The sequence below is a fragment of the Pseudanabaena sp. UWO311 genome (assembly GCF_006937785.1).
Taxonomy (GTDB): Bacteria; Cyanobacteriota; Cyanobacteriia; order Pseudanabaenales; family Pseudanabaenaceae; genus Pseudanabaena.
The window spans coordinates 1-57321 of sequence record NZ_SJEE01000031.1 but is presented as its reverse complement, the minus strand read 5'-3'; the positions used below and the strand labels follow the sequence as shown (position 1 = coordinate 57321).

Below are 57321 nucleotides of genomic sequence, written 5' to 3'. Positions count from 1 at the left end.
GAAACACTTTTAAGGAGTTTATTGTGGTTAGTTTGATTAAAACTTGATTTGATAGTTGGTAAGCCCAGTATTTCTGGCTACTGTCAAAAGCGCAACCGATGGGCGTTGAGCTAGGTAATCAACGATTTGTTTCGCATCGCTGAGGGGTGCGCCATTTAAACTAATAAGACGATCGCCTCGTTGTAACCCCATCTGACTGGCTAGAGAGTTAGGACGCACTTCAAAAACGGTAAGACTTGATGGATTAAGAATTACACCTAATTGAGGACGGTCAAGTCTTACAGGTGCGATCGCTGGAGCAGAAGTTTTGGGAGCCATTGCTGGAGCTTCTTTGATTTGAGAATTAGGAAGACTGGCTACAGTTTTAGGCTGAATGAGAGCAGCGCTACGGGTGATAAATTGTTTGGCGATGGGGGCGCTCGTTGCAAAGCCAATCCCTGTATTGGAGCGACCATCAGGGCTAAGAATTGACTTGTTCACGCCAATCATTTCACCACGAGAATTAAGCAATGGACCCCCAGAATTACCAGGATTGAGTCTGGCATCGGTTTGCAGATCGCCATCAGTCGCAACACGACTCAGAATACCTGTGGTGAGAGTTCCAGACAAGCCAAAGGGGCTGCCGATCGCAAATACCTTTTGACCAACTAGGATATTTTCGCGATCGGCGAATGTGATGGTTGGAAAGCGATCGCTAGAAGCAATCCGAACTAGTGCTAAATCATTTTTGCGATCGATGGTGAGAACCTGTCCGTTATAGGTTTTGCCTTCGGTATTAATAATTCTAACAATGCCATTTTTTGCATCACGAATTACATGTTCATTGGTAATTACTAAACCTTCAGGACTAATGATGCTGCCTGAGCCTGTGCTAGTTGCTGTTTTAATTGTCACCACCGCAGGATTAGCCGAACGATAGACTTCCATCGTAATTTTTTCGTCTGTATTAAAATCAATGGGGGCGGCTGAGGCAGCTTTGCTAAAGCTAGGAATGCTGACTAAGATTGCCGATATCAAGCTCAAGGCGATCGCTCTAGTTTTCATTTACTTCTGTCTGGGTAATTCCTGTTATGGCAGTTTTGACGAGAGTCGCGATCGGACAGTTCCGATTAATGTTTACGCCATTTGTCGCATATTTACAGAGCTCACCGCTGAAACCCGAATTAAAAAAGGGTCGCGCTGCGACCCTTTTTTAATTCGGGTTCGGTTGAACGGAAATTGCTATAGAAAAAAGCGTAAAATTGTAGATATAAGCAACTTCCTAATCTTTAGGAGGCGATGCAATTATGTTTCGCAGAAACTATCTTCTTAACCTCTGCGGCGTAATTTTGGTAGCCATCTCTTTTGGTGTATTACTTTCTAGTGATGAAGCTAATGCTCAAAATGCGATCGCCACGTTAGCAAATGGCAACTATCAACTTTGTAGTCAACCAAAACCCAGTGATTGGCGCAATGGTGCAGGGGTTTGTTTTAATTTTACAAAAACAGGCGATCGCGTGGATGGATATTATGGCTATCCGCATTCGGATGATTTTATCTGTGTACGTGGGCTCACGAATGGCAGTCTCATAACTGGCGAAGCGCTAGCAATCTCTTGGGGTGGTCGCCAATGGATTAGTATTCCCAAGACTGAATTTAAATGGGATGAAGAAGGACATTTGTCTCTTAAGGATGGTAAGGTCATTCGGACTGCGATGGATCGGGGTGGACGTACTGAATGGATCTTATTTAGTCATGCAAAACTGAATACTGATGGCTTTTATCAATATCCACAACCGTTCATGACTTCTCCATCACAATTGTGTGACTGGCAATAATTGTCACACTTCCATAAAAAACTTGTTTTTAGAGATAAAACCAAAAAGCTAACAAGAGTTGCGGCGCTTTGCGCCGCAACTCTTGTTAGCTTAATTTAAAAAAACTTATTGGGTTTGGGTTTCAATTCGCGAAAGTGTTGTCACACTTTCGTGAATTGGTATCAATCGATCGCGCAGTTAACTTTTGTAATGACATTAACAGCATTATCTTGGGAACGAATTGATAAATCTATAATAGATTTGGAAGATTAAAAACAGCTTATATCTTTCAAAAAAATGGAGTTTAAAGCTATGTATATAGAATGGCAAGGCTTTACAGAAGGCAGTTGGACTAGAGAAGTCAACGTTAGAGATTTTATTCAAAAGAATTATAGTCCCTATGAGGGAAACGCTGAGTTTTTAGCAGCCGCAACCGCAAAAACTCAGCAACTTTGGCAGAAAGTTCTTGAGCTAATGAAGCTAGAACGGGAAAAGAGTGTTTTGGATGTAGATACAAAACTACCTACATCGATTACGGCGCATGACGCAGGATATATTGATCGCGAAGTAGAACAAATTGTCGGCTTGCAAACTGATAAACCCCTTAAACGCGCAATTATGCCCTATGGCGGTATTCGCGTTGTTAAGGCAGGCTTAGAAGCCTATGGCTATCAGCTTGATCCCCAAACAGAAGAGACTTTTACTAAGTATCGCAAAACCCATAACGATGGCGTGTTTGATGCTTATACCAGTGAGATGCGGAAAGCAAGAAAATCGGGGATCATTACAGGGTTGCCCGATGCCTATGGACGCGGACGCATCATTGGTGATTATCGCCGCGTGGCTCTTTATGGAGTCGATCGCTTGATTGACGATAAAAAGACGCAGAAAGAATCTCTCGAACTAGATGTAATGGATGAAGAAACCATTCGTCTGCGTGAGGAGTTATCGGAGCAAATTCGTGCTTTGCTTGAACTAAAGGAAATGGCAGCAAAGTATGGCTTAGATATCGGTCATCCTGCAATGACTGCAAAAGAAGCTGTGCAGTGGCTTTATTTTGGTTATCTAGGTGCAGTCAAAGAACAAAATGGGGCTGCGATGTCTCTCGGTCGAGTTTCGACGTTTTTAGACATATATTTCGAGAGAGATTTGCGGAATGGCGCGATCGCAGAAGTCGAGTTACAAGAATTAATCGACCATTTCGTGATGAAGTTGAGAATGGTGCGATTTTTACGCACACCTGACTACAATGCCCTATTCTCAGGCGATCCCACATGGGTAACCGAAGCGATCGGTGGCATGAGCGCCGATGGTCGGACTTTAGTTACCAAAACTAGCTATCGTTTCTTACATACACTTTCTAACCTTGGTGCGGCTCCAGAGCCTAATCTAACTGTCCTTTGGTCAGAACATTTACCCGATAACTTCAAACAGTTCTGTGCCAAGATTTCCAGCGACACCAGTTCGATTCAGTATGAGAATGATGACCTGATGCGTCCGACTTATGGAGATGACTATGCGATCGCCTGTTGTGTATCGGTAATGCGAATCGGTAAACAGATGCAGTTCTTCGGCGCTAGGGTAAATCTCGCCAAGACTCTGCTCTATGCAATTAATGGCGGTAAAGATGAGAAGTCTGGAGATCAAGTCGCACCCAATTTTGCACCGATCACATCGGAATATCTCGATTACCAAGAAGTTAATGAGCGTTTGCAGCAGATGATGGGCTGGCTTGCCAAGGCATACATCAACACTCTCAATGTCATTCACTATATGCATGACAAATATTGCTACGAGCGCATCGAAATGGCTTTGCACGATCGCGATGTTTATCGGACAATGGCTTGCGGGATCGCAGGTTTGTCCGTAGTGGTGGATTCCCTTTCAGCAATTAAGTACTCTAAGGTGAAAGTGATTCGCAATGAGCAGGGCTTGGCTGTGGATTATGTCACTGAGGGCGAATATCCCAAGTATGGCAACAATGACGATCTTGTAGATAGCATTGCTGTTGACCTCGTAGCAAGATTTATGAATGAAATCCGCAAGCATCCCACCTATCGCCATGCAGTGCCTACTCAATCAGTTCTGACAATTACTTCCAATGTTGTCTATGGGAAGAAAACTGGAAATACTCCCGATGGACGTAGAGCAGGTGAACCATTTGCTCCAGGTGCTAATCCTATGCATGGACGAGACTGTTGTGGAGCGATCGCGTCGCTTTCATCAGTTGCCAAACTCCCCTATGGCGATTGTCAGGATGGTATTTCTAACACTTTCTCGATTGTGCCTACAGCATTGGGTAGACAGGAAAGCGATCGCACTAATAATCTAGTTAATCTGTTAGATGGCTATTTTCATGATGGCGGTCATCACATTAACGTGAACGCGCTTGATCGCAATACTCTCCTAGATGCAATGGAACATCCCGAAAACTATCCTCAGCTAACAATTCGGGTTTCGGGCTATGCTGTAAACTTCATTAAGCTCACCCGTGAGCAGCAAATGGATGTAATTAAGCGCACGTTCCACGAACGGGTATAGCTTTTAAAAAGTGCTGCTTCGCAGCACTTTTTAAAAAAATCAAGAGGAGATATGATGTCTGGAATTGGACGCATTCATTCAATCGAAACTTTTGGCACTGTTGATGGGCCGGGAATCAGGTTTATAGTCTTCACTCAGGGCTGTCCCCTACGTTGCCTATATTGTCATAATCCCGACTGTCGCAACGCCCATGACGGCAAGGAAGTTACCGTTGATTATCTGATCGATGAGATTAGTAAATGTAAATCCTATATTCGCAAAGGAGGGGTCACCGTAAGTGGTGGAGAACCATTGATGCAGCCAGAATTTACGCAAGAAATATTTGCTCGTTGTCATCAAATCGGCTTACATACTGCTCTTGATACCTCTGGCTACTGCGCTTTAGAAGTTGCCAAACCAGTACTCGAAGAAACAGACTTGGTTCTTCTTGATATCAAATCCTACATCCCTGAACTTTATTACAAAGTCACTAATGTTTCCATCGAACCAACTCTATCGATGGCAAGATATCTCAGCGATATTGGCAAGCCTGTCTGGATTAGATTCGTGCTAGTACCACATCTTACCGATAACAAGGATAATATCAATCAACTTGCTGATTTTATTGCCACCTTAAAAAATGTCGAGAGATTGGAGGTTCTCCCATTTCATAAAATGGGAGAATATAAGTGGGAACAGTTGGGCTTACCTTACTCCCTTAAAGACACACCACCAGCATCCCCAGAACTAGTAAGGCAAACAGTCGAGATATTTCGCGATCGCGGAATCAATGCACTTGGTGCGATCGGAATTTAACAACTTTTTTCCGTTAATCAAAATTTCTAGGAGGCAAAAGGTTATGCTACATAAATATCAAGAAAAAATCATTTCTCTTTGGATTGTTTTTCTACTGGGGTTGCTCTTCCATACCCAATTAGGATTGATGCCATTGTTCCATGGACTGAATATCGTCGTATCTCAATCACAGAATATGACTGAGATTGCTCCAATTATGTGGTTGATGCTCAGCTTTTTCGTGCTGCCAATGGCTGCAATTGTCGGTACTGTTCTAACAGATACAAGACCATATAGGATTATGCACTTTTGGTTTACGTTACTTTACACGCTGCTAAATTTATCGCATCTAATTGCAGATCTAATGGTAAAGCCAATCGCTTGGTATCAGATCGCGCTTATGGCAATTCTATTAGTGATTGGTCTTTTAATTAATATAGCTTCTTATCAATGGATGCAAGATAGAAAGCGTCAGCATTCTTTGCCAATTCATACATGAGCTTTATTCTCTGATGTTACGTGGAAGGAATTCCTGTCATAGCATAGGTCTGGGGCTGGCACGGGGGCACAGCCCCTACAGAACATAAATTGTTTCAGGTAGTGGCAATCCCACCATGGTTGCCCTGTCACGCTAGCAGCTAGAGATTCATCATCAGTGTTACACATAACATCAGTTATTCACAACAAAAAATATAAGTATCAAGAGGATTGAATATGAAAGTCACGAATATTGAAGAATTGGAATTGTTGATTCAAAGGGTGAAAGTGGCTCAAGCTGAATACGCTACATATACCCAAGAGCAGGTTGATCACATATTTAAACAGGCTGCTTTGGCGGCCAATGCGGCACGAATTCCTTTAGCAAAAGCAGCAGTTAAAGAATCGGGTATGGGCGTAATCGAAGATAAAGCGATCAAAAATCACTTTGCGTCTGAGATGATTTATAACAAGTATAAAAATGATAAAACTTGCGGTGTAATTGAATCTGACAAGCATTTTGGCTATGAACGCATTGCCGAACCTGTAGGACTGCTTGCAGGAATCGTACCTGTTACTAATCCTACTTCTACGACAATTTTCAAGTCTTTAATTGCCTTGAAAACTAGAAATGGGATTATCTTTTCTCCCCATCCCCATGCCAAAGACTGCACGATCGCTGCGGCAAAAATTGTACTAGATGCTGCTGTAGTTGCTGGCGCTCCTCCTGACATCATTGGTTGGATCGATGAACCAACTGTGCCGCTTTCTCAAGCTTTGATGCAAAATCCGAACATCAAGCTGATCTTGGCAACGGGCGGGCCTGGAATGGTCAAAGCAGCCTATTCTTCAGGGCATCCTTCGATTGGTGTGGGCGCTGGCAATACGCCTGCAATCATTGATGAAACCGCACATATGCAAATGGCGGTCAGTTCGATTATTCTCAGTAAGACTTTTGACAATGGTACGATTTGCGCTTCCGAGCAGTCGGTAGTAGTGGTATCGGCTGTTTACGAAGCGGTGAGGGAAGAATTTATTAAGCGTGGTGCATATTTCCTTAATGAAGCAGAACGCGACCAGATTCGTCAGGTAATTTTAAAAGATGGCAGGCTGAATGCGGAGATAGTCGGGCAATCGGTGATTAAGATTGCCGAAGTTGCAGGTTTTGGAATACCAGAAAATACCAGAGTTTTAATCGGTGAAGTGGAAGCAATTTCTAAGGACGAACCCTTTGCCTATGAGAAACTTTCACCAATCCTTGCTATGTATCGCGCCAAGGATTTCCATGATGCTGTCGATATAGCTGAAGAGTTGGTCTTATTTGGAGGGCATGGACATACTTCGGTACTTTATACCGCAGCCAACAATCAAGACCATATTCGCTATTTTGAGAGCAAACTAGAAACTTCGCGGATGTTGATTAATACACCATCTTCGCAGGGTGCGATCGGCGATCTCTATAACTTCCGTCTTGATCCTTCATTAACCCTTGGTTGCGGTAGTTGGGGTGGCAATTCGGTATCAGCAAACGTTACCCCACAGCATTTGTTAAATATTAAAACTGCGGCTGAACGTCGGGAGAACATGCTGTGGTTTCGCATCCCACCAAAGATTTATTTCAAATCTGGGTGCTTACCTGTCGCACTGCGAGATCTAGCGGGTCGAAAACGCGCATTGATTGTCACCGATCGCCCTTTGTTTGAACTAGGTTTAACCAAGGAGGTTACTGATAGTTTAGAAGAAATCGGACTTGCTCATTACACCTTCTATGATGTAGAACCCGATCCATCTTTAGCAACGGTTCGTAAAGGCTTAGAAATCTGCAACAGCTTTCACCCCGATGTGATTATCGCCTTTGGAGGCGGATCGCCAATGGATGCTGCCAAAATCATGTGGCTGATGTATGAACATCCTGACATTGAGTTTGAAGGCTTAGCAATGCGATTCATGGATATTCGTAAACGTGTTTACGAGTTGCCTCCTCTTGGCGCAAAAGCGATTATGGTGGCAGTTCCCACGACATCTGGAACTGGATCGGAAGTCACTCCTTTTGCGGTGGTCACGGATGAAAAATCGCATATCAAGTATCCGCTTGCCGATTATGCTTTGACTCCGAATATGGCGATCGTCGATCCTGAACTGACGCTCAATATGCCGAAACGGCTTACTGCCTATGGCGGTATTGATGCACTCACCCATGCGATCGAGGCTTATGTTTCTGTCCTTGCTTCAGAATATACAAATGGATTAGCTTTAGAGGCAATTCGGTTGTTATTCAAGTATTTGCCTAGCGCTTACAAAAATGGTGCAAAAGATCCCAAAGCGCGAGAAAAAGTCCATTATGCCGCCACGATCGCAGGGATGGCTTTTGCCAATGCATTCTTAGGAGTCTGTCACTCGATTGCTCATCAGTTAGGTGGTACTTGCCATCTTGCTCACGGGCTAGCCAATGCGCTGATGATCTCCCATGTCATTCGTTACAATGCGACGGATGTTCCCTTTAAACAAGCGATTTTCTCACAAAATAAATACCCAAATAGCAAATGGCGCTATGCCCAAATTGCGAACTATCTGCATTTAGGGGGTGAAACAGATGACGAAAAAGTTGAGCTATTGATTGCTGCTGTAGAAGATCTCAAACGTCAAGTAGATATTCCTGACACAATTAAGGACGCTCTTTTGGAACAAGGTATTGGTGAAGAATTCTTCATTGCACATGTGGAAGACATGGCAGATCAAGCCTTTGACGATCAATGTACTGGTGCAAATCCTCGCTATCCCTTGATCGCTGATCTTAAGCAGCTAATGCTGCAAGCCTATTACACCAATGCTCAAAATGGCGCTGCCATTTTGAGCATTTAAAACTATTACTAGGCTGGCTTTTTAGTTTCCAAAAGTGTTGTCACACTTTTGTGAATTGGTATTACTCACTAATGGGGGAGGCGATCGAAAAGGTTGAAGGTAAACCCGACGCTGAGGTCGTCACACGCCGACTTATATGGGAGTTTATTGCTTACATTCGGCTAAATCAGCCACTTTGCCATATTGGTAGCAGTTATTCTTATCTTGACCTAGCCCAAAACGTTTGAGAACCTGAAAGGTCTCAGCATCGGCACCGACAACTACTATGGGTAAGTCACCATAGCTAGTGACGGAAGGAACGTAATACACTTGTTGTCTATCACGGGTATAACCCATGCCAAGCAATTCAAACGATTTGTACTGAACATTGGTGAGCGCAGTACCATTGAAATAGACTTGTCGTTTATCACGGGCATACCCTTCTGTCCCTGCTACGTTAAGCAATTCAAAGGATTCGGGTAAGGCATTAGATAGTACCTTGTTATCAAAATATACTTGTTGTTTGTCACGGGCATACACATTACTAATGACTTGCCTTTTGTCACGGGCATCTCCATCGGGGAGGAGTAATTCAAAGGAGTCGGGCAGGGCATTGGGAAGCACTTCGTCGTAGGAATATACCCGCTGTTTATCGCTGGCATACCGCCCAGAAATCACTTTAAAGGAGTCGGGCAAGGCATTGGGGAGAATATTCCCCAAACTATCATAAACATACTGCTTATCACGGGCATAGTTGCCCAACACTTCAAATGTGGAAGCATCTACTTCGGGCTTGAGTACACCCTGATAAAACACACCCTTGTCATCTTTAGCCCATCCCGTCTGCTGTAAAATCTGAAAGCTGTCAGCTTTTGCTTGCGGAAGAAGCACGTCCTTCTCGCCGTTATCAAAATACACTTTGTTTTCAAAAATCCTATAGCCCGTTGCTTGCGGCACGATTTTATGACCGCCCGAATCATACCCAAACAAGAAGCATCCTGTGAGGCTAATGGTAATTACGGGCAAAAAATAGAGGGCGATTCGTTTTAGGTTCATCAGACTTTTCCAGAGAGCTTTCCAGAGAATTTTCCAGCGCAGACGATGCACAAGTCTGCTATTTGGAGCTTAAGATTAATTACTACTAGGAGTAACCTTCTCACTATCCGATGGAGGTGGAAATTGCTTAAGCTCAGGTAAATTACGTAACGTTGGGGAAATATTGCCACTTGCTCCATAGGGTTGTTTGGCGATCGCCTCAGTGATCTTCTCTGTCATTGTTTCAGTGATTTTGATATCGTTCATGGCTAATAATGCTTGAATCGCCGCAGGGATGGAATCTGGGTCCATAAACAAAACCTTACTGCTAGGACTTTCCCCGATCGCTTGTCCCATGGCAAGATATTTTTGGGCTAACAAATACTGCACCGCTTCCTTCCCATTAGGATGCTTTGCGATCGCATTGGCAATCCGCTCGATCGACAGAGCCATCGCTTCTGTCTGTTCTAGCTGAACTTGCCGCTCTGATTCTGCTAGCACCCGATTAGAGCGAGCTTCAGCTTCCGCTTTAGTTATTTCTGAAGTCTTTATCCCTTCAGATAGCGAAATCATTGCTTTCTTCTCAATCTCGGCTGCCTTTTGTTTTTCCATCGACTGAAGAACTGAACTCGGGATCGTAATCTCACCAAGCCTGACTCGCAAGACGTTGATTCCCCAATCTTGGGTGTCATTACTAATTCCCTTTAAAATTTCGGTATTAATTTCTTCTTGACCACCGATGATAAAATCCAGTTCGCAGCGTCCAATCTGGGTTTGAATTTGGGTTGTCAGCGATATTTGCAAAGACTGATCGACATTTTCAATGTTGTAGCGAGCTTTTTGGAGATCAGTAATTTGCCAATACATCGTGCCACTGACATTGACGCTAACATTATCAGAGGTCATGCAAGGCTGAGGCTTTAGTTCTAACACTTGCTCACGGGCGCTTTTGATTAATGAGACACGATCTATAAACGGCAGGACAATGTTGATGCCTGGTTCCATCGTCTTTTGATACTTCCCAAATCTTTCAACCAGTGCAATTTGCCCTTCTTCAATGATCCGAAAGGAGCGATAGATATAAGTGCCACTTAACAAAGCAAAAACAATGCTGAAAATTGTTGCTTCCATATATGCAAACCAATGGTAGCGATTTATTTAGATGCTATCAAAATATAAAAGACTGGCTAAGCCAGTCTTTTATATTTTATTGGGATCTTAACCAACTGATTCTATTTCGTGATCGCCTAAATGGGTTACAAATTTAGGTGTAAATCTCACCTCATAGGGATAGTTCGGACTGATCGGACGACCATTCCATTCCGTATGCACACGGACAATTTCGCCTTCCAGTCCTGAAATGTCAAAGGATTTACCTTTGTGTTCAGGATGGTGGAAAACACTTAATGCTGTCTTGACACGAACGCGATCGCCAATCTTCATAAACTCTGATATATCCAAATTTAAACGAGATTTTTCAATTATCGCTTGTCTTTGTAGCCAATGCTATAAAACCCAAAAAACAAAAGCAACCCTTTGGGTTGCTTTTGTTTTTTGGGTTTATATTGCAGCAGTTACAACTTCATCTTTTTCTGCTTCGTCTGGCAAAAACACTTCAAGTTTTGGTGCGTGACCCCAAAACGCTTCTAGGTCATAATATTCGCGTTCTTGAGCCATCATGGCATGGACAATCACATCGCCGTAATCGAGCAAAATCCAAGTGCCGTCTTGCTCACCCGCAATATTTCTAGGCTTGCGCCCAAACTTTTCAGAGATCTCTTCTTCAGCCATGCCAGCGATCGCTCTTACTTGTGCCTTAGAAAATCCTGTAGCAATCACAAAATACTCAGCCAGACTTGACACTTCACCGATCGCTAGCAAAACGATATTTTCTCCCTTGCGATCATCGGCAGCGATCGCTGCTGCTTGTGCCATTTGATAGCTTTGGTCTTGCTCTCTCTCACTTAGTTTGAGATCTGTGGGGGTATCGATATCGGTTGCGATGGTCATAGTTGGCAGATGTACTCCTGATAAATTATTTCAGCACACTAACATTGTAACTTGATCTCAAAGTTTGGCGCTGTTTAAACATTTAGGGGCAGCGCGGAGCGCTGCCCCTAAATGTTTAAAATCTTTAATGTTTAAAATCTTTTTTGTAATAACAATTTCTTTGGCCGCCCCATTAACCAATAATTTACAATACCTTCTTGGCTATGCAGTCGGTAGCCAATGCGATCGTACAGATGACGAGCAGGGTGATTGTCTTCAAGAACATGTATATAGAGTCGTGAAAAACCCCATTTTTTCACCGTTTGCTCTGCTGCTAATAAAAGTTGTTTTGCCACACCACGCCGCCGCCATTGAGGATGCACAGCCAAATTAAAAACATAGGGATATTGCTGCATTTCGCGACCTAGCCAAAACTCACGATAGGGCTTGATAGGTACATATCGCATACAAATTTCTAGAGAAGCGATCGCTTGAAATTTATTGGCAGGATGGGTAGCCACAAGGCAGGCATAGCAGGGGGTCTTGTCACCAAACCGACCACTAAGATCGAGCATGATGCCATAGCGCAAAAGTGGATATACCAGATCCGTAAAGATGCGCTGTAAAGAATTTAATTGATAATCGCTATTCCGATAAAAGCTCTCAGTCAAGATATCGGATACATGACCAACATCTCTAGAGCTAGCTTGACGAATGGTAAACGAAGAAGATGGGCTTGGCACATTCAGCGCTAACGGCTTAGCGAAAATAATTTAACGATCTCAGTTATTATCACTAATAAATTACCCAAAATTTGTAAGGTTGCGCCCCGAATTGACACAACCTTACAAATTTTGATCTACTTGTGCGATCGCAATGACCAATCTCGATAAACCCATCTATGTGCCTAGCAAAACTATTCGCCCCCGCAAACAATTTGGACAACATTGGTTACGAAGTGATGATGTGCTGAATAAAATTTTACGGGCAGGACAATTGCAACCAAACGATCGCATTTTAGAAATTGGGCCAGGGACTGGTAATCTCACTCGTTTACTTCTGCCCTTTGTTGAGTCGCTCACTGCTGTAGAAATTGATCGCGATCTTTGCGAAAAGCTTCGTAAAACGATGCATCAAAAGAATTTCCAATTGATCGAAGGGAGCATTCTCGATATTCCTCTTCCTCCCCAGACCAACAAGGTGATCGCCAATATTCCCTACAACATTACAGGCGAAATCCTTAAAAGGTTATTGGGAACTCTCTCAGACCCAATCCAACAATTTGAGCAAATTGTACTGCTTGTTCAAAAAGAAATAGGCGATCGCTTAGCGGCAAAAGCTGGACACAAAGCCTACAATGGGCTCAGCGTCAAGATTCAATATCTTGCCGAATGTCAGTTTATTTGTGATGTTCCTGCTACTGCTTTCTATCCACCACCCAAAGTTAACTCAGCTGTTGTCCGCATTATTCCCCGTCCCCCTGTTAACGCCGCCAGCGATCCTAAGTTTTTAGATCGGCTACTCACGCTCGGTTTTGCGACTAAGCGCAAGATGTTGCGAAACAATTTGATTTCGGAAATAGATCGCGATCAATTGGTTCTCATTTTAGAATCCATGGGAATTAATGGACAAGTCAGAGCTGAGGATCTAGATGTTTCTCAATGGGTAGCCTTAAGTGAAGCCGTAATCAAGTCAAAATCATAGCAAATGGAATTTGATGCTATCGCTGACACATCCCCAAAATAGCGATCGCAGGTTAATTTTTGGAAATTATGATTTAGGCGATCGCTTGCCGTTGAGATGATAAAATTCCGCCATGATCGATAACATCTGTAAGTTTTTAGCAGAGAGCTTTTCCGCAGACTTCGCCAGTTGGCTACTTGGCGAAGCCATTACCCTAACCAAACTCGAACCCTCCGAACTCTCAGTCGAGCCAATTCGTGCCGACTCAGTAATATTTCTTGAATCAACCGAAATTATCCTTCACATTGAATTTCAGACTGAGCCAAATAAAAACATCCCATTCCGTATGGCAGATTATCGACTGCGGCTATATCGCAAATTCCCCGACAAACCAATCCACCAAGTCGTCATCTATCTTACCCCCAGCCAATCACCTTTAGTCCATGAAAACAAATTTAATATTGGCACGCTTAACCATGAATTCAACGTCATTAGACTATGGGAGCAACCAACAGAAATATTTCAGCAATATCAAGGACTCTTCCCCTTTGCAACCCTATCTAAAACTAATGATCCCGCAGAAACCTTAAGACAGGTTGCCAATCAAATTGAAAATATCAAAGATAAGCAGTTACAAAGTAACGTAGCTGCATCGACCGCTATAATATCAGGTATAGCCCTGAATAAAGAAATCATCCAAAGACTTTTGAGGAGCGAGATTATGAAAGAATCAGTGATTTATCAAGAGATTCTGCTAGAAGGCAAAGCTGAAGGCAAAGCTGAAGGCAAAGCTGAAGGCAAAGCTGAAGGTATAGCTGAAGGTGAGGCTAATGGTTTAGCAAAAGCATCAAATCAAATCGCCCTAAATATGCTGCGTTCCAACATTGCTATAGACTTAGTCGCCCAATTTACGGGACTAACCCTAAAACAAGTTCAAAGACTACAAAAGCTTTCCACGAAACCATCCAAGATGCCGAAGTCATCAAAAACAAAGCGATTAGAAAAACCTTAATTTATGCAGTGCTCAATCCCGAAACAAGAAATCTCTAAAAGTGTTGCAAAGCAACACTTTTAGAGATTTCTTTAGGAGCCAAGAGCGAGTGACCAAGCTCATAGAACACTAACGATAAAGTATCCTGAACAGCCATCAATTAGAGACAGGAATCTCATAGGTCATGAAGTCATAAGCAGGGATGGTATTCGCAAAAATCATTCTTGCTTCATTAACTAAATCTTCCAATAGAATGGGATTGCCTGGGGAATAGCGAGGACTAAAATGGGTCATGATTAATTGCTTCACATTAGCCAATAGTGCTACCTGTGCTGCCATAGTACTAGTAGAATGCAAACGCTGAAAAGCCATATCGGAATCTTGATGGGCAAAGGTAGACTCATGGATGAGTACATCAGCATTTTGAGCAAGTTCTACTGAACTATCACAAAAAATTGTATCCGTACAATAGGCAATCTTCCGTCCAATTTGAGGAGCGCCACAAAATTCTTTCCCATTAATTTTGCGTCCATCGGGAAGCGTAATAGTTTTACCCTGCTTCAATTCACCAAAAATTGGACCTGACGGAATATTCATGCTGATTGCTTTATCGACATCAAACTTGCCAGCGCGATCGCGTTCTACTAAACGATAGCCATGCGCCGTCACCTTATGTTTGAGAGGAGCCGCTATCATATAAAATTCTGAATCTTCACAAACTAACCCCGCTTTGACTTTATGCACCTTAATCGAGTAGGAGAGACGTGTCTCGCTATAGCGCAAACAAGCATCAAGATAGTCTCCCAAACCTGATGGCCCATAAATATCAATGTGGCTTACATTCCCTGCCATGCCACAACTTGCTAGCAATCCTGGCAAACCAAAGATATGATCGCCATGCATGTGCGTAACAAAAATTTTCGTAATTTGACTGATTTTGACATCACTTCGCAGCAACTGGTGCTGAGTTGCCTCGCCACAATCGAGCAACCAAACTTCGGCACGTTGAGGTAGTCGTACCGCCACACTGGAGACATTGCGCCCGCGTGTAGGCACGCCCGAACTAGTACCAAGAAAGGTGATTTGCATATTTAGTCATCTACAAAAATCTCGATGCGGCGGTTACCTTTACTATTATTGTCACCAGCACTGCTCGCCAAAGGACGACTAGCACCATAGCCAACTACCATCCAATAATAGGTTTGCTCGCCGCGCAGTCTTGCCAAATATTCCCTAACTGCTGAGGCTCGTAAATAGGACAGAGTTAGCGCATCCCCCGCATTGCTTACATCCATATGACCATTAATCCGTACCCTTTTGCCTGTTGCCAATGGCAATTGGGCTGCAACTTCATCTAGTAAGCGAAAACTTTCTGGACGAATGCTGGCTTTATTTGCCTCAAACAAAGCGTCTGCCGAGAGGGTAAATTGCTGCTTTTTGTAATTTAAAAAGTTAAATGAAGGTTGCCATACTAAATCTGGACGAACGAATGCGATCGCTAAGCCAGTAATCAGCCCAGCGATCGCACTCACGCCCAAAACAGCGCTACGAATCAAAAAGGTGACAGCAGAGCGTCCCATTTGATTCAAGTCACCAGACGGCTTACCCGAAGATTTACCTAATGACTTGTCAGGAGTCGGTAAATTTGCCACGATTATTTCTTCTTTGCTTTAGAGCTAACAGTCGTATCGATCAGTTCTAACTCCGTTGCTCGAAAAGACACTATCTTTTCCCAGTTACCACCACCAAAAATTACAGCAACACGCTCATCGGTTACCCGTTGTACCTGTCCTTGAAATCCGAAATAGGTGTCACCTTCGTTGACAACCCGCACCGCAGAACCTGGAAAAATGATTGGCTGCATATTCTCTCAAAACTCCTTACTATGGGTTTAACTAGGTTCATTCTATATCTTTTGCTGCCGCTCTGAGTATTTCGACCAACACTCGAATTTTTTGACCTAGGGATGAAAGGTGGCGCTCCGCGCCGCCTTTCATCCCTAGGTATTTCTTTAGCTTTAGCGCTTCGAATCATCTTGATTATCAGGTGAAGCCCATCCGAGCAGATTGGATAGCCAGCCACGTTTTTGTGGTGGTGGCAGAGCTGCTTTTTTTGTAGTTGCAGGATTTGTCTCGCTTTTACTATTGTTTTTAGTTGTACTAGTATTCGTCTGGCTAGGAACTGGTTTACTAATATCGTTGATATGCTTTAGCGCTAGGGGCTCTTTGGGATTAATCTGCAGCGATCGCTGAAAGCTAACTTTTGCCATTTGTGGCTGATTGATATTTTTATAAACCACACCGAGCATGGCATGACATTTACTATTGTTCTTATCCAGTTGGAGGATCTCGCGCAAATCCTTGAGTGCTGATTTCCAATCGCCTTGACTTATATAGATTTCACAAATTTTCAAGCGATCGCCAATTGCTCCAGCATCACGCTCCTCAATTCTGGTTTGAATTATAGTTTCATCGGAGTCGGGTTTACGATTACTAGAAGGCTGATAAATCGAGTATTGAAGGGGTGGGGATGCGTAACTAGTTTTTTGGGGTGGAGTGGGATAGTTTGCTGAATAAGGTTGAGGGCTTTTGGTGGGTGACATGGGCATAAGGACGGGCGGCATGTTTTCTGCACCATATTGGTAGCCTTCTTTATAGAGAATGTAAACCAGATTTAGTTCACTGATTTGGGCTGTATATTCCAGAATAGTTTTGATCGACTGATACTGCACATTCGCGATCGCGGCAACTGAGCGCTCGTACAGACCATCATTAGGAGTCATCATCAACTCACAGGCGATCTTGGAATGAATTTGCACATTGCGCGATTTTTGCATTAAACGCTTGGCAAGCAGCTTAAATATCCCTTGATAAGCTCTACGCTCTTCCTCTCTCATCAGCACGTTATAGGCTGGGTTAACCAGTTTTGCTAGATATTGCGTAGCAATTTCTTTTTCTTCATCTGAAAAGCCATAAACATCAGGGTGCAATATACGAGCAATGCTCAAATAAACATGGCGAATGTAAAAGGGACTGCTGGTGATTGGCAAGCCCAAGGCAGCGTAATAGTCATGATTAAACTGACTAATACCTCGATCAATACGGATAAACTGGAGTTTTGGCTCCTTGGGCTGATTCATGTTAGTTCGCTTTGCCCATATAGGTGATGGTGGCGATCGAATTTATCTAAATAGTTATATCAATTATCAAAAGTATGACTATATTCTCGATAATTAAAAAACAAAACCCTCACTGGTTTCGTTTTTTAAAATGGCAGTGCCATTTTAAAAATTGGTATTATACCAACAAAATCAAAAAATAGAGTTGATGCATTATATATTCTCTATTTTAATCATTTAATAAACGATCTTTCTTTCTGCTTTTTCTTTTCTAGAAGCTAGAGGTGACATAGAGTTACGGGGCGAAGCCCCGTAACTCTATGTTGGGTTTTAATTTTGACCAAACGTGACGAAAGCTATAAAAAACAAAAGATGAATCGCGGCGCAATTCATCTTTTGTTTCTATTAAAATCCATAACATCTATCTATTCTATTTTTTAGGTTTTCAGCGCTTACGGCGCTGAAAACCTAAAGCTGTACAACGTCAGTTAATAGTGCAAAGGCAATACAGCTAGTGGTAATAGGGAAAAACCAATCCAAAATAGCGATCGCCAAGAAAATTGAGGCAAAGGTTCGGGTTCGGCTAATAAAAAGTTAACCCGCTCTTCTAAGCGATCGCTAGTATTTGTCGTTCCAAAAGCCGCCGCAAAAGTTTGGGTTGGATGCATATTGCTACTGACCATCGCCAGTAATGACTCCGCTAGTAACAAACCATCTGCATATTGCGCAGCCCAACGATCAGCACGAAGTTCGCGCAATAGCAGCAACTCTTCCCATAAAGCTTGGGTATTTGGGAGCCAAGGCATCACTTGGCGGAGCGCCCCGAGCCAGAAAAACCAAAATGTATCGCGGTAGTGAGCATGAGCGCGTTCATGCAACAACACGGCTTCCAGATGATCGGCATCAAGGCTATCGAGCAACCCTTGGCTGACATAAAGATGCGATCGCCAAAAACCAATTTGAGCAGCAAATAGCATTGGCATATTTAGCAGTCGCATCGATTGCTTAACTGGGTTGACATCCAGAGAATCGACAACAAGAGCTTGCAATTTTTGTAAAGACTGCCAGCCATTCAAGGCAAGTTGCCCAACGCGAAAAATACTGTAAATCAAAAATATTAAAGCGATCGCATAGCTAAGCCGTCCTGCCTGTAAGCCGATCATTTGCCCTTCAGATCCCATGCAGAGCACTGCGATCGCGGTCATGATTACTAATAGTGGCGGCAAGACAAAGCATACAAGCGCCTTCTGCCAACGCATCTGCCAACCCCTAGGGAGAGCAACGTTACCACCATTTTGCCAACCATATCGCAATCCCCAAGCAAGGCAAAGCGAGCCAAATATCATCACAAAATGTATGGAGAAAAAGGGCATGGACTTAACCTTCCTGTGATTGTTCTCGCGATTGACGTATATTTTGGAGACGGACAGCGATCGCTTCAAGCTTGTCCATACTGGCGTGATCGAGATCATTAGCAAAAGCCGCAACAATATCCGCATCACCCACTTCTAAAAAGCGATTGAGTTGGTGATACGCCTCTAATGCCTGTGCTTCTTCGCGAGAAATTTTTGCTTGCCAATAGAGCGCACGACCCTCTTTTTCGCAATGAATCCAGCCTTTTTGCTCCAATCGCCGCAATACAGTCATCACTGAGCCATAGGCTAACTCGCGATCGGGATCAGACAGGATGCGATCGTGAATATCCGTTGCACCTAACCTTGTGCTATCCCAAATAATATTTAGGATTTCCGACTCTAACGGGCCTAGCGATAATTGTTTCGGTCGATATTTCGGTAACGGGGTCATAGTCAAGCCACATTATTTGATATCACTATAGCGTTTTATTGAGATCTAAAGCTTTGGTTGGCAAAGCTTTAGATCTCAATAAAACGCATGTTTTGACAACAATCTTGCCATACTTGTTAAGTAGGAAAGATTAATTAAATGTAGGATGCGTTAGTGAAACGTAACGTATCAATGTATTTGTCCATGATGAGTTACACGATCGCTAACCCGTCCTACGCTTACAGCAACTTATACTTATGGCAATATTGTAATCAAGTCCAAGGCATCTACAAAAAACAACTTATGAGTCTGACAACTGGACAAATAGTCGGTGGGCATTACGAAGTTACATCACGCCTGGGTGGTGGTGGATTTGGGGAGACCTATCTCTCACGAGACTTACACCTGCCCGATCGCCCCACCAGAGTCATCAAAAGGCTAAGTCCACATATTCAAGAAGCCAGTGTTTTGCAGCTATCGCGGCGACTTTTTGAAACTGAAGCTCAAGTTCTCTATCGACTGGGAACCCACCCTCAAATTCCACAACTATTTGCTCACTTTGAAGAATTATCAGAATTTTATCTAGTTCAAGAATATATTGATGGGAAAGACCTTAGCCACGAACTGCCGCGTGGCAAGATTTGGGAGCAATTTGCAGTTGCAGACCTATTACAAAATCTCTTAGTTGTCCTCAGCTTTGTCCATCAAAACAATGTGATTCACCGCGACATTAAACCTGAAAATATTATTCGTCGTCTGGATGGACAGCTTTTTTTGATTGATTTTGGAGTTGTTAAGCAAATCGTTACGCCCACAGCTCTATTAGCTGGACAACCAGACGATGGCTACACGGTGGGAATTGGTACACCAGGATACATGCCTAGCGAACAGGCTCATGGTGAGCCAAAATTTGCTAGTGACATCTATGCGATCGGTATGATTGGCATTCAAGCTCTGACGGGCATTCCGCCCAGTCATTTGGCTAAAGATGACAACTTAGAAATTCTATGGCGTGCCTCCGCGCCTAAGGTCTATCCTGAATTTGCAGATATTCTTTCACAAATGGTGCGGTTTGATTTTCGACAGCGCTATCCTAGTGCTGAAGCAGCCTATGAGGCGATTCGAGAATTTGTCGATCACTATCCAGTCTCCCATGTAAATCAGAACTTATCAACCATACTGATTGGTGACGAGTCAAAGCAAAGAATCCCCAAAAACCTTAGTCAGCCCAATACTCCTCCTATACTTGATCGTCATTCTGCCCAGAAGAAAGAATCAAATCAATACTCTGAACAAAATCAGGAAGCACCTCAACCAAGAATTTGGTCATATTTTCAGCCTTGGCATTGGGCTTTAGGAATCATCACTCTAGGTGCGATCGCAATCACCACAATCATTCTCACGGTTGGCTCTCCGCCTAAACCAATTAATCAACCTACTCTTAACGAATCTCCCGACAGAGTTGGATTGCTAGAATCTCCCCCTCAGTTAACAAACTCATCCAATTTAGTTCCATCCGCAATAAAGGAATTTACGATCAACGAAGCGAAGGATGTAATTTATGGAGTTACGATTAGTCCCGACAGCAAAATCTTGGCTGGAGCGAGTTCAGAGCGTATTATTGAGCTATGGGACTTACAAACAAATAAAAAACTACAGACTCTCAAAGGTCATACAGGAAGAGTCTATGATGTGAATTTTAGTGCCGATGGCAAGCGGTTAGTCAGCGCCAGCGATGATCGCAAAATAATCATTTGGGAAGTTGCTACAGGTAAAATCTTAAATACGTTAGAAGGGCATCAAGATCGCATATATACTGCCATATTCAGTCCTGACAGCAAGTTGATCGCTAGCTCTGGAGCCGATCGCACAATTCGCCTATGGAATGCGGAAACTGGCAAACTAATCAGCACATTAGCTGAAAAATCTTGGGTCTACGATGTCTCATTCACGCCCGATAGCAAAGTTTTAGCAAGTGGTAGCGAAGATGGCGCAATTCGATTATGGAATGTGGAGACAGGAAAAGTTCTCAAAACCTTAGTAGAAAGTGGTAGCCCTGTGCGATCGCTTGTTTATAGCAATGACGGTAAAGCGATCGCTAGTGCGATGGAAGATAATACTGTGCGTCTATGGGATGCAAAAATGGGGCAGTTAAAGGATGTGCTCACGGGACATACTGGTGAGGTGCATACAATCGCTTTTAGTAATGACGGTAGTTTATTGGCTAGCGGCAGTGCTGATAAGACAATTCGGATTTGGTTTTTAAAGAGCAAGCGATCGCCTCAAGTTTTATCAGAGCACGAGCGCGGCGTGTCATCGATTGCATTTAGTGCCGATCGAAAGCTGCTGATTAGTGGCAGTCTCGACGGCAAGATCAAAGTCTGGAAATTATCGAACTAAAAAGCATAGAGCCGCGCACCTCCCCATCTCATGCTTTTTGGGTTTTGAACTGTTAAAATTGCAGATAACAGTTACGACAGCAATTATGTAAGACTCATGACATTAACCTACGAAAAAACCCTAGCAGATCGGGTCAGAGCAGATTTTGAGATTTTGAATCAAGAGGTCAATGGTAAGCCCCTCATTTATTTTGATAATGCCGCTAGTTCCCAGAAACCAAAATCGGTGATTGCAGCTTGGAAATATTATTACGAGCATGACAACGCCAACGTGCATCGCGGCGCACATACCCTCAGCGCCAGAGCCACCGATGCCTATGAAGGAGCGCGGGACAAAATCGCTAAATTTGTCAATGCAAAGTCATCTCAGGAAATAATTTATACCCGCAATGCCACTGAAGCGATTAATCTTGTTGCCTATACTTGGGGATGGGCAAATCTGAAAGCAGGGGATGAAGTAATTCTCTCAGTCATGGAGCATCACAGTAACATTGTGCCTTGGCAGTTGATCGCTCAGCGTACAGGTGCAGTTCTCAAATTTCTAGAACCAACAATCTTAGGAGAATTGAGCTTAGATCGGTTTAAATCTTTGCTTAACCCTAAAACCAAACTGGTGTCAATCGTCCATGTTTCCAATACCCTTGGCTGTGTGAATCCAGTAGAGGAAATGATTCCCTTAGCCCACGCTCAAGGTGCGAAGGTATTGCTAGATGCTTGTCAGAGCGTGCCACATATGCCCATTGATGTGCAGGCACTCGATTGCGATTGGTTAGTGGCTTCTGGGCATAAGATGTGTGCGCCGACGGGAATTGGATTTCTCTATGGTAAGCGTGACATATTACTAGAAATGCCTCCGTTTATGGGCGGCGGCGAAATGATTGCGGATGTCTTTCTGGATCGTTCTACTTATGCTGGATTACCTCACAAATTTGAAGCTGGAACTCCTGCGATTGGCGAGGCGATCGCGCTCGGGGCCGCAGTGGATTACTTGACTGCGATCGGGATGGATAAAATCCATGCTTACGAACAGGAATTAATAGAGTACTTGATGGATTATCTCGACGAGATTCCTGACATCAAAGTTTATGGACCAAGACATCATCGCGCAGGTTTGGCATCCTTCACGATCGCCCATGGGATTCATGCCAATGACCTATCGGCAATGCTCGATCAAGAGGGTATTGCCATTCGTTCAGGACACCACTGCACTCAGCCATTACATCGCTTTTTAGGAATTAGTGGCACGGCAAGAGCCAGTGTCTATTTCTATAATACCAAAGCCGAAATCGATACCTTTGTCGATTCCCTCAAAGATGCGATCGCCTTTTTTAAGAATGTGATGGCATAGACCTATGGCAAGAATTATTCTATTAGGCGCATCGGGCTCAGGACGTACTACCCAAGCTTTACATCTACAATCTTTGCTCAATATTCCTGTAATCTCAACTAGCGAAATTTTGCGTTTGGAGATGGCAACAGCAACAGATTTAGGTATGGAAGTAAAAAAATTCATCGATGCTGGTGAATTTGTTCCTGACATGCTGATGATTGATCTGATGCGATTGCGGCTTGAGATGGAAGATGCTCAACAGGGATGGATTTTAGAGGGCTATCCCCGTACTTCTTTTCAAGCCGAGGAGCTAGATTTTCTATTGGATGAGTTAGGCTGTCCTCTTGACCATGCAATTTATTTACAAGCTTCTGAAGAGACATTGATGCAGCGATCGCGATCTCGTGGTGGCTCCGATGACACGATTGAGGTAATTCAGAAACGGATTGAGCAGTTTTTGGATTTGACCATACCTTTATTGGAATATTACGGCTATAAGCAGAAATTACTAACTATCGATAGTGAGTTAGATGTAGCCACGGTCAGTGCTCACTTAGAGCGTGGCATAAACTCAAACTTATAGGATTGTGCCCCTGTGAGGCACAATCCTATAAGTTTGAGAAATTTATTTTGAGTACTTAACACAACAGAATTCATGAGCCTTAGCCCAAATACGGAAAGAGCCTATTGGTTAGCATGGTCACAAATACGTGGTATTGGGCCAGTATTGATGAAGCGACTTTATCAAGCCTTTGGCGGCTCCATGTCTGAGGCTTGGAATGCGATATCGAGTGATTTACAAGCCGTCGAAGGTATTGGTGGTCAGACCCTCGAAGCAATTCGTCAAGCGCAGCGCGAAGTAGAACCTGTGGCTCTATTGGCAGTACATGAACATAACAATCTTAACTTCTGGACTCCAAGCGATCGCGAATATCCGCAGCTACTTTGGGAGATTCCTGATCCACCACCAATTTTGTATTATCGAGGACATCTGACTAATTGGAATGAGCGGAACACCGTTGCGATCGTGGGGACGCGCAACGCCACACCATATGGAAGACGCTGGACAAAGAAATTAGTCTCGGCGTTAGCGAGTCGTGGATTTACGATTATCTCTGGTATGGCAGAAGGTATCGACGGTGAAGCACACAAAGCTTGCTTAGAAGTTGGTGGTCAAACTGTTGCCGTAGTGGGGACAGGAGTCGATCGCATTTATCCTTATAAACACAAGTCACTGTACGAGCAGATTGTGTCTTCAGGCTTAGTGGTAAGTGAATATCCCCAAGGAACTCCACCCGACAAAACTCATTTCCCAGCCCGTAATCGAATTATTGCAGGACTTAGCCGCGTGACATTAGTAATGGAAGCACCAGAGCGATCGGGAGCCTTAATCACCGCCTATCAGGCGAATGAATATGGGCGCGATGTCTATGCCTTGCCAAATTCCCTCGAAGTGAGTGAAGCAAAGGGCTGCCTGAATCTTTTGGGTAAAGGTGCACAGGCAATTTTAGGTGTGGATGAGCTGTTAGAATCTTTGGGAATGTTGCCGAATTTAGATAAACCTGCACCTGCGATCGCTATTTCGGAATTGCCAGTCTTGCAACAAAATATTCTCCAAGCAATCGGGTTTGGCGATCCCGTTGGTTTAGATTGGATTGTGGAACAAACCAAAATTCCTTCGGGTGAGGTGTTGGGGGCTTTGACATATTTGGAGCTTGTCGGTGCGATCGCGCCATATCCTGGAATGCGATATCAACGTTTGGTGTAACCGTGGAAGCCTTGGACGGATGCCTTGCACTCAAGTGCAGGCTAAGAGCTAAAGTCCTCTTCAGAGGACTGAATATGGCGGGTTTCTTTTGCCGTTGCGGCAATAGAACTGCTTTGCTCAGTTATTTGCATCTAGCGAATTCATCTATCTTGTTAGTACATTTTTTAGTCCTCTTCAGAGGACTTTTGCTTTTAGCCCGCACTTGAGTGCAGGGCGTTCTTCAACAACTGACGATCAAAAAATTGTTGCTGAAATGCTAACTCATTCGCGGCTTGGATAAATGGATTGGCTGTTGTAAATCCATCATATATAGATGCAATAGAGTTTATACGAATAATCAAATCTCTATCATCTGATGGAACAGCGATCGCATTCACAGCATAACCATATTGTTGAAGCTCCTCAAATCCAATCTGCAACACATCTTGATCATCAATTCCTAATTTTGCGATTAGTTGCGATCGCCTAATTTCCTTACCTGTCCGACTCAGATATTTGGCAACTCCCACTAAGGTTTGCCAAGCGATCGCTCCATTTATCTGTTCAGGTCGAGGATATACCAAAGCGAGAGCCTGATTAGCTTGATGGGCGCGTTCAATAATGGTGTTGACATCTTGCCAACTTTGGGGACAGCGATCGCAGATAGTTGCTGACGAATGGTCATTAAGCTCAACCAGATCACGCCCGCGCCAATCAATAATCTTGAGATTTAGATCAGAATTTTTGATTGATGTTGCGAGGGATGGCAACTCAGCGCTCAGAGGCGCACTCTGAGCGTGAAAATCAAGCAATCGCACATCATAACGTCGGCGAAAAGCATTATCAACTAGTTCAATCACCACATCACAACTTGTATCAGGCAACTCATAACTATAATGCCCCCACCAATCGCCATAAATTTGATTGCCATTGCGATCGCTTAGAGTAAATTCCGTCTTAATATATTCAACTTTCTGTCCTTTTTGAGTGCGAATATTCGCATTGGATATCTCTGAAAATTGACAATCACGAACTAACAACTTGGGGTAGGGATTACCCATACCAAAAGGTTCTAGTTGTTTAAATTCATTAAATAATTCTTTGCTAAGATCGGCAATATTTACTTCTAAATCAATGTTGATCGCCTTACTTTGCAATTGACCATATTGACTCCAAAATTTCTGATCGATAGACTCAGTAAGTAACTGCAAATTCTCAAGTGCAAAGCTCAAACCACCTGCAAGCGGATGTCCGCCGAAGCTGAGCAATAGATGTTCTTGTCCTTTGAGGAGATCGTAAAGATTTATACCCTCTAGCGATCGCGCACTGCCTTTAGCAATTCCATCTTCAACGGTACAGAGAATCGTCGGACGACCATACTCAGCAACCACTTGTCCTGCCACTAAGCCCAAAACACCCACCGACCATTGCGGATCGGCCAGCACAATCAGCCCTGTCGTAGAAAGATCGAGTTGTTCAATTTTAGCTTGAACCTGTTTAAAAACCTTTTTTTGTAAAGCTTTACGCTGTGTGTTAGCCAGTTCAGTCTGTTCAATTAGCGCTTTGCAAACCCTCTCGTCGCGAGTAGTCAACAATTCTACGCATTTCCGTACATCGCCCCAAATTCTACTCACGGCATTAATACGCGGAGCAATCCCAAAGCTAATATCTATCGGGCGATCGCCGACTCTTTTACATTGCTCCAAGAGCATTCGGACACCGAGGCGTTGCTTTTGCCGCAATACCTCTATTCCCTTTTGAGCGAGATATCGACAATCTCCCGTAAGTTTGACTAGGTCAGCAACCAAGCCGATCGCAACCAAATCCAACAAGTCCTCTAAGGGCTTCTGGGGGATTTCTGGTAAGGTTTCATACAATGCTTCCATTAATTTGTAAGCAACTGCTACTCCTGACAAATTAAATAATGGATGCTGATTTGGCAAGTAACGCGGATTGATAATTGCGGCTACTGGTGGACGCTGATCTGGCAAAGTATGGTGATCGGTGACAATCACATCAATTCCTAAATCCTGAGCATAGGTTAACGCATCCAAACAAGTGCTACCCGTATCACAAGTAATGATTAAGCTTAGTGATTTTCCTGCTGACTGACATTGCGATCGCAGCTCATCTAAGCCTCTAATCGAGATCCCATGCGACTCTTTGAGGCGATCGGGTATATAAAAGACTAAGCGATCGCCTTGAGCAAAGAATTGTCCTAATCCTTCCCATAAAACTGAAGTCGCGGTAATCCCATCCGCATCAAAATCCCCCCAAATTGCGATGGCTTCTCCCTGTTCATAGGCTTTCTGGATTCGGGCGATCGCCTGTTCCATTTCTGCGCCAAAAGCAAAGGCACTAGTAGGCTGATAAGCAGTAATATCTAAAAATGATTCTACTTGCTCAGGAGCAATGATTCCTCTCTGACAAAGTAACTGCGCCGCAAATTTACCAACTTTTTCGCTTAACCAAGTCGGTATTTCAACTGTTTCTGCAATGTGCCAATTAGTTAAGGACATGTTGCGATCGATAACTTCTTCTCCCAAAATAACGCATGACCCATTTCTGGGTTTAGTTCATAACCACTAAAACCAAAAGATTTATATGCAGCTTTAGCCACATGATTGCCATCTAAGACTTCTAGCGTTATTTTACAGCATCCTAAATCAAAGGCGATCGCCTCAACCATCTGGAGTATTAATTTCGACAAACCTTGACCTCGGTAATGGGAAGAAACAATCAGATCATGAATATTGAGTAGAGGCTTACAAGCAAAAGTAGAAAACCCTTCAAAACAGATCGCTAACCCTGCTGGAATATGATCGACGAATGCGATAATGACATGCGCAGAACTCCGATTAGATAATTCGGCAACTAGATTGTTTTTCGCAAATTTCGACAAATCTTGACTACCTCCCATTGCATCAAGGGTATATTCACTCATCAATTGAATTAACGCTTGTGCATGATCCTGCTTACTAAGATCTGCCTTAATTATTTCAATTGTCATTATCTTCGTAATATGAACACACTAAATCCTTTATTCTTCAGCCATCATAACTTTTTGATTTCAATAAATCAACTTTAGGGCTTACGCAAATCAACCAAGAACTAAAGTTCTTGGCTCAAAGCTCAAGTCAGTTAAAACTGACTAAAGAAAGCCTCAAACCAACCTGTTTCAACAGGTTTAAGCTTTAAGCCCGCAATTTATTGCAGGGCAGATGCGTAAGTCCTAAACTTTTTGATCTTAGTATCTTAATCGCGTTTAGTATTTGCATCTTGGATTTGAAAACGAACTTCTTGAAGAATTTTGCCTAACATATTTTTCCCAGAGCCATCGACTCCACAGCCCCAGTAGTAATCACCTGGAGCATTTTCCACAATCTCCTCACTACCTGTGGAAATCAACAACTCTCGAAGTTTAGGATGTGTTTGAAATTTCTTGAGAACAGCTTTACGCATCACATCGTCTTTTATTTCTTCCCAATCTTCTCTAATTGCGATCGCCCTACTTCTTCCCAGATTCGCGGCTGTCTTAGGATCTGGAGCTTGGCGGATTTTATCTTGATAGGCTTTGTCTAAAAACTTTTGAGCTTGAAAATAATGTTCTGTAGTTCTCCACCAATAACCATCTAACTCAATACCATAGGGAGCGAAGTTGGAAAACTCTGAATATGCTTGGTTTGTCGTATAGAAATAGATAGTCATAAAAGATTCTACTCGCAAAATAACGTATAACCCTTATGTGGGTTTACGGCAATTTAAGCAACATTCCCAAAAAATTATTGGTTTGGGTTTGAGAGCAAAGCACTGTAACTCATAGTTTCATAGCTACTGAAGCCAGATCTGTATATGCAGCTTTGATAATGTAATTGTCATCTCAGGCTTCTAGAGTAAGCATACCGCAACCCAATACAAACGAGATCGCCTCACCTCTCTCTCGGTAAAACCAAAATTCAGTCGCGATCATTGGGCGATGCGAAGCATCGCCCAATGATCGCGACTGAATTTTTAACTCTTGTCGAAATCGCAAAGTCTCGTTCGTCATAGAGATATAAAGCATAAAAAATCTGTGCTTTAATCAAACCCAAAACCAGTAAACACCCATGAAATACGCAATTCTGGTCTATGAAACTGAGCAAGATTCCCGCGATCGCGCAAAACACATGCCAGCCTATAACGCCTACTCCCAAGCACTAGCCGAAGCAGGCGTTGCCGCAGGCGGTGCAGCACTTCATCCCGGACAAACAGCCACAACCATTCGTCTCCAAAACGGACAACGTAACGTCCAAGATGGCCCCTATGCCGACACAAAAGAGCAACTGGGCGGATTTTTTATTATTGATGTTCCTGATTTAGATGCCGCAATGGATTGGGCAGCCCGATGCCCAGCCGCCAGTAATTGCGCCGTCGAAGTCCGTCCACTGTTACCCACGTAGCAGAGATGTTTGAGTGAGCCTGTACTCACTTCAAAATCGAAACTCAGTCCCAGTAAAGTTTTTGAATTTTAATTTTGCCTACGGCAAAATTAAAATCGCTATAGGAGAAAAATACTATGAAACTCTATTACTTCCCGCCCTCTCCCAACACCTGCAAAGTACATGCCGTAGCTATTCATCTTCAGATTCCCATTGACCTAAAGCTAGTGGACTTAGAGAAACGAGAACAACACAACCCCGAATTCATCCAGCTAAATCACACAGGACGCACACCCGTTCTCCGAGATGGCGACTTTATCCTTTGGGAATCAACTGCAATCATGCAGTACTTGGCTAGTCAAGTCCCTAATTCTCTCTGGCCAGAAAATCCTCAGATTCGAGCAGATATTATGCGCTGGCAGAGTTGGCAACTTGCCCATTGGTCTCCAGCCTGTCAGCCCTTACAGTTCGAGAACTTTGTGAAGGCTCTGTTACAACTAGGTGAGCCAGACCAGCAAGTAATACAGCAAGCAACCGATCGCTTTCATAAAGAAGCGATCGCCTTGAATAAACATCTCGCAGATCGAGAATACCTAGTCAATGACACCTTGACCTTAGCTGATTTCTCCGTGGCAAGTGACTTGACCTATGCCGTAACTGCTCAATTTCCATTAGCAGACTATCCGCATATTCAAGCATGGTATGCAAGAATCGAGCAGTTACCTGCTTGGCAACAAACCGCACCGCGAGGTTAATCACAAATGGAAGCACGTCGAGCCGCCGAATTAGCCGCCCGCAACTCCTATGGTAGACTAGTCGCCTATTTAGCCGCCAAGACAAGAGATGTTGCCGCCGCCGAAGATGCCCTCGGCGATGCTTTCCTCTCAGCACTGAAAACTTGGGAAGAAAGTGGCGTTCCTAAAAATCCTGAAGCATGGCTACTAGTAACAGCGCGAAATCGATTGATTGATGCAGGACGGCGATCGCAAGTTCGCGACAAGGTTCTCATTCTCAATACCTTCAAACATAACGGACTAGGATTTTCAACCGAGCCATCTTTAGAGTTTGTCACCTTTCCTGACGATCGATTGAAATTGCTGTTTATTTGTGCTCACCCTGCGATCGATTCCGCAATTCACACCGCCTTAATGTTGCAAACTGTTCTTGGATTGAATGCCGCGCAGATTGCCTCAGCGTTTCTAGTTGCTCCTGCGACTATGAGTCAGCGACTGGTGAGAGCAAAAACAAAAATTCGCGATGCAGGTATTGCTTTTGAATTGCCAGAAGAGAAGGATTTGTCAACGAGACTAGCAGCCGTATTAGAAGCAATTTATGCCGCCTATACCAATGCTTGGGAAACTGTAGATGGCAGAGATCCACGTCATCGAGGATTGGCTGAAGAGGCAATCTGGCTAGCACGTCTTTGTGTGCAGTTAATGCCTCAAGAGCCAGAAGCGAGAGGATTGCTTGCGCTCATGCTCTATTGTGAATCTCGTCGCGATGCAAGGCGCAATGCCAATGGTGCATATGTACCACTGCTGCAACAAGACACAAATCTATGGTCACAAACAGCGATCGCTGAAGCAGAAAGAGAACTTACACAAGCCGCAACCTTTAACCAATTAGGAAGATTTCAACTGGAAGCGGCGATTCAATCACTTCATGCCCAACGTGCGATCGCACAACCAGTAAATTGGCAAGCCTTAGCTTTACTATACGAAGGATTGATTCAGCTTTCGCCGACATTAGGAGCTTTAGTCAGCCATGCCGCCGCGATCGCTGAAGCGCAAGGTCTAGAATATGGTTTAACTAGACTTGATGCAATTCCTATGGAATCTATAAAAAGCTATCAACCCTATTGGGCTTTAAAGGCTCACTTACTCAAGCAGTCAGGTTTAGAAGCAGAATCACAACAAGCTTATATCAGAGCGATCGGTCTTACGGAAGACTCAACCATCCGCGAGTTTCTTCTGAACAAATCAAAACCCAAATAGTGAGAGGCGGCGCTTCGCGCCGCCTCTCACTATTTGGGTTTTATGTCCTAACAAGAATGGCGACAGCTATAAAAACACAAAATAGCTACGCCATATCGAGCTTGGGGTTACAAAATTCAGTTTGATTAGCCTTTTGCAATTTCTAGAATCTCCTCAAAACTAAGCGTAACTATTTCTGATGGTTGATCGCTTAGCCATAGTAAATACTCATGATTACCAGTACGACCCTGAATGCTCGAAGGCGTTAAACCCTGAAAGTGCCAACCAAGACTTTGAGCAGATTGTAAAACCTGCGCGATCGCATCGGCTCTAATTTTTGGTTCGCGTACAATCCCATTTTTACCAACTAGCCCTTTACCTGCTTCAAACTGCGGCTTGACTAGTAATAATGTCTCCCGTGGCGATCGCAACAAATCCCACAACGCAGGCAAAATCTTCGTCAGTGAAATAAACGACAAATCCAAGACTGCAAAATCGGGAATGATATCGCCATCAGCATATAAATCTTCAGGCTTGAGATGCCTTAAATTAGTACGCTCTCGCAAAACTACCCGCTCATCGCTGCGAATTTTCCAATCCACCTGACCATAACCCACATCAACGCCGTATACCTTCGCCGCGCCCTGTTTGAGCATACAGTCCGTAAAGCCGCCTGTCGAGATGCCGCCATCAAAGCAAATGCGATCACGAACATTTATACCAAATGTTGCGATCGCTCCAGCCAGCTTTTCACCACCACGAGACACAAAAGGCGATTGTTGCTTCACCAAAATTGCTGCATCGTCTTTGACCTCAGTACCAACCTTGTCAATCACTTGCTGATTGACCTGCACCCACCCAGCCCGAATAAACTTTTGAGCCTGCTCTCTAGAAGGTGCAAGCCCTAAATCAACCAATAAAACATCTAAACGTTTTTTCAAACTCTCGTAACCATCAATAATACTTGTGCAAAACAAACTACCTAAACCTGTAGAGTTGTGCCTCTGCGGGGCGCAACTCTACAGGTTCTAATGAATATTTCCCACAGGCATGTATTCTTGGATCAGCTTACGCTGACTTACCCGATCGCCTTCTGCTAACAAGCGATCGCCTGCTTCTTTTAGAGTTCTCAAGTCAAAACTTGGCGGACGAAATTCGGGTAAAGCTTCAGTACTATTAACTAAACGCAACGATAACCGATCTAAACCAATTTCATAAACAAACTTTCGCACTTGCTCGTCATACAAGCTCGATCGCAGTGAACCAAAGAAATCAATTGAGCGATCGGGATACATATCCACAAGGCGTTCAATTTCCCATTGCGGAATATTATCAGGCGCAAAAATACCACTGACAATCCCAACGCGATCGCTGCGATCGGGCATCCAGAAAAACTTCTCCATCCGACCATCACGCACCAACGGCGCATACAAAGTCGAAAAATCATTCCCTGTCACAATAATCGGTACGCGCCGAATCGGATTGCTGTCATAACTCCCTGGTAACTGCACATTAGTTGGGTTGTCAGCAATATTCATCAAAGTCGCATTCACCAACTGTGTATTGACAGTATATTGGGTCGTGCTATCAACCCGTCCCGCCCCCGCATCTAGATCGTTAATCAAGAGAGCGCACATCTTGCCCCGCACCTTGACTAACTCCGATGCTTCGCGATAACGCATTCTAATCAACCTTGCAGGATCACCAGCATCAGGACTTTCCAGCTCACCACCCGACATTCTAATTGGCTCAATGCCAAGCCTCTCAAAAGCTAATTCACATTGAAATGATTTCCCCTCACCTTTGCCACCATGAATACCTAAAATCAGCGGGACATTTACATTAGGCAGCTTCATGAAGTTCTTAGCAAGATGGACAGCTAATTTATCCAAAAAGCGTGGTGAAATGTAATAAGACATACAGATTAATTTTGACGACTAACAGCAATTTACACTACAAGGCTTTGCAAACCCAAAAATAAGAAGGGGTAATTCATGAATTACCCCTTCTTATTTTTGGGTTTGTAAATAAAAAAGCCCGCCTAGGCGGGCTTTTTTATTTACTTCTTGTCTTTGGTGATGACCTTGGGAGGTTCACGGAAGAAGATTGCAAAGAAGAACAAACCAATCAAACAAGCGAAAATTAAAGTGTAAGTGAGAGCTTCCATGTAATTTTATGCCTCAACAGCGCGAGTAGATTTATCGCCAACTTTTTGGAATGCACCCCATTCAACTTGCTCTTCGCTCATTTCTGGGTCAACCCCAGCAAACACATCGCGGAACAAGGTACGAGCACCATGCCAAATATGACCGAAGAAGAAGAACAGAGCAAATACTGCATGTCCGAAGGTAAACCAACCACGAGGGCTAGTACGGAACACACCATCTGAATTGTTCTTTTCTTGATCGAATTCAAAGATTTCGCCAAGCTGAGCTTGACGAGCATACTTCTTAACCGAGGGAGCATCAGTAAAGGTTTTGCCATTTAATGCGCCGCCAACAAAGGCTACATTCACACCAGTTTGCTCAACACTATACTTAGACTCAGCACGACGGAAAGGAATGTCAGCTCTGACAACACCATCTTGGTCTTGGAGAACTACAGGGAAAGTTTCAAAGAAGTTAGGCAAACGACGAACAAAAAGTTCACGACCTTCACCATCTTTGAAAATTGGATGCCCTTGCCAACCTTGAGCAATACCATCACCATTATTCATAGGACCAACGCGGAACAAACCACCTTTCGCAGGACTGTTACCAACATAGTCATAGAACGCGAGTTTGTCAGGAATCTTTGACCAAGCTTCTTCAGCACTCAGACCAGCATTCAAGCCAGTTTGGACACGACGAGAAATTTCTTGTTGGAAAGAGTTGCTATCCCACTGATATCGGGTAGGTCCAAATAATTCGATAGGAGTTGCTGCCGAGCCGTACCACATGGTTCCAGCGACAACGAAAGCAGCGAAAAATACAGCGGCAATACTGCTGGATAGTACTGTCTCGATGTTACCCATACGCAGCGCTTTGTATAGACGCTCTGGTGGACGCACAGTCAGGTGGAATAGACCAGCAACGATACCAACGATACCCGCAGCAATGTGGTGAGCCACAATACCACCAGCATTGAAGGGGTTAAATCCGTTAGGTCCCCATTCAGGGGCAACAGGTCCAACATGTCCAGTCAAGCCATAGGCATCAGAGATCCACATACCAGGTCCAAATAAACCAGTTTGGTGGAATGCGCCGAAGCCAAAGCAGAGTAAACCAGATAAAAATAGGTGAATACCAAACATTTTAGGCAAGTCCAAAGCTGGCTCACCTGTACGAGGATCTCTAAATAGTTCGAGATCCCAGTTTACCCAATGCCAGATAGCAGCAAGGAAGAGTAAACCAGAAAGTACGATGTGTGCTAGAGCGACACCTTCAAAAGACCAAAAGCCAGGGTCGGCAACTTGTTCACCAGTGATTGTCCAGCCGCTCCAAGAATTGGTAATGCCAAGACGAGTCATGAAAGGCATTACAAACATACCTTGCCGCCACATGGGGTTGAGGACGGGGTCACTGGGGTCAAAAATTGCTAGCTCATAAAGCGCCATCGAGCCTGCCCACCCTGCTACGAGAGCAGTGTGCATCAGGTGCGTGGCAATCAGTCTTCCTGGATCGTTCAGGAGAACTGTATGCACTCGATACCAGGGTAATCCCATTGCAAATGTTCCTTAATCTATGTAGTGAGTAAGATCTTAACGATTCTTAATTTTAATTTATGATAATTGATCCTGACTTAAGGTATCAACTCAAATACTTAAAGTAATGTAAGCAAATTCCATCTTTAGGATCGTTAAATCAGTCGGGTTATTTTATTTGTAACATCATAATAAACTATTCCTTCCGATTGATTGCGATAAAACCCAAAAACTAAGGACAGCGCTTGGCATTAACCTTAGTTTTTGAGCCTACATCCTTATCGAGCATATGTTTTTGTGGGAAATTTTTATTGGTAGGTGCGATCGCGATATTTGGACAACTAAGTCAGCGTATGCAGCGCTGTTGTTCAAATCAGTTATGCGGGGCATGAATAATTCAGGGTGTAGCGCTTTCCAAAAATATTCGACAAATTGAGTAATTTCTTGGTCGTTCATGCCAGCTTTACCCGTTGCCATGAGTTTATGTTCTGCCTCAATTCGCCATTGCAGACTGTAGTTATAATCTTTAGGCACAAGCACTATGAGGTGATCTAGGTATTCCCAGAGTGGCAGGTAGTTATAGAGATTGGCATTACATTCGAGGGCAAATTCGCGATCGCTATCTGACAAAATTGGTGGTACAAAATTACGAAATGTAGAAATCGGTAGCGGGCGCATCCCCACAAACCAGCCTTCAAACAAAACAATATCTGCTTCATAAGAAATTTCAGGCTCTGTACGATCGCCTGCACCGTGATGCAGAGATTTATCAAAACGAGGAATCTCTATTGGCTGTGAGCTACCTAAAGGGTGATCGCGCAATTGCTGCAAAACCTGAATACCCAGATCTACATCGTGAGTACTCGGTGGTCCTCGCCAAATAAAATCAGGACGGCGATCGCGTAATTTTTGGCGATCGGCATAGGTTTTATAGAGATCATCAAGAGAGATACTGAGAAAAGTTTTACCAAGATGTAGCAGCAAAACTTTGAGAACAATACCTAATGTAGTTTTGCCAGTGCCTTGACCACCTAACAAGCCTTGGATAAAGGTTCTTCCAATTTTTTCTTGCTGATTGGCTAGGCTTTGAGCGAGGGGAAGCCAATAATGCCAGAGCATGGGCAATATTGCCCATGCTGGATCAACTTGAATATTGTGAGAGACTAAAACCTGAGAAATTTTTGGGTAAACCGATCTAAGAAGCTGCGATCGCTGATCAACTATTTTTGTAAAAGCTTTTATGTCAGAGGAATCTATGCCTAAAGACAATTGACAAAAACTACAATCCCTTAATTCATTTACCAATAGTTCATAATCTAAGCTGGTTAGGCAGTCGCCACGAACTATTTGTTCAAAAATTCTTATAGGTATATTTTTAATCATTTCCTTACATAAAGAGACTTCTGCATGATTTAGCCTATTAGTCAGCTATACAGATTACAAATTTACAAAAATTAAGCTAGCAATTAACAATTATTTAACCTAGAATAAATTCGTGAGTAATTATACGCAGGCTCCTCCACAAAAAAACTACATATAGTTACTTGCATTCAAATAACGTAGATCCCTTACTAAACAGAAAATAATTACAACTATGAACTTGAAAGCTCTCTTAATCGTTGCCAGTCTTGGTTTGTCTGCTGGACTAGTTTCTTGCGCTACCGAAACCCCAGCTCCTAAATCTACTCCAGCCGCTACATCAGCTCCAGCCGCTACTCCTGCTAAAGATAAGGCTGATGCTCCTAAGACTGACTCAATGGCTAAGCCTGATGCCGCTAAAGATGCTAAGCCTGGCGATGCAATGAAGTCTGATAAGCCTGCTGATGCTAAAGACAAGGCTGCTACCGATGCTAAGCCTGGCGATGCAATGGCTAAGCCTGATGCTGCTAAAGATGCTAAGCCTGCTGATGCAAGCAAGCCTGCTGATGCAACAGCAACTCCTGCTGCAACTCCTGCAGATGCAACCAAAAAGCCTCAGTAGTATTTTGAATTAATCAAACAAAAAAGAGGTGATGCAAAGCATCACCTCTTTTTTGTTTGATGCGGAGATTGATTCGGCTAGAATCGAGGCAAATATAGACGGTATTGTAGATATAGCTATGCGATCGCCCACTCAAACTTTAGCCGCTAAAACTTTTCATTGGGTAAGCTTGGTTAGTCTATTCTTGATGATTACCAGTGGTTTACAGATTTATAATGCCAATCCTGTCTTTGGAGGACGAGGGGGTATTCATATACCGCCAATTTTAGGGCTAGGGGGATGGCTCGCGGGGGGCAGACATTGGCACTTTGCCTCGATGTGGTTTTTTATACTGAACTTAGCTTGGTATGGTGTTTATGTGTTGCTAACACAAAGGTGGCGACATCGGTTTGTTAGTGGAAAAGATATGAAAGCCTTGGTGGTTAGCCAAAATGAGAAGCGCAAAAACTATGCTTGGCATCGGTTGGTTTACACCTTGCTGATTCCGATTTTGTTGTTATCAATTTTTTCGGGGCTAGGAATGTACAAGCCCGCTCAGTTTTATTGGATTGTTGATAGCTTTGGGGGTTGGGAAGCTCTGCGAATAACGCATTTTATGGCTGTGCCAATTACGCTGATTTTAGGTGGTATTCATTCACAGTTAGGTCGAAAAGTGGGAGGCGATCGCCTACTTGATTCAATGTTTTGGGAGTAAGTTGTTTGGCTCTTTGGGGCTTAATAGCAAAGGCAGCGCTTAGCGCTGCCTTTGCTATATTTAAGTTATGTCACAAGAATCTGAACAAAAACAACAAAACTCAGAAATTGAGTTTGATGATACTGATTTAGTCCCGCGCCGCCGCTTTTTAACTTTGGCAGGTACAGGTCTACTAACGATTGGCTTTGGCAGCTTGGCAGAAGGTTTGGTGGGTGGTCTATCGGAGCCATTAAACCAGCAGGTTGAGTCATTAATTTTTAAGCCACAGCAGCCTGTACCAGAATTTTCAATTAGTGCGATCGAGCCAGAGAAATTAATTATTAATAGTTTCCGTGGTACGCCAGCGATTAATCCTCTCGCTTATCGACTCACTATTGACGGTGAAGTAAATAATCCTTTAAGTCTGAGTATAGAAGATCTCCAAAAATTTCCATTTACAAGCATGGTCATCCGTCATGTATGTGTTGAGGGCTGGGCGGCGATCGTGCAATGGGGAGGCTTGAGACTGCGAGATTTAATTGCGATCGTGCAGCCATCATCTCAAGTTAAGTATGTATATTTCTATTCTGCGGATGGCTATTACGAAAGCTGGGATATTGACACGGTGATGCATCCTCAAACCTTAATGGCATATCAAAGGAATGGGCAAGCTCTTACATCAGAATATGGTGCGCCTCTGCGTCTAGCTTCACCTGTCAAACTTGGCTATAAGCTCAGTAAATGGGTAACTAGAATTCAGCTTACGAGTGTGCTTGGCAAGAAGCGCGGCTATTGGGAAGATCTCGGTTATGAATGGTATGCGGGGCTATAAAAAACTTGTTTAATTAATTTTTGTAACGATTATCGTGTTATGTTCACATGTAGGGATGTGGAGTACGTTGAAATTTTCATCCTAATTTTAAAATTCAGATTAGGTAAAGTCTATGCGTTTAATATTCACATCTAGTTTTAATCGATTTCAAACCATTAATGCCACCCAAGCTTGGTCACTATTTCTCACAGCTTGCAAAAAAGATGACTCACTTGGAAAAGATCCTATGATTGGTAAATATGTAACAGTCGCTCTTCTAGGCGCAATTATTGCTCAAATATTAGAAGTCTTCTTGATAGCAACCTAATAGCAACCTAAAAAACATTAAAAGAGCAGGCACTAAGTACCTGCTCTTTTAATGTTTTTCATGGTGCTGAGAAAACTTAGACAGCTTCTAAATCTTTTTCACCAGTACGAATTCGGATAATTCGCTCTACAGGAGAAACGAAAATCTTACCATCGCCAATTTCACCAGTACGGGCAGCGGTAATAACTTTATCTACCACCATATCAACTTGATCATCTTCGATGACAATCTCGATCTTGAGCTTTTGTAAAAACTCAACTGTGTACTCAGAGCCACGGTAGCGCTCTGTTTGTCCTTTTTGACGACCAAAACCACGTACTTCTGATACCGTCATACCGACTACGCCAGCATTTACCAGAGCAATTTTGACTTCGTCAAGCTTAAATGGACGAATGATTGCTTCAACCTTTTTCAAATTAACTCCTCCACTGATTCTTGAACTTTAATACACTTGAATCGCTACTCAAATTTGTAGCCTAGCATACTTTTTGGAATTGTCCTTCAGATTGGCGTTAGGATTGACGCTGCCACAGCCACCAACGAATTACTAATTTCTCTAATTCTATCCAAACAAACATCAATGCGCTAAACCCAAAGCAAACTGCTAGTTCTTCTGGTCTGAGTAAATGTGTGCCAAAAAAGCGACGGAATGGCTCTACATAGATCAGCACAAGTTGTAAAACCGTAGTCATAATCACTGATCCCCAGACATAAAGATTAGTGCGCGGATCAAGTTCGATCGTCAGTTGGGTGTTAGAGCGAATTGCGATCGCGTGACCCATTTGCGCTAAACAGAGGGTCGTAAATACCATAGTTGCCCAACGTTCTTTGTCATAGATTTCATCAAAGTGGGTGGTAGTGTAACCATGGGCCCAAGCCATAAGAGCGATCGTGATAATTGCTAAGACAATCCCAATTCTGACCATGTATGCTCCCATCCCTCTTGCAAAAATATTTTCACGGGGATCAACAGGAGGTCTTTGCATAACATTGGGTTCAGCAGGCTCTACGGCAAGTGCAAGAGCTGGCAAGCCATCGGTGACAAGATTCATCCATAAAATTTGCAGAGGAATCAAAGGCACAGTTAAGCCCAGCATCGGAGCCGCCGCAATCGTGATGACTTCACCGATGTTGCTACCAAGAATGTATTTGATAAAGCGGCGAATATTGGTATAAACTACGCGACCTTCTTCAGTAGCAGCGACAATCGTGGCGAAGTTATCATCCAGCAAGATCATGTCGCTAGCTTCTTTGGATACATCAGTACCCGTGATCCCCATAGCAATACCAATATCGGCTTGCTTAAGTGCAGGGGCATCATTCACACCATCGCCTGTCATAGCTACAAATTGATGCTGTCTTTGTAAGGCTTGAACAATTCGCAACTTGTGTTCAGGGGAGACGCGAGCATAGACACTAACTTGGCTTACTTCTTGATCTAAATCTTCAGGACTCATTAGCTCTAACTCTTTACCTGTGAGCACCCGATCGCCTGATTCAGCAATTCCTAAGTCTTCGGCGATCGCCTTGGCTGTGAGTTGATGATCGCCAGTAATCATTACGGGACGGATACCAGCTTCACGACAACGTTTCACCGCTTCGCGGACTTCAGGGCGAGGAGCATCAAGCATTCCCACCAAGCCAACCCAAATTAGATTGCTCTCATCTTTTGCGGTAATACCTTCTTCGGGTAAATACGAAAATGTGCGATAGGCAAAACCTAATACGCGCAACCCACGACTGGCGAGTTCGTTATTTTGCGCAAGAACATGTTGACGTTGGAAATCAGCAATTTCATGGATCTGATCGCCAATTTGAATATGAGTACAGCATTCTAAAGTTAGCTCAGGTGAACCTTTGCAAAAAAGCACATTACCACCATGTTCGCCTTGCACCAGTACGCTCATGCGTTTCCGTTCAGATGAGAAAGGAACCTCAGACACACGAGGCATCCGATGTTGCCATTCCGCTGCTTCACATCCACCCTTGCTTGCCAAAACTAGCAAAGCACCTTCAGTGGGATCGCCGATGATAATCCATTCACCGTTTTTTTGCTGCAAGATTGCATCATTGCAAAATACACAAGCCATCAACAATTGCTGAACTTCAGGGATGTTGTTCACCGCAAAATTAGAATCTTCAGGTGAATTTCCTAATATATTAAATTCCCCAAACGGTGCATAACCATCGCCTGAAACTTGCAAAGAATGTAGTCCTGTGCGAATCCCCTGCACCACCATTTTGTTCTGAGTGAGCGTACCTGTTTTGTCAGAGCAAATCGTAGTGACAGAACCAAGGGTCTCAACGGCGGGCAGCCGACGAATTAGGGCATTTCTTCTGACCATGCGTTGAGTTCCCAACGCGAGAGTGACTGTAACTACCGCAGGAAGCCCTTCAGGGACAACAGCAACCGCCATACTCAGCGAGGTCTTGAGAAGTTCGCCAAAGTTGCCTTTATTGAGCATTCCCACTAGGACAACTAAGCCCACTAATGCGAGAGAACCGCTTACTAGAACATTACCTAGTTGCGTCATCCGTTGTTGTAGAGGGGTATCTTCTGTCTCTACGTCTTGAATTAGAGCCGCGATTTTCCCTAGCTCAGTCCGCATCCCCGTCTTAGTAACGAGTACCTTGGCGCGTCCTTGGACGACCTCAGTACCTTGATAAACACAATTTAGGCGATCGCCTAAACTCGCATCTTCTTCTAAAATTAATTTCGCTTCTTTGTTAACGGCTTCGGCTTCCCCTGTCAGAGCCGATTCTCGCACTTGCAAATTTTGTTCATCAAGTAATCTGCCGTCAGCAGCGATTTGTACCCCTGCGTCTAAGAGCATGATGTCGCCAGGGACAAGTTCTTTGCCACTGATCTCGATTACTTCACCATTGCGAATTACCCTCACTTTTGGGGAAGACATGCGCTTGAGTGCCGCGAGAGCCTTTTCGGCATTGGTCTCTTGCATATAGCCAAGGATGCCATTGAGCAAAACAATTGAGCTAATGGCGATCGCATCCTTCGGAAATTCGTTATCCCTGATATCGAGGACAGCCGAGACCACAGCAACTGCCATCAGCATGATCAGCATAATGTTTGTGAACTGATCAATAAAGATTTGCAGCGACGATCGCCCAGCTTTTTCAATTAATTCATTAGTTCCATAGCGCTCCAATCTAGATGCAACTTCTTGGCTAGTGATACCTTGATGAGGATCACTTTGAAGTAATTCTAGAGATTCATCAGCGCTGAAGGTATGCCAGCGAGGTATGGGAGGGGCAGGAGTAAGATCTTTTGTCTCAAGTGCCATCGATATTTTTAGGTAAACGGTTATGACTATGGTACTAAAAAATAGTAATTGCTGCCTTAAAGAATCTTGAAGCCAGCAAGCCCAATTATGTGGTTTGAATCACTGTCGGCAATGTAAACCACATAATTAATACCAATTCTCAAAATGGCGGTGCTATTTTGAGAATTCAAAACCTTTTCTGGGTTGGGGTTTTAATCCCAAAGAATGTAGTCACACTTTCAGGGATTGGGACAAGTCATATCGAGAGAATTGCAGTGATAGCGAATTGCGATACAATTGCGAGATGATTAACAATCCATTTTTGCCCCAGCGATTGGTGGGCAGACAAACAGAATTAGAGCAGATTAGTCAAATTTTGTTAGATGATGGTGATTTGCTGATCGCAGGGGTAGCAGGAAGTGGGCGTAGAACTTTAGTCAAATGGGCTGCCCAAAAAGCTGGTGCAAGAATCATTACGTTGGATTGTTTACGAGCAACCGATGGCGATCGCTTTTTAAAGCTGTTAGCCGAAAGTTTACTAAATACTTTTGATCTTCCCGAAGAATTGCTTAAATTACAAGGTCTACTCAAGGAGCAGCCCATTAATTTTGATCTGGCCGAACAATCTAAACCTCGGATGGTTTGGAAACTATCTTCCTCGGGGATTTGGAATTTATTTGAGAATTTACTAAGTTTGCCACAACAGATGGCGGAATGGCTCGATTGTCGGGTAGCGATCGTGTTGCATAATTTCCCCCATATTCGCTCATGGGATCGCAAAGGTGAATGGGAAGAATATTTACGGCGCGAAATTCAACTGCAAAGTCGGGTAAGTTATATCTTGATCGCCACAGTTCCCGAACCTTGGATGCATAAGCTAAGTCTGCATGTGGTCGAACTTCCTCCTCTGAGCAATAGTGAACTTTGCGAATGGCTCGAACCAACCATGCAAGAAAAGGATCTAAAGTTTGATCCGCAAACTAATGCATTGCAATTATTTACAGAATATATTCAAGGCAATATGAGCGATGCGATCGCTTTAACTAGACGCATTTGGCTTGATTATCTCACTCAAATAAATTCTCAATCTGAGTTTCTAATTCAACCGCATCATGTCCATGAGAATATGTTAGCGCTCATCGAAGATCTAGCTCCTACCTTTGAGTCTTTAATCATGCTCTTACCGCCAACTCAAGTAAGAGTACTAGAAAGCCTCGCGATCGATCCCACAGTTAGCCCCCATAGTCGTGAATATATTCAAAAACATCAACTTTCTAAAGGTGGCAGCCTTCAAGGAGCATTGGATAGTTTGGAACAAAAGGGACTAGTCTATGGTGCAAAATATGGATATCGGATTGCACTGCCAACCTTACAATTTTGGCTGAAGCAGCGCTTAGGGTAAGCAATGCAAAACATCCACACGCTACCTATAGAAGTTGTCCATCTAATCGCCGCAGGTGAAGTGATTGATTCCTTAGCGGCTGTTATAAGAGAACTTGCAGAAAATGCGATCGATGCGAAAGCAACGCGAATCGTAATTTCAATATGGACAGATTCCCTCTCAGTACAAGTGAGTGACAATGGCTGTGGCATGGCGATCGCTGATTTATCCCAAGCTGCAACTCCGCATACAACTAGTAAAATCAATAATGCTGAAGATCTTCAACAGATAAACAGTTTAGGCTTTCGCGGTGAAGCTCTCTATAGTCTTGCCCAACTTGCAGATTTGAATATTTGCAGTCGCCCAGTCCTAGAACCAGTGGGATATCAGGCGAATTATGATGAGCATGGTAATTTGCAGACCAGCCCAAAAGTAGTCGCGATCGCATCGGGGACAATCGTCACAGTTCGCAATCTATTTTCGCGTTATCCCAATCGTTTACAATCGTTGCCTAGTAATTCGCAGCAAGCTCGCAAGGTGCAATTACAGATTCAGCAAATGGCGATCGCAAATCCTCAAATTAACTGGCAGGTAAATCTCGACAACCGAGAATGGATGACAATTTGGGCAGGAGAGAATGCTAGTGAGATTTTGCCACAAATTATTAGTTCAATTCAGCCCTATGATTTGGTGTTTAGAGAATTTGCTCTCTCCCTTAGCCCCTCTCCCGCAGGAGATGGGAGCAATATCTCAATCACCCTTGGACTGCCCGATCGCCTATCTCGTCGTCGTCCTGATTGGATAAAAATTATTCTCAATGAGCGGGTAATTAACTTTCCTGAATTAGAGCAAACTATTCTCTCTAGTTTAGAGCGAACCTTACCTCGCAATCGTTTTCCTGTTTGTATTGTTAATTTAAACTTGCCCTGCGATCGCATTGACTGGAATCGTCATCCCGCCAAGGCTGAGGCATATATTCAAAATTTAGGAGATATCCAAACTCAGTTAAAAGATTGCATTACGGAATCTCTCAAAGTTCCTGAAACAAATTCTCAAATTAATTACATGAGCGCTACTAATGATCTACTAAAAACTGCCGAGCGCAAAACTTCTTATCTAATTCCTGCTAAGCATGAAAACTTCAATCAGCCAAATTCATCGTTAAAGGCGATCGCACAGGTTCTCGATACTTACATTTTAGCGGAGCACGCAGGTGGTTTATGGCTAGTAGAGCAGCATGTTGCCCATGAGCGCGTTCTCTTTGAGCAAATCGAAACTCAATGGCAAATCGTAGCTATTGAGCAACCGATTTTATTGAAGCAACTTTCTGACGATGCAATTGACCGTTTACAAGCACTAGGTATAGAAATTGAAGCTTTTGGTAATAACCTATGGGCTGTGCGATCGATTCCTGAAATTTTAATTGGCCATGAAGATTGTGCAGTGATTTTGCAAGAAATGAGTCAGCTGGATGATCCAACTATGGCAAGGGCAACAGCTGCCTGTCGTAGTGCAATTCGCAATGGTACAAAGTTAGAAATGTCTACAATTCGCGATCTGCTCTGGCAATGGCAGCAAACCCGTAATCCTCATACCTGTCCACATGGTCGCCCTATTTGTCTTGCGATCGATGAGTCAGATCTAGCAAGATTTTTCCGCCGCAATTGGATCATCTCAAAGTAAAGATTTGATAAGCCCCCTCTCTACATTTTTAGTCTTGATTTATTGTGCAAAAATAGATTCCAAAATTTCTGGAGTTAATCCTCTTTCTTTAGCTCTGTCACTAATTTCATCCATGAGTTCTCGCAGCAAATCCACATCTCTATCTACTGGTTTGTGAAGTAAGAGACTAACTATGGTTTGAATTTTCTGGCGCTCTTGCAAAGATGCAGACTGATATGCTTCTGCAACTTCTCGGCTAACTTCAATAGTAATTTTATTCATGGCTCTATTTTAATTAAACCGCTTCGATGGTATTCAAATAATATTTAGAAATAATTTAAAATTTGAATTACTAAGGTGCATTATCTTTCATAAATGTCCTCTAACAGCTAAAATTCATCAAGGTTTTGGAGAAATTTTTGGACTTGGGACATTAAGTGTCGGATTGGTTACACCCGTCAATTGTTCAAAGAAGGAGGTTCCAGTATATCCAACAAGAAAGCCAATCAATAAACCTCCCCAAAAGTCTTCTACAGAAACAAACGATTGTGCGTCCGACTTCCTTACCATAAAGACAACTGCAATCCCACTTAATATTACCGTAACAACAATGGTAATCAAGAAAGTAACAAAGTCTGTACTTGAAAAGATTTGCCATTTCTCTGTTGGAGTAATTTGTAACAAACGAGCGACTGCTCCTGTAAATCCACCTATTCCTGCTCCAACAATAACCGAAGAAACTGATGGTCTGATTGATAATTCATAGGCAACAGTATTTGTAAAAATCCCTTCCTCTCCCGTCTCATTTTGTTCGTTGGATATAGGTTTTAGCTTACGATGGAAACTATAGTTTACATTAAATTGCAAGCGGTACTGAGATGGAGTAAAGACTAAAGATCTCTCAACATATAGAATTGCTGTATAAACTACAGTACTGCCAGGTTGCAAAGCCACATTGTTGGGCAGAGAACTTTCTAAATCTACTTTACCTCCTTGGACATTCAGATTTGAGAATGAATTAGGGTCATAAATTTCGACAGACCCAATTGATACTCCATCACCAATATTCATATTTGGTTGATTAGAATTAACTTTGAGATCGCCTATAGAAGAACCATCTCCAATATGAATATTAGCCTGATCGCCAAGTTGATTAGAATTAACTTTGAGATCGCCTATAGAAGAACCATCTCCAATATGAATATTGGCTTGTCTCCCACTAGTTAAATTTTTTAACTCAAGCTGTATTTGCTGTACTTTCGTCTCAACGGAATTCAAAAATTTTTTGGTATGCACATCTAACGATTCTTTGTTGTTAATATTATCTAATATTTTGCCAAATTCTAAATTCAAAACCTCAAGTTTAGTTTCAAGCCTAACTATTTGTTCATCTTGTTCTCCTTGGAAATTATTTTTATTATCATCTTTCTCATTTCTTTTCTGCCGCTTAATGTCTTCGGTTTTCTCATTTCTTTTCTGCCGCTTAATGTCTTCAGTTCCCGCTAGCTTAAGCTCACTAGGTAGGCTTACATGAACTTGACGTACCCAAACTGGCTTATCGAAAGGATTTTTGACTAAGACAAAAATTGCAAATTGTTTTCCAGCCGTAATATTACGAGTTGAAAGGGCTACGGATAAGTCTAATAAGCCCCTTTCCATAGCTGGCTGATCTTGAGGAATTTCAGATACTGTATCTGTCATATTGTTTAAGAAATCGATTTTTTATATTTTATACAGCTTAAATGACGTAATTATTTGTCAAATATGAAAGGTAAAGTTTTTATTGTTGGTGCTGGCATAGGAAGTATAGATTTCTTGACAGTTCTTGCTAGGGATTTGATTAGCATTGCCGAGGTAATTATTAGTGATGCGCTGGTCGATCGCACTTTATTAGATCTGGCTCCAGAGAAATGCGATCGCATCATTGCTGGTAAACGGGGTGGACAGCAGAGCATCAAGCAAGCCGAAATCAATCAAATGTTGGTGGAATATTGCTTGCAAGGTAAGCGCGTGGTGAGACTCAAGAGTGGTGATCCTTGGATATTTGGGCGATCGCTACCTGAGATACTTGCCCTACAAGCAGCAAATTGTGAATGGGAAGTTGTTGCAGGAATCTCCAGTGCGATCGCGGCTCCCATGTTGGCTGGGATACCGCTTACGGAAGTGGAAGCAAGTTCTTGTTTTGCGGTAATGACAGGACATGATTTGGAGCGATTGCCTTGGGAAGCGATCGCCCAAATTCCGACATTGGTAATTTTGATGGGGACAAATAATCTGGCAAGCTTGTTAGAGAAATTACAAGCGGGAAAATCTGGGGATACAAAAATCGCGATCGTGCGTTGGTGTGGAAGAGCCGATCAACAAGTATGGACAGGAACTCTAAACAATATTCAATCGAAATTACCTGAAGGCTCACTATCACCATCGGTGATTATTATTGGGGAAGTCGTAAAGTTTCATGAGCAATTGTCGCGTCAAGGCAATCAATCATTGGAAAATTTTGAGCAAAGCGTAGATCTCGAAAAGGAAAAATTAGCGTTGCAAGGCAAAACGATTTTAGTGACAAGGGCGGCAGGTCAAGCAAGCCAATTTACAGACTTATTGACTAGTCAAGGTGCAAAAGTAATCGAGATGCCAACTTTGGCAATTTTGCCACCGACTAGTTGGGAAATGCTCGATCAGGCGATCGCCAATCTTACTAAATACGATTGGCTAATTTTGACCTCAGCAAATGCCGTTGAGAGCTTTTTTGGGCGCTTGCGAGAGGCTAACAAAGATAGCCGCACTTTGCATTCACTAAAAATTGCCGTAGTCGGGCGCAAGACAGCAGAAGTTTTAGCAAATTATGGAGTTTCTCCAGATTTAGTACCAACGGATTTTGTTGCCGATGCTTTAGTGGATGCCTTTCTTGAAATTCCCGATCATGTTTTAACTGACAAAAAAATGTTGTTTCCGCGAGTGGAGTCGGGAGGGCGTGAGATTTTGGTGGAGCAGTTACAGCAGCATGGGGCAATAGTTGACGCAATCGCGGCTTATGAGTCGGGATGTCCAGAGGTGATCGATCCTGTCGCGCTAGAAGCTATTCAAAATCAGAAACTTGATGCGATCACCTTTGCTAGCTCCAAAACCGTAAAGCATTTTTGTCAACTACTTGATCTCGTCGAATCTCAAGAAACTTGGCGATCTTGGATTGCCGAGGTCAAAATCGCTTCAATTGGGCCACAAACTTCTAAGACTTGCTACGAGTTATTAGGGCGCGTTGATTGTGAGGCTCTGGAATATACCTTAGAGGGGCTTGCTGAGGCGATCGGCAAAAGTTTTTAAACCCACAAAATAGAGTTGCGGGCGCTTCGCGCCCGCAACTCTATTTTGTGGGTTGATTGTGTCACCAAATTACAAAAACACACAATTCCTGACATTTACTTGTTTTTTTACATACAATAAGAATAAATAGGCTCTTTGGAAACTGTAATTTATGCCTTGCATATCCCAAGGGATAAATTACAGAAAACCCTCGAAATCAGATTTTTTTTTACGAATGTAAAAGAGCCAATTGATGAGCTTAATGGCATTTTTTATTGAGGCTGAATTGTATGGAACTTGTTGCTTATCTCCACAGTGAAGTGCTTTGTGAACGCCTACAACAAGGCGAATCGATTGATCAAACTTTAGATTGTCAATTGCTTGACTCGATCGCCCAGTCTTCCCGTCATGCTAAATCAGTTTTGTGTGTTGGGCTAGCGGCAAGTGCGATCGCCATCAATGCTATGCCGATTGCAGCTTTTGCCTACACACCAGAAGTAGCAAGCATTCAACAACTATTATCTAGACGGGGCTTTAACCCAGGTGCGATCGATGGTGTTAAAGGTGCGGCTACTACAGAAGCAATTATTGCCGCGCAAACGTTTTACAAATTAAATGCTGATGGCGAGCTCGGAGCGCAAACCATCGCCGCTTTAGAAGCAGACACCTACGAAGCTAATGTCTCTGTCGAGGCTGCGCCTGTCAAAGCCCCACCTGTTAGCGTCGCTAATAGCGACAACAAATCAGACTCAATCAAAAATTTGCAACAGTTACTAAGCGATCGCGGTTTTTATGGCGGTGCGATCGATGGGATCAGTGGACCAATGACCCAAGAGGCAATTCTTCTCGCTCAAAAAACCTACGGCTTAGTTGCTGATGGAGTTGCAGGCTCTCTAACGATTGCTGCGCTAGAGGCTGGCAGCAATTATGTCCCCAAGAGCAACGTTGCTAGTACTAAATCAGACTCAATCAAAAACTTGCAGCAATTGCTAAGCGATCGCGGCTTTTATGGTGGTGCGATCGATGGTATTAATGGACCAATGACCCAAGAGGCAATTATTCTGGCTCAAAAAACCTATGGCTTAGTTACAGATGGGGTGGCAGGATCTCTAACCATGTCTGCTCTGGAAGCAGGTAGTAATGTTGTACCAATTAGTTATAAAGAAGCTGCTAGTCAAGAAAGCACAAGCAATGTTGCCGATAACTCCATTAAAAAAGGGCAAACCCTTTTGAGTAATCTAGGCTTGTACGATGGGGAGATCGATGGCATTCAAGGCTCAAAGACTACCGCCGCTATTAAAAAAGCTCAAGAATTGTATGGATTACCCGTCGATGGAGTTCTGACTTCAGAAACACTAGCCGCATTGCAATCTTAGAAAATCAGTAGCCATGCTTAGTATGGCTACTGAATTCTATGGATAATAAAAACGCCAAGCGCTTTTATTATGATTAATTTATGAATGCTGTTATTGATCTAGATATCCCCAAAATGGCGATCGCCCTCGGTATGGTGGCAATCGCTATTAGTTTGTCGGTCTGGCAAAAACTTGCGATCGCCAAGAATTTATTAATCGCCACCTTTCGCAGCATTATTCAATTAATCGTGGTGGGATTTTTGCTAGATGCTGTATTTGAAATCAAACAGCCCGTCGTAATCCTATTCATCATTTTCTTGATGAGCATCATGGCAGCCCGTGAAGCCAAAAATCGCGTGCGCGAAAAAGTCCCCTATGTCCTACCGATCATGTGGATCTCGGTAATCGTTGGCACGCTCGCAATTCTCGCTTACACCACATTTTTAGTAGTACAGCCTGATACTTGGTACTCACCACAATATTTAATTCCCCTCGCAGGAATGATCTTAGGGAATTCAATGAATGGCGCTGCGATCGCTGCCGAGAGATTTTCACAGGATTTAGTAAAGCGATCACGGGATATCGAGACCCATTTATGTTTGGGCGCAACACCACTACAGGCGATCGCTAACTATCAATCTGATGCGATTAGAGCCGCGATGATTCCCACAATTAACGTGATGATGGTGGCTGGAGTTGTGTCCTTACCTGGAATGATGACAGGACAAATTTTGGGCGGTGTATCACCACTATTAGCAGTGCGCTATCAACTAGTAATTTTGTTTGCGATTACCACAGCCAACTTAATTACAGCTCTGATATTAACTAATCTCGTTAGCCGTCAGTTTTTCACCCCAGCCCAACAATTAAAATTGCCATAACAAAACAAGATAATTGTGGAGGGTGCATTGCGTCCTCCACAATTATCTTGTTTTAGCAACTAATAGTTTTACTATCAATTACTTGATTTACTTGCTTAAATTTACGTCGGACAAAACGCAAGAAAATCAGCCATTTTTGAGCAGGATAATCATAGAATGAAAAAATATCTCCAAAAGCTGCAAAGGCGTTTTGATGATGCAACCAATGTCTTTCGGGCGTAGTGATAAAAAATAAATCACACCAAGATTTAAAAGGTTCTGGCGTTTTCCACTCAAGGATAGAAACATGTCGCCACACTACATGAAACTCTCCTAATAGCAAACCAATAATCGTACCAACAGCCGATAAATGCCACAACCAAGGTGTAAATATAAAGTAAGGAACTGCTCCTAAAATGCCATCTAGCATAACGAAGGGATTTCTGGTCAAAACCGCATAGTGAAGAAAGCTGCGGTTTTTGCCATGATGCACGATGGAATGAAACTTGCCAAACACATGTTCTGGAACATGATACAAAAACGTTGAAAAGAAGTCTCCTAGCAAAAGCAACAGCAATGTTGCTGTAATAGCCTTAATAAACTCTAAAGTAACTTCTAAAATAACTTCCAAAGTAAACCCTCACAACTTGATTCAAGCCTAAGAGATGAAGTTAAAGCTACGTTTATACCGAGGTTAAGAATCGATATGAGCTAAATAAATGTACTTGAATCGACCATAAATCGTTAAATTAATCTTTAAATAGACTTAATAAAACTTAAGGTTGTGATGAAGCCGCTAGGCGATCGCTTAAAAAGCGATACCAAGCTGCCGCAATATCAATATCAGTAAATCTAATACTGGGCATCTCCCCTGTTTTCAGGACTAATTCCAAAGAAATCTTCTTGGCATTTAAGGGGAATTCAGCGTCTTTTTCATCAAAAAACTTGCTGTCAATCCGAAATCTAATACGGGCAATATCTTGAAAAGTAACTGTTTGAATCTTTAGGGGATCTTTGCGTGTTGGTCGTCCCCATGTGAGGCGATCGTCTTTTTGACCTAGCACAGCATAAATATCATATTTATGGCGCTCAAATTGCTCCGACCAACGTTTATAGGATTCAATTTTTTGGTACTCATTCCAACCAGACCAAGCCAGCCAAAAGAAAACTACCAGTAAAGGCAACCACAATAATCCACGTTCCATAGATCAAAAATTTAGTTTATGTATTAAAAAAGTTTACCCCGCTAAACGAGGTAAACTTTTACTTAATCACGAGCATGGAGGGACTCGAACCCCCGACCCTCAGGACCGGAACCTGATGCTCTATCCAACTGAGCTACATACCCATATAAGATGCAATCATAACATAGCTTCTCGCAAAGTAGAGGCAACTCTAAGCGTTGCCTCTACTTTGCATTTTAGGTATTAAAAGAAAATCGCCTTACTGCTAATAAGCTACCCAATACACCAATCACTGAGCCAAAGCTTACTAACACCACAGGTAATAGAAGCTGTACTCGCAAATCATTAGTCAAACCTAAAGTTAGCGATTTGATTAATTCAGGTTGATTGACGATCGCATCACTCAAAAGATTCATACTTAGCATTAGCATTAAGTACGCAGTCCCTGCACCTGTAACTCCAAAAAATACACCTTGCAAGACAAACGGAAAATAAATCCACACAGCCGTTGCACCCACTAATTGCATTACCTCAATTTCGCGCCGCCTTGCCAACACGATCAGACGAATTGTCGTCGTAATCACAGCGATCGCAATTACCGTAAAAATCGCCACGAGCGCCACACTGCTATTACTTAAAGCACGGCGTAATTGTCCAATCCGCTCCACAACCTCATTGGTATACCAAACCTCATTAATCCCCTTTAAGCCAGAAATACGTTTGGCAACATCAGGCACGCGATCGCTAGACACAGCTCTCACCTTAAACTCATCAACCAAAGGGTTGCCCCCAAGCTGTTGCGTTGCTTGATTAAGATCATTTTTACCCAAATCCTTCATCAAGTTTTGCCAAGCATCTTCCTTAGGAATTAGCTTAGCAGCAGCAACACCATCCACCAATAGTAAACGTGGTTGCATCGACTCACCAACGACATTTTCGTCCAAATAGACCGATATTTCTAACTGACTACCTAGCTGCCCCAGTACATTTTCTAGTTGCCAAGAAATTTGTAAGCTTGCCCCAAATAAAAACAACAACACCGCCACAGTGCTAATAGCAGCCCAATTCATCCAGCCGCCACGCCGCAATCCTAAAAAAGTCTCACGTAGCAGATAGTCGATTTTAGTGAAGAAGCGAACGACATTTTGTACCATAACTTTAAAGTGTTCGGAGTGTAGGCGTTGCTCACACACAGAACTAAAACTCAAATTGTGATTGACAGACTACTAGACGATGTAACCATTTTGCAAATGCAAAACAGGATGATTAGCTGCTCTGACCAACTGTTCATCGTGAGTAGTCAAAAGCACCGTCACCCCAAAAGAATTTAACTTTTTCAAAATTTTAATTACTTGCCAAGCATTATCAGGATCAAGATTACCTGTCGGCTCATCTGCAAGTACAAGCGGTGGAGTATTAACGATCGCCCTTGCAATACTTGTCCGTTGTTGCTCTCCTCCAGAAAGTTCTTCAGGAAAGCAATCTGCCTTATGCATTAAACCAACCATCTTCAGGGCAGGCTGAACACGGCGCTGGATTTCTTTGTATGTATAACCCTGAGCCATTAAGACAAAGGCAATATTCTCGGAAACAGTGCGACGCGGAACAAGTTTGTAATCTTGAAATACAATGCCAATTTTGCGGCGCAACATCGCCAGATTATTACCCTTTAATCCATTGAGGTTAAACCCATTCACAATTACATCGCCATCCGTGGCTTGTTCCGCACCATACAGTAACTTCAATAATGTGGATTTCCCCGATCCCGAGTGACCTGTAATAAATTTAAAGTCACCTTTATAAACCTCAATGTTTACATCACGTAAACCAACGGCTCCATTAGCATAGGTCTTACGAACATTTTCTAATTTAACGATGACCGACTTTTGACTCTTGGTAGTATTTTCGTCAGAAGTATCGACGGTACTTGATTTGAGTGATGTTGGGTTTGGTTTTGTTGGCAGTTTTAGCATGGGCGATCGCTTGAATATTCTAAAAAATCTGAGCATAGTTAAGCCATGCCCGATCTTTGTACTTGAGATTATACAGACCAAGTCAAGGGATCAACATCAGCTATTGTTGCCAACCCCAGATTCTATGAAGTCTCTAGTTACAGCGCTTTGCGCTTAACCTCAAACCAATAAATTCCTTAAAAGTGTTGCAAGGCAACACTTTTAAGGAATTTATTATGGTTCGTTTGATCAGAAATTGCTGTATGTTAGTCCAAAGAATGTGAGGCGGCACATCTAGCCACCTCACATTCTTTGGATTTTGATTTGTCCTAGAGACAAGTGACTATAGGGCTGTGCGATTTAATAAAGTACCAAATATAAAACCAGAATTGGTGGGGCGGCGAAGCCGCCCCACCAATTCTCTAAAATCTGGAATGGGACTTTATTTATTCGCTTGTCCCATAGATATAAAAGCAATTCTGGTACGAAAAGCCCAAAAATCCGTTTTGAAGAAAATTACTATCAAATTAGAGGAGGGCTTCTCTAATTTTGGGATAGCTATATGCTAAATTATTGCGGATTTAAGAGCTAAATCTGACAAAAACTAGTAAGCTTTTATTTACTTACTAAGCTTCTAACTTATAAAAGCTCTAATAAACCGCTAATTAAATCGGCTAATTAAACTAAAAAATGCTTGCTATCATTGTCGTTTAGAATTTGAACTATCCTGTCAATGGTAGTCATGTAATCTCCCAAAAAACTAGCTAATCAAGCTAAATCTCTATTCACCAAAATAACTGAGGGGTTATCAGCAGTGGCAGCTCGCAAAATACTAGTAATTGACGATAGTCGCGTAATCCGTAATATGGTGCGTGACATGCTCCCGCCAGCAAACTTTGAGGTGCTAGAGGCAGCAGATGGCATCAAGGGTCTGGAGATGATCCAAGAAGAAAAGCCTTGGATGATCATGCTAGATTTCTTATTACCAAAGATGAGTGGCTTTGAGGTTTATGAAGCTTTGCAGCAGAGTCAAGAGCTGATCCGTATCCCTCTAGTTTTAATGTCTGGTCGGAAGGAAGAAGTAACTAGTAAAATTGGAGAACCATTTGAAGATAAGTACTTTGTATTTATTGAAAAGCCTTTTGAGCAAAAAGAACTGATCACAGCCATCAAAAGAGCGATGTTTTTGGCGGAAAAGCGCCCAAAACGTTCAATAATGCCTATTGGCTCAACAACAGATATTGGCTCAGAACGCACAGATGAATCTCTAGTTAAGCGTATTGAAGAACTAGAAGCTAAGCAGAAATTATTAGAACAACAAATGGCTTCCCAGCAAAAGCAATTCCAACAGTTAGTGGACTTTATCAAGAAAAAAATAAAGTGAGAATCACATTTCCAACAACAGAGCTACACTTCAAATTGCACTCTGTTGTTTGGTAAGTTCTGTCAATAAGAGCAGACTTATTGATGCATAGAACCATCAGGCATGATTGTTCCACTCAGTTTTGCATGATCTAATTTGGCTAAACTAAGATCTGCTTTCAACAGATTTGCACCTCTTAGGTTAGCGTGGCTTAAATCAGCTCTAGTCAAAATTGCACCACGCAAATCAACTTTTTCGAGATTAGCACTACTCAAATCTGCCCATCCGAAATCAGCCCCACGTAGATCAGCCCCACTAAAGTTAATGTGCGTCAAGATTGATTCACTAAGATCAATGCCATGTAAAGACACACCTTGCATATCACTGTCATGTAAATGTGATTGCTCAAAGTTGCGATCACCTTTAGCATAACGATCAATTAGTTCCGCTTTGGTTAGCGCAGCATGGGAAGGTAATGTCATAGTTAAAGACTCAAAAGATAGTCTATTTCTCATATTACAGCAGTGTTCGATCAAACTTGCCACTAGAAGTAGCGCAGGGCAAAGCCCCGCAATGGGTTTTATGTTCTTAATTTGTAGTGGGTTTGAAAGCAAATTGCTACAAGAGTAGATGTGGTATGAAGTATCACCTCTGCTAGATAAAATTATAAATTTATTTTTTGTTATGACAGATTGGCTACAACGTACAGAATTACTAATTGGTGCAGATGCCATAAACAAACTCAAATGTGCCAACGTTTTGGTCGTTGGTATGGGAGGAGTGGGTAGCTTCGCCGCCGAGTTTCTATGCCGTGCTGGGATTGGACAGATGACTATTGTTGATGGAGATCGTGTTGATCCTTCTAACAAAAATCGCCAGATTGTGGCACTAAATAGCACTGTCGATATTCATAAAGCTGATGTTATGGCAGCGCGAATGCATGATATTAATCCAGACATGCAATTAACGGTAATCAAAGAATTTCTTACCCCAGACTTAATGATGCAGCTAGTAACAACTAAGTTTAACTGGGTACTAGATTGCATTGATAGCTTGCAACCAAAGCTTTATTTCCTCGGTGCAGCTGCTACTAATGGCGTAAAAGTGGCAAGTAGTATGGGCGCAGGTGGACGAGTCGATCCTCAAAAGGTAAGAATTGCACCGATTTTTGAAACTGATTGTTGCAGATTTGCTTACAAAGTGCGTAAAGGCTTACGCCGCAAAGGTTTTGCCAATGCCAATATTATTGCAGTTTATTCTGAAGAGTTGGTAAATCGTGATTCGCTGCAACTAACCGACGGCAGCAATTTTAAACGATCATATTACGGAACAATTTCCTATTTACCAGCCCTATTTGGTTTAAATCTAGCCAGTATTGTAATTCGGGATCTGATCTGTTAAAAAAAGCTGCACTACTTGCAGCTTTTTTTAGGATTAAGCGAATGGCGGGAATCGAACCCGCAACATCTGCTTGGAAGGCAGAGGTTTTACCACTAAACTACATTCGCGAGTAGATTATTAGCATGTCCAGTTAATAAATATAGCAGTAATCGAAACATTGTCAAAGCTTTAAAAAAAAATAGCAGCAATTCTCATTATGAAACCGATTTTTAGAATTCGCAATAGCCCTGATCCATCTCAATCCGATCTAGCACCTTTAAACCACGAGGCTCTCCCAACTTACGCAATGCGTTTCTAGCATCGGTCTGCACACTAAGATCATCATCATCAAGAGCGTAAATCAGAGCATCAACAGCATCATGATAAATCTCACTTTGAGTATCAAAATCGCGACGCATTTGCACAATTAGCTTTCCGAGCGACCATGCGCAATTACCCCGAACAGCAGACATCGTATCTTTAGTTAAAGCTTCAGTTAAAGGCTCGATCGCTTGCAGATTACCTAGTTGTCCAAGAGCGCTTGCAGCCCATAGGCGCACTGCCGAGATGTCATACCTAAGAGCAGAAATGAGTGACTGTAGACCTAATGTAGCACGGCAGGTTCCTAACGCCCAAACGATACCTTTACGGACATAGCCATTCCAATCTTGTTTGAGTTGCCCGATTAAAGGTGCGATCGCCTCATCACTCTTGTTTCGGCCAAGAGCATAAGCAGCACTAACACGCACTAAAGGGCACTCATCTTGTAGCAATTCGATGAGACGGGGTATTGCTCTTTGATCTTCTAATTCACAAAATGCTCTCGCAGCTTGCATTCTCTCTAAAACTATATCTGAATTGAGAAGCGCTAACATCTCATCAGGATCTGGAAGAGGAATTTCCTCTTCGGCGGGCAAATCCAATGGACTAAGTGGATTTACTTCAATATCTAAGATAGTTAGGTCGTCATTCAGCGTCATGGCGATCGTCATAGCATAAATCGAGCACAGTTTGGATAACCCAAGGTGTAGTTGTTATCTTACAGTGGTTTGTCCTGTAGTAAAACCAATCCCAAAATTTGAATTTATCAACAAAGAAGATAAAGCAAAAAGCGAGGAGGAGGGAGATAACAATGTTATCTCCCTCCTCCTCGCTTTCTTAAAATTAAGCTTGGCATCGAGCTATTTTCCCGTAGAGCTACCCCTAAAGTATCTTCACCGTGACAGCG

The 57321-nt window shown here is 42.9% G+C and carries 55 protein-coding genes, 2 tRNA genes and 1 pseudogene; 25 read left to right on the top strand and 33 right to left on the bottom strand.

The annotated features are described in order from the left end of the window. Positions 1 to 36: 36 nt before the first annotated feature. Complete coding sequence (locus tag PseudUWO311_RS19220; protein WP_142656834.1) at positions 37 to 1044, bottom strand: S1C family serine protease; 1008 nt, start codon at positions 1042 to 1044, stop codon at positions 37 to 39. 242 nt (positions 1045 to 1286) lie between these two features. Here PseudUWO311_RS19220 and PseudUWO311_RS19215 point away from each other — a divergent pair, with 242 nt between their 5' ends. The 5 genes from PseudUWO311_RS19215 (at position 1287) to adhE (ending at position 8450) form a co-directional block, all read left to right on the top strand. Next, on the top strand, positions 1287 to 1817 hold the full coding sequence (locus PseudUWO311_RS19215; protein WP_142656833.1) for a hypothetical protein: 531 nt from the start codon (positions 1287 to 1289) through the stop codon (positions 1815 to 1817). Between the two features lie 291 nt (positions 1818 to 2108). Continuing rightward, a complete protein-coding gene (gene pflB, locus PseudUWO311_RS19210; RefSeq protein ID WP_142656832.1) occupies positions 2109 to 4337 on the top strand; it encodes a formate C-acetyltransferase in 2229 nt (742 codons plus the stop codon). A 54-nt stretch (positions 4338 to 4391) separates the two neighbouring features. Continuing rightward, positions 4392 to 5132, top strand: coding sequence for a pyruvate formate-lyase-activating protein (pflA, locus tag PseudUWO311_RS19205; protein ID WP_142656843.1), 741 nt, complete (start codon positions 4392 to 4394; stop codon positions 5130 to 5132). Positions 5133 to 5175: 43 nt separating this feature from the next. After that, on the top strand, positions 5176 to 5610 hold the full coding sequence (locus PseudUWO311_RS19200) for a hypothetical protein (protein WP_142656831.1): 435 nt from the start codon (positions 5176 to 5178) through the stop codon (positions 5608 to 5610). 215 nt (positions 5611 to 5825) lie between these two features. Next, entirely contained in the window at positions 5826 to 8450 is a 2625-nt protein-coding gene (gene adhE, locus PseudUWO311_RS19195; RefSeq protein ID WP_190303569.1) for a bifunctional acetaldehyde-CoA/alcohol dehydrogenase, read from the top strand. A gap of 144 nt (positions 8451 to 8594) precedes the next feature. Here adhE and PseudUWO311_RS19190 read toward each other — a convergent pair whose 3' ends face one another. From PseudUWO311_RS19190 to PseudUWO311_RS19170, 5 genes are all read right to left on the bottom strand, one after another. After that, on the bottom strand, positions 8595 to 9485 hold the full coding sequence (locus tag PseudUWO311_RS19190) for a DKNYY domain-containing protein (RefSeq protein ID WP_142656829.1): 891 nt from the start codon (positions 9483 to 9485) through the stop codon (positions 8595 to 8597). Between the two features lie 75 nt (positions 9486 to 9560). Further along, entirely contained in the window at positions 9561 to 10595 is a 1035-nt protein-coding gene (locus PseudUWO311_RS19185) for an SPFH domain-containing protein (protein WP_142656828.1), read from the bottom strand. A gap of 87 nt (positions 10596 to 10682) precedes the next feature. After that, complete coding sequence (locus tag PseudUWO311_RS19180) at positions 10683 to 10907, bottom strand: ferredoxin-thioredoxin reductase variable chain (RefSeq protein ID WP_103667102.1); 225 nt, start codon at positions 10905 to 10907, stop codon at positions 10683 to 10685. Between the two features lie 117 nt (positions 10908 to 11024). After that, positions 11025 to 11474 carry a ribosome silencing factor gene (gene rsfS / locus PseudUWO311_RS19175; protein WP_142656827.1) on the bottom strand — a complete coding sequence of 150 codons (450 nt, stop codon included), beginning with the start codon at positions 11472 to 11474 and terminating at the stop codon, positions 11025 to 11027. A gap of 131 nt (positions 11475 to 11605) precedes the next feature. Next, a complete protein-coding gene (locus PseudUWO311_RS19170) occupies positions 11606 to 12196 on the bottom strand; it encodes a GNAT family N-acetyltransferase (protein WP_142656826.1) in 591 nt (196 codons plus the stop codon). Between the two features lie 133 nt (positions 12197 to 12329). Here PseudUWO311_RS19170 and rsmA point away from each other — a divergent pair, with 133 nt between their 5' ends. Together rsmA and PseudUWO311_RS19160 are read left to right on the top strand one after the other, a co-directional pair. Further along, a complete protein-coding gene (gene rsmA, locus PseudUWO311_RS19165) occupies positions 12330 to 13157 on the top strand; it encodes a 16S rRNA (adenine(1518)-N(6)/adenine(1519)-N(6))-dimethyltransferase RsmA (protein WP_142656825.1) in 828 nt (275 codons plus the stop codon). Positions 13158 to 13269: 112 nt separating this feature from the next. Further along, on the top strand, positions 13270 to 14148 hold the full coding sequence (locus tag PseudUWO311_RS19160) for an Rpn family recombination-promoting nuclease/putative transposase (protein ID WP_142656824.1): 879 nt from the start codon (positions 13270 to 13272) through the stop codon (positions 14146 to 14148). A gap of 135 nt (positions 14149 to 14283) precedes the next feature. Here PseudUWO311_RS19160 and PseudUWO311_RS19155 read toward each other — a convergent pair whose 3' ends face one another. The 6 genes from PseudUWO311_RS19155 to PseudUWO311_RS19130 all read right to left on the bottom strand — a co-directional run bounded on the left by PseudUWO311_RS19155 (position 14284) and on the right by PseudUWO311_RS19130 (position 19051). Continuing rightward, entirely contained in the window at positions 14284 to 15216 is a 933-nt protein-coding gene (locus tag PseudUWO311_RS19155; RefSeq protein ID WP_142656823.1) for a ribonuclease Z, read from the bottom strand. A 2-nt stretch (positions 15217 to 15218) separates the two neighbouring features. After that, the gene (locus PseudUWO311_RS19150; protein ID WP_142656822.1) at positions 15219 to 15779 is read right to left on the bottom strand and encodes an OmpA family protein; all 561 of its coding nucleotides are present in this window, start codon (positions 15777 to 15779) and stop codon (positions 15219 to 15221) included. Between the two features lie 2 nt (positions 15780 to 15781). Then, a complete protein-coding gene (locus PseudUWO311_RS19145) occupies positions 15782 to 15991 on the bottom strand; it encodes an NAD(P)H dehydrogenase subunit NdhS (protein ID WP_223807640.1) in 210 nt (69 codons plus the stop codon). A gap of 153 nt (positions 15992 to 16144) precedes the next feature. After that, a complete protein-coding gene (locus tag PseudUWO311_RS19140) occupies positions 16145 to 17266 on the bottom strand; it encodes a J domain-containing protein (protein ID WP_142656821.1) in 1122 nt (373 codons plus the stop codon). 467 nt (positions 17267 to 17733) lie between these two features. Beyond that, positions 17734 to 18618, bottom strand: a complete 885-nt coding sequence (locus tag PseudUWO311_RS19135; RefSeq protein ID WP_223807639.1) for a M56 family metallopeptidase — start codon at positions 18616 to 18618, stop codon at positions 17734 to 17736. 4 nt (positions 18619 to 18622) lie between these two features. Beyond that, entirely contained in the window at positions 18623 to 19051 is a 429-nt protein-coding gene (locus PseudUWO311_RS19130; RefSeq protein WP_103670329.1) for a BlaI/MecI/CopY family transcriptional regulator, read from the bottom strand. 153 nt (positions 19052 to 19204) lie between these two features. Between PseudUWO311_RS19130 and PseudUWO311_RS19125 the strand changes: the two genes are divergently transcribed. The 4 genes from PseudUWO311_RS19125 (at position 19205) to dprA (ending at position 24527) form a co-directional block, all read left to right on the top strand. Next, positions 19205 to 21430: a serine/threonine-protein kinase gene (locus tag PseudUWO311_RS19125; RefSeq protein ID WP_142656820.1), complete on the top strand. Its 2226-nt coding sequence runs from the start codon at positions 19205 to 19207 to the stop codon at positions 21428 to 21430. Between the two features lie 96 nt (positions 21431 to 21526). Then, entirely contained in the window at positions 21527 to 22777 is a 1251-nt protein-coding gene (locus PseudUWO311_RS19120; protein ID WP_142656819.1) for a SufS family cysteine desulfurase, read from the top strand. Between the two features lie 4 nt (positions 22778 to 22781). Next, positions 22782 to 23342 (top strand): adenylate kinase family protein, encoded by a 561-nt coding sequence (locus PseudUWO311_RS19115; protein ID WP_142656818.1) that lies wholly within the window; start codon positions 22782 to 22784, stop codon positions 23340 to 23342. 72 nt (positions 23343 to 23414) lie between these two features. Then, the gene (gene dprA, locus PseudUWO311_RS19110) at positions 23415 to 24527 is read left to right on the top strand and encodes a DNA-processing protein DprA (protein ID WP_142656817.1); all 1113 of its coding nucleotides are present in this window, start codon (positions 23415 to 23417) and stop codon (positions 24525 to 24527) included. Positions 24528 to 24718: 191 nt separating this feature from the next. On the opposite strand, the gene recJ is transcribed toward dprA, so the two are convergent. From recJ to PseudUWO311_RS19090, 4 genes are all read right to left on the bottom strand, one after another. Further along, positions 24719 to 27025 (bottom strand): single-stranded-DNA-specific exonuclease RecJ, encoded by a 2307-nt coding sequence (gene recJ / locus PseudUWO311_RS19105; RefSeq protein WP_142656816.1) that lies wholly within the window; start codon positions 27023 to 27025, stop codon positions 24719 to 24721. Further along, positions 27016 to 27516 carry a GNAT family N-acetyltransferase gene (locus PseudUWO311_RS19100; RefSeq protein ID WP_142656815.1) on the bottom strand — a complete coding sequence of 167 codons (501 nt, stop codon included), beginning with the start codon at positions 27514 to 27516 and terminating at the stop codon, positions 27016 to 27018. The genes recJ and PseudUWO311_RS19100 overlap by 10 nt, the downstream gene beginning before the upstream one ends. A 245-nt stretch (positions 27517 to 27761) precedes the next feature. Continuing rightward, positions 27762 to 28214 (bottom strand): NADAR family protein, encoded by a 453-nt coding sequence (locus tag PseudUWO311_RS19095; RefSeq protein WP_142656814.1) that lies wholly within the window; start codon positions 28212 to 28214, stop codon positions 27762 to 27764. Between the two features lie 172 nt (positions 28215 to 28386). Then, a complete protein-coding gene (locus PseudUWO311_RS19090; RefSeq protein ID WP_190303568.1) occupies positions 28387 to 28554 on the bottom strand; it encodes a hypothetical protein in 168 nt (55 codons plus the stop codon). A 58-nt stretch (positions 28555 to 28612) separates the two neighbouring features. On the opposite strand from PseudUWO311_RS19090, the gene PseudUWO311_RS19085 reads away from it, so the two are divergent. The 3 genes from PseudUWO311_RS19085 to PseudUWO311_RS19075 all read left to right on the top strand — a co-directional run bounded on the left by PseudUWO311_RS19085 (position 28613) and on the right by PseudUWO311_RS19075 (position 30918). Next, complete coding sequence (locus tag PseudUWO311_RS19085; RefSeq protein ID WP_142656812.1) at positions 28613 to 28945, top strand: YciI family protein; 333 nt, start codon at positions 28613 to 28615, stop codon at positions 28943 to 28945. 116 nt (positions 28946 to 29061) lie between these two features. Beyond that, positions 29062 to 29679 (top strand): glutathione S-transferase family protein, encoded by a 618-nt coding sequence (locus tag PseudUWO311_RS19080; protein WP_142656811.1) that lies wholly within the window; start codon positions 29062 to 29064, stop codon positions 29677 to 29679. Between the two features lie 6 nt (positions 29680 to 29685). Further along, the gene (locus PseudUWO311_RS19075) at positions 29686 to 30918 is read left to right on the top strand and encodes an RNA polymerase sigma factor (protein WP_142656810.1); all 1233 of its coding nucleotides are present in this window, start codon (positions 29686 to 29688) and stop codon (positions 30916 to 30918) included. A gap of 125 nt (positions 30919 to 31043) precedes the next feature. On the opposite strand, the gene PseudUWO311_RS19070 is transcribed toward PseudUWO311_RS19075, so the two are convergent. The 5 genes and pseudogenes from PseudUWO311_RS19070 to PseudUWO311_RS19050 form a co-directional block, all read right to left on the bottom strand. Further along, positions 31044 to 31838, bottom strand: a complete 795-nt coding sequence (locus PseudUWO311_RS19070; protein WP_142656809.1) for a TlyA family RNA methyltransferase — start codon at positions 31836 to 31838, stop codon at positions 31044 to 31046. A gap of 111 nt (positions 31839 to 31949) precedes the next feature. After that, positions 31950 to 32816, bottom strand: a pseudogene (locus PseudUWO311_RS19065) (AAA family ATPase); the annotation flags it as partial. Positions 32817 to 32956: 140 nt separating this feature from the next. Further along, the gene (locus PseudUWO311_RS19060; protein WP_142656807.1) at positions 32957 to 33064 is read right to left on the bottom strand and encodes a photosystem II reaction center protein T; all 108 of its coding nucleotides are present in this window, start codon (positions 33062 to 33064) and stop codon (positions 32957 to 32959) included. 6 nt (positions 33065 to 33070) lie between these two features. After that, on the bottom strand, positions 33071 to 34600 hold the full coding sequence (psbB, locus tag PseudUWO311_RS19055; RefSeq protein WP_142656806.1) for a photosystem II chlorophyll-binding protein CP47: 1530 nt from the start codon (positions 34598 to 34600) through the stop codon (positions 33071 to 33073). Between the two features lie 249 nt (positions 34601 to 34849). Beyond that, a complete protein-coding gene (locus PseudUWO311_RS19050; protein ID WP_142656805.1) occupies positions 34850 to 35962 on the bottom strand; it encodes a glycerate kinase in 1113 nt (370 codons plus the stop codon). A 211-nt stretch (positions 35963 to 36173) separates the two neighbouring features. Between PseudUWO311_RS19050 and PseudUWO311_RS19045 the strand changes: the two genes are divergently transcribed. From PseudUWO311_RS19045 to PseudUWO311_RS19030, 4 genes are all read left to right on the top strand, one after another. Further along, entirely contained in the window at positions 36174 to 36560 is a 387-nt protein-coding gene (locus PseudUWO311_RS19045) for a pentapeptide MXKDX repeat protein (protein WP_142656804.1), read from the top strand. Between the two features lie 118 nt (positions 36561 to 36678). Then, positions 36679 to 37254, top strand: a complete 576-nt coding sequence (locus PseudUWO311_RS19040; RefSeq protein ID WP_142656840.1) for a cytochrome b/b6 domain-containing protein — start codon at positions 36679 to 36681, stop codon at positions 37252 to 37254. A 67-nt stretch (positions 37255 to 37321) separates the two neighbouring features. Next, entirely contained in the window at positions 37322 to 38065 is a 744-nt protein-coding gene (locus PseudUWO311_RS19035) for a molybdopterin-dependent oxidoreductase (RefSeq protein WP_142656803.1), read from the top strand. Between the two features lie 112 nt (positions 38066 to 38177). Next, positions 38178 to 38372: a hypothetical protein gene (locus PseudUWO311_RS19030; RefSeq protein ID WP_142656802.1), complete on the top strand. Its 195-nt coding sequence runs from the start codon at positions 38178 to 38180 to the stop codon at positions 38370 to 38372. Between the two features lie 76 nt (positions 38373 to 38448). Here the strand turns inward: PseudUWO311_RS19030 and PseudUWO311_RS19025 are convergent, their stop codons facing one another. Next, positions 38449 to 38787 carry a P-II family nitrogen regulator gene (locus PseudUWO311_RS19025; protein WP_094531885.1) on the bottom strand — a complete coding sequence of 113 codons (339 nt, stop codon included), beginning with the start codon at positions 38785 to 38787 and terminating at the stop codon, positions 38449 to 38451. Between the two features lie 97 nt (positions 38788 to 38884). Further along, the gene (locus PseudUWO311_RS19020; protein WP_142656801.1) at positions 38885 to 41674 is read right to left on the bottom strand and encodes a cation-translocating P-type ATPase; all 2790 of its coding nucleotides are present in this window, start codon (positions 41672 to 41674) and stop codon (positions 38885 to 38887) included. A 283-nt stretch (positions 41675 to 41957) separates the two neighbouring features. Between PseudUWO311_RS19020 and PseudUWO311_RS19015 the strand changes: the two genes are divergently transcribed. After that, on the top strand, positions 41958 to 43055 hold the full coding sequence (locus PseudUWO311_RS19015) for a helix-turn-helix domain-containing protein (protein WP_142656800.1): 1098 nt from the start codon (positions 41958 to 41960) through the stop codon (positions 43053 to 43055). Positions 43056 to 43058: 3 nt separating this feature from the next. Further along, entirely contained in the window at positions 43059 to 44717 is a 1659-nt protein-coding gene (mutL, locus tag PseudUWO311_RS19010; protein ID WP_142656799.1) for a DNA mismatch repair endonuclease MutL, read from the top strand. Positions 44718 to 44756: 39 nt separating this feature from the next. On the opposite strand, the gene PseudUWO311_RS19005 is transcribed toward mutL, so the two are convergent. Next, a complete protein-coding gene (locus PseudUWO311_RS19005; protein WP_142656798.1) occupies positions 44757 to 44978 on the bottom strand; it encodes a hypothetical protein in 222 nt (73 codons plus the stop codon). 117 nt (positions 44979 to 45095) lie between these two features. Continuing rightward, positions 45096 to 46397 carry a hypothetical protein gene (locus PseudUWO311_RS19000; protein ID WP_142656797.1) on the bottom strand — a complete coding sequence of 434 codons (1302 nt, stop codon included), beginning with the start codon at positions 46395 to 46397 and terminating at the stop codon, positions 45096 to 45098. Between the two features lie 63 nt (positions 46398 to 46460). Here PseudUWO311_RS19000 and cobA point away from each other — a divergent pair, with 63 nt between their 5' ends. The 3 genes from cobA to PseudUWO311_RS18985 all read left to right on the top strand — a co-directional run bounded on the left by cobA (position 46461) and on the right by PseudUWO311_RS18985 (position 50235). After that, entirely contained in the window at positions 46461 to 48020 is a 1560-nt protein-coding gene (cobA, locus tag PseudUWO311_RS18995) for a uroporphyrinogen-III C-methyltransferase (RefSeq protein WP_142656796.1), read from the top strand. A gap of 269 nt (positions 48021 to 48289) precedes the next feature. After that, on the top strand, positions 48290 to 49375 hold the full coding sequence (locus PseudUWO311_RS18990; protein ID WP_142656795.1) for a peptidoglycan-binding protein: 1086 nt from the start codon (positions 48290 to 48292) through the stop codon (positions 49373 to 49375). A gap of 80 nt (positions 49376 to 49455) precedes the next feature. Continuing rightward, on the top strand, positions 49456 to 50235 hold the full coding sequence (locus tag PseudUWO311_RS18985) for an ABC transporter permease (RefSeq protein ID WP_142656794.1): 780 nt from the start codon (positions 49456 to 49458) through the stop codon (positions 50233 to 50235). Between the two features lie 52 nt (positions 50236 to 50287). Here PseudUWO311_RS18985 and PseudUWO311_RS18980 read toward each other — a convergent pair whose 3' ends face one another. The 5 genes from PseudUWO311_RS18980 to ftsE all read right to left on the bottom strand — a co-directional run bounded on the left by PseudUWO311_RS18980 (position 50288) and on the right by ftsE (position 53407). After that, positions 50288 to 50845, bottom strand: a complete 558-nt coding sequence (locus tag PseudUWO311_RS18980) for a sterol desaturase (RefSeq protein ID WP_142656793.1) — start codon at positions 50843 to 50845, stop codon at positions 50288 to 50290. Between the two features lie 145 nt (positions 50846 to 50990). Next, positions 50991 to 51419, bottom strand: coding sequence for a hypothetical protein (locus tag PseudUWO311_RS18975; protein WP_142656792.1), 429 nt, complete (start codon positions 51417 to 51419; stop codon positions 50991 to 50993). 69 nt (positions 51420 to 51488) lie between these two features. Beyond that, positions 51489 to 51562: transfer RNA gene (locus tag PseudUWO311_RS18970), tRNA-Arg, on the bottom strand. Between the two features lie 72 nt (positions 51563 to 51634). Continuing rightward, complete coding sequence (locus tag PseudUWO311_RS18965) at positions 51635 to 52552, bottom strand: cell division protein FtsX (RefSeq protein WP_142656791.1); 918 nt, start codon at positions 52550 to 52552, stop codon at positions 51635 to 51637. Positions 52553 to 52624: 72 nt separating this feature from the next. Continuing rightward, complete coding sequence (gene ftsE, locus PseudUWO311_RS18960) at positions 52625 to 53407, bottom strand: cell division ATP-binding protein FtsE (RefSeq protein ID WP_263402989.1); 783 nt, start codon at positions 53405 to 53407, stop codon at positions 52625 to 52627. 757 nt (positions 53408 to 54164) lie between these two features. On the opposite strand from ftsE, the gene PseudUWO311_RS18955 reads away from it, so the two are divergent. Beyond that, the gene (locus PseudUWO311_RS18955; protein WP_142656790.1) at positions 54165 to 54734 is read left to right on the top strand and encodes a PleD family two-component system response regulator; all 570 of its coding nucleotides are present in this window, start codon (positions 54165 to 54167) and stop codon (positions 54732 to 54734) included. Positions 54735 to 54811: 77 nt separating this feature from the next. On the opposite strand, the gene PseudUWO311_RS18950 is transcribed toward PseudUWO311_RS18955, so the two are convergent. Next, positions 54812 to 55195: a pentapeptide repeat-containing protein gene (locus tag PseudUWO311_RS18950; RefSeq protein WP_142656789.1), complete on the bottom strand. Its 384-nt coding sequence runs from the start codon at positions 55193 to 55195 to the stop codon at positions 54812 to 54814. Between the two features lie 202 nt (positions 55196 to 55397). Here PseudUWO311_RS18950 and PseudUWO311_RS18945 point away from each other — a divergent pair, with 202 nt between their 5' ends. Beyond that, the gene (locus PseudUWO311_RS18945) at positions 55398 to 56114 is read left to right on the top strand and encodes a ThiF family adenylyltransferase (protein ID WP_142656788.1); all 717 of its coding nucleotides are present in this window, start codon (positions 55398 to 55400) and stop codon (positions 56112 to 56114) included. A gap of 36 nt (positions 56115 to 56150) precedes the next feature. Here the strand turns inward: PseudUWO311_RS18945 and PseudUWO311_RS18940 are convergent. Next, positions 56151 to 56221 (bottom strand) — tRNA-Gly (locus tag PseudUWO311_RS18940). A 102-nt stretch (positions 56222 to 56323) separates the two neighbouring features. Continuing rightward, positions 56324 to 57085: a HEAT repeat domain-containing protein gene (locus PseudUWO311_RS18935; RefSeq protein ID WP_223807638.1), complete on the bottom strand. Its 762-nt coding sequence runs from the start codon at positions 57083 to 57085 to the stop codon at positions 56324 to 56326. Positions 57086 to 57321 lie beyond the last annotated feature (236 nt).

Excerpts from the sequence above, each read along its gene's own strand:
- PseudUWO311_RS19220 (WP_142656834.1), bottom strand. The coding sequence starts at position 1,044 with ATGAAAACTAGAGCGATCGCCTTGAGCTTGATATCGGCAATCTTAGTC.
- PseudUWO311_RS19215 (WP_142656833.1), top strand. The coding sequence starts at position 1,287 with ATGTTTCGCAGAAACTATCTTCTTAACCTCTGCGGCGTAATTTTGGTA.
- pflB (WP_142656832.1), top strand. The coding sequence starts at position 2,109 with ATGTATATAGAATGGCAAGGCTTTACAGAAGGCAGTTGGACTAGAGAA.
- pflA (WP_142656843.1), top strand. The coding sequence starts at position 4,392 with ATGTCTGGAATTGGACGCATTCATTCAATCGAAACTTTTGGCACTGTT.
- PseudUWO311_RS19200 (WP_142656831.1), top strand. The coding sequence starts at position 5,176 with ATGCTACATAAATATCAAGAAAAAATCATTTCTCTTTGGATTGTTTTT.
- adhE (WP_190303569.1), top strand. The coding sequence starts at position 5,826 with ATGAAAGTCACGAATATTGAAGAATTGGAATTGTTGATTCAAAGGGTG.
- PseudUWO311_RS19190 (WP_142656829.1), bottom strand. The coding sequence starts at position 9,485 with ATGAACCTAAAACGAATCGCCCTCTATTTTTTGCCCGTAATTACCATT.
- PseudUWO311_RS19185 (WP_142656828.1), bottom strand. The coding sequence starts at position 10,595 with ATGGAAGCAACAATTTTCAGCATTGTTTTTGCTTTGTTAAGTGGCACT.
- PseudUWO311_RS19180 (WP_103667102.1), bottom strand. The coding sequence starts at position 10,907 with ATGAAGATTGGCGATCGCGTTCGTGTCAAGACAGCATTAAGTGTTTTC.
- rsfS (WP_142656827.1), bottom strand. The coding sequence starts at position 11,474 with ATGACCATCGCAACCGATATCGATACCCCCACAGATCTCAAACTAAGT.
- rsmA (WP_142656825.1), top strand. The coding sequence starts at position 12,330 with ATGACCAATCTCGATAAACCCATCTATGTGCCTAGCAAAACTATTCGC.
- PseudUWO311_RS19160 (WP_142656824.1), top strand. The coding sequence starts at position 13,270 with ATGATCGATAACATCTGTAAGTTTTTAGCAGAGAGCTTTTCCGCAGAC.
- PseudUWO311_RS19155 (WP_142656823.1), bottom strand. The coding sequence starts at position 15,216 with ATGCAAATCACCTTTCTTGGTACTAGTTCGGGCGTGCCTACACGCGGG.
- PseudUWO311_RS19145 (WP_223807640.1), bottom strand. The coding sequence starts at position 15,991 with ATGCAGCCAATCATTTTTCCAGGTTCTGCGGTGCGGGTTGTCAACGAA.
- PseudUWO311_RS19140 (WP_142656821.1), bottom strand. The coding sequence starts at position 17,266 with ATGAATCAGCCCAAGGAGCCAAAACTCCAGTTTATCCGTATTGATCGA.
- PseudUWO311_RS19135 (WP_223807639.1), bottom strand. The coding sequence starts at position 18,618 with ATGCCCTTTTTCTCCATACATTTTGTGATGATATTTGGCTCGCTTTGC.
- PseudUWO311_RS19130 (WP_103670329.1), bottom strand. The coding sequence starts at position 19,051 with ATGACCCCGTTACCGAAATATCGACCGAAACAATTATCGCTAGGCCCG.
- PseudUWO311_RS19120 (WP_142656819.1), top strand. The coding sequence starts at position 21,527 with ATGACATTAACCTACGAAAAAACCCTAGCAGATCGGGTCAGAGCAGAT.
- PseudUWO311_RS19115 (WP_142656818.1), top strand. The coding sequence starts at position 22,782 with ATGGCAAGAATTATTCTATTAGGCGCATCGGGCTCAGGACGTACTACC.
- dprA (WP_142656817.1), top strand. The coding sequence starts at position 23,415 with ATGAGCCTTAGCCCAAATACGGAAAGAGCCTATTGGTTAGCATGGTCA.
- recJ (WP_142656816.1), bottom strand. The coding sequence starts at position 27,025 with ATGTCCTTAACTAATTGGCACATTGCAGAAACAGTTGAAATACCGACT.
- PseudUWO311_RS19100 (WP_142656815.1), bottom strand. The coding sequence starts at position 27,516 with ATGACAATTGAAATAATTAAGGCAGATCTTAGTAAGCAGGATCATGCA.
- PseudUWO311_RS19095 (WP_142656814.1), bottom strand. The coding sequence starts at position 28,214 with ATGACTATCTATTTCTATACGACAAACCAAGCATATTCAGAGTTTTCC.
- PseudUWO311_RS19090 (WP_190303568.1), bottom strand. The coding sequence starts at position 28,554 with ATGACGAACGAGACTTTGCGATTTCGACAAGAGTTAAAAATTCAGTCG.
- PseudUWO311_RS19085 (WP_142656812.1), top strand. The coding sequence starts at position 28,613 with ATGAAATACGCAATTCTGGTCTATGAAACTGAGCAAGATTCCCGCGAT.
- PseudUWO311_RS19080 (WP_142656811.1), top strand. The coding sequence starts at position 29,062 with ATGAAACTCTATTACTTCCCGCCCTCTCCCAACACCTGCAAAGTACAT.
- PseudUWO311_RS19075 (WP_142656810.1), top strand. The coding sequence starts at position 29,686 with ATGGAAGCACGTCGAGCCGCCGAATTAGCCGCCCGCAACTCCTATGGT.
- PseudUWO311_RS19060 (WP_142656807.1), bottom strand. The coding sequence starts at position 33,064 with ATGGAAGCTCTCACTTACACTTTAATTTTCGCTTGTTTGATTGGTTTG.
- psbB (WP_142656806.1), bottom strand. The coding sequence starts at position 34,600 with ATGGGATTACCCTGGTATCGAGTGCATACAGTTCTCCTGAACGATCCA.
- PseudUWO311_RS19050 (WP_142656805.1), bottom strand. The coding sequence starts at position 35,962 with ATGATTAAAAATATACCTATAAGAATTTTTGAACAAATAGTTCGTGGC.
- PseudUWO311_RS19045 (WP_142656804.1), top strand. The coding sequence starts at position 36,174 with ATGAACTTGAAAGCTCTCTTAATCGTTGCCAGTCTTGGTTTGTCTGCT.
- PseudUWO311_RS19040 (WP_142656840.1), top strand. The coding sequence starts at position 36,679 with ATGCGATCGCCCACTCAAACTTTAGCCGCTAAAACTTTTCATTGGGTA.
- PseudUWO311_RS19035 (WP_142656803.1), top strand. The coding sequence starts at position 37,322 with ATGTCACAAGAATCTGAACAAAAACAACAAAACTCAGAAATTGAGTTT.
- PseudUWO311_RS19030 (WP_142656802.1), top strand. The coding sequence starts at position 38,178 with ATGCGTTTAATATTCACATCTAGTTTTAATCGATTTCAAACCATTAAT.
- PseudUWO311_RS19020 (WP_142656801.1), bottom strand. The coding sequence starts at position 41,674 with ATGGCACTTGAGACAAAAGATCTTACTCCTGCCCCTCCCATACCTCGC.
- PseudUWO311_RS19015 (WP_142656800.1), top strand. The coding sequence starts at position 41,958 with ATGATTAACAATCCATTTTTGCCCCAGCGATTGGTGGGCAGACAAACA.
- mutL (WP_142656799.1), top strand. The coding sequence starts at position 43,059 with ATGCAAAACATCCACACGCTACCTATAGAAGTTGTCCATCTAATCGCC.
- PseudUWO311_RS19005 (WP_142656798.1), bottom strand. The coding sequence starts at position 44,978 with ATGAATAAAATTACTATTGAAGTTAGCCGAGAAGTTGCAGAAGCATAT.
- PseudUWO311_RS19000 (WP_142656797.1), bottom strand. The coding sequence starts at position 46,397 with ATGACAGATACAGTATCTGAAATTCCTCAAGATCAGCCAGCTATGGAA.
- cobA (WP_142656796.1), top strand. The coding sequence starts at position 46,461 with ATGAAAGGTAAAGTTTTTATTGTTGGTGCTGGCATAGGAAGTATAGAT.
- PseudUWO311_RS18990 (WP_142656795.1), top strand. The coding sequence starts at position 48,290 with ATGGAACTTGTTGCTTATCTCCACAGTGAAGTGCTTTGTGAACGCCTA.
- PseudUWO311_RS18985 (WP_142656794.1), top strand. The coding sequence starts at position 49,456 with ATGAATGCTGTTATTGATCTAGATATCCCCAAAATGGCGATCGCCCTC.
- PseudUWO311_RS18975 (WP_142656792.1), bottom strand. The coding sequence starts at position 51,419 with ATGGAACGTGGATTATTGTGGTTGCCTTTACTGGTAGTTTTCTTTTGG.
- PseudUWO311_RS18965 (WP_142656791.1), bottom strand. The coding sequence starts at position 52,552 with ATGGTACAAAATGTCGTTCGCTTCTTCACTAAAATCGACTATCTGCTA.
- ftsE (WP_263402989.1), bottom strand. The coding sequence starts at position 53,407 with ATGCTCAGATTTTTTAGAATATTCAAGCGATCGCCCATGCTAAAACTG.
- PseudUWO311_RS18950 (WP_142656789.1), bottom strand. The coding sequence starts at position 55,195 with ATGACATTACCTTCCCATGCTGCGCTAACCAAAGCGGAACTAATTGAT.
- PseudUWO311_RS18945 (WP_142656788.1), top strand. The coding sequence starts at position 55,398 with ATGACAGATTGGCTACAACGTACAGAATTACTAATTGGTGCAGATGCC.
- PseudUWO311_RS18935 (WP_223807638.1), bottom strand. The coding sequence starts at position 57,085 with ATGACGATCGCCATGACGCTGAATGACGACCTAACTATCTTAGATATT.